Source organism: Methanimicrococcus hongohii (genome assembly GCF_032594095.1).
Lineage (GTDB): Archaea > Halobacteriota > Methanosarcinia > Methanosarcinales > Methanosarcinaceae > Methanimicrococcus > Methanimicrococcus hongohii.
Map to the genome: position 1 here is coordinate 1,210,521 of NZ_CP131059.1, position 57,671 is coordinate 1,268,191.

The window sequence follows — 57,671 nt, forward strand, 5'->3', positions numbered from 1 at the left end:
TTTTGCGTCGTACAAAATCATTGCCAAACGCTCGACACCGAGGCCGAGATTCATGACCGGCATTGAAATGTTGTATTCGGAAAGCGCGGGCGCCGCGTAAATGCCGAAAGTCGCAACTTCGATCCAGCCGTCGCTGTATTTTGTGTCCGAGCCGTCAAGTTTCGGATGATAAGCGTAAACTTCGATTTGCGTATCGGGCGCGTAATATTTGCTGCGCTTGTTATCGGGGCGGAACATGAATTTTTCAAATCCGAATTGAGAAAGCAAGCCTTCAGCAACCATTTTTCCGTGGTCGACGGTCACGTTTTCATCCATGATGACGCAAGACGCCGAATAATAAGTCATGAGGCGCGACGCGTCTTCCTGCTGTTCGCGGCGGAAGCAGCGGTCGATTGAAAAGAGTGAAAAAGGCGGAACGTTGCGTTCAATCAATTCAGAAAGCGTGATGAACCAGCCGCTTGTCATGTGACTGCGAAGTGTTTTAGTTGTGCCTTCGGGTTTGAGTTCTTTGAATTCCGGGAAAACTTTTTCAATCAGCTCGGTCACGAAAATGTCAGTGACATTCAACTGTTCGGCAAGTTCGGAAACCAAATCGTCGCCTTCGATCGTTCCTTTTTTGTAAGCGTGAAGCACTTTTCGAATGATTTCAATTCCGTCATCATCGATTCCGACAATGATTTCTTTGATTTTTCGAATTCTTTCATCAGAAATGCCGACATTCGGGCGCGGAAGTCCGGCGAGATAAAAACAGCGGTCCAAGACGGCGGGCGCTTCGTCGCCGAATTGTTTGTAAATATCGCGCTCTTCAACGATGAGCGGGTTCATGTATTCGGCAAAACCCATTCTCATGTAAGCGTCTCTTAATTTTTGAATCGTTTCATAAACGGGATGCGGTTTTCCGAATACAGGTTTCATTCGCGGATAACTTTCTTCAAGCGTACTTTTTTTGATATATTTTCCCGACTCAATCCACGCTTTTTCAAAGTTTTCGTTTTTTTCCAAACGAACCTGTTCCGGATCAAATTTCATAATAATGCGCCTCAATTGTAAATATTTGTCATATTCATAAAAATGTAAAAAATGTAAAATTAATTTAAGGAATCTTAATTCATTTCAGAATAATAAAGATTCCCTAACTTTCGAATTCAATTGAATCACAATTCACTTGAATCGGTTTGAATCAAATTGAATCAATTGATCGAATCATCAAAATCCGAGACTGAATGAAACGGTTGCGCCCGATATGATAACGCCCGCCGCGAATCCGAGAATTGCGCCGGTGTTCAAAAACGGCAAACCCGCCTGCGGTTTTCCTTTGGAAACGACATACATCAAAGCGGCAAAACCGACAAAGGTTCCGATTGCCGTAAAGAGAGAAGGCATCGAAATCAAACCGTCGTGTTCGATAAAATGATTCGCCGAAACAACAAGAAGCGTCGGAATAACGGCATCGCCAAGACCCATGAAGAGCGCGTCCGATTTTTTCTTTTTCTTTTGAATTTCCGCCGCGGCAGCGTTGCCGTCAGCTTTGACTTCTTCGACCATTTCGGCAGCAGCAAGAATTTCATTTGCTTTCAGTTCATGATTTTCACTGTTTTTTTCTTCGCTGCTTTTTTCATGATTGCCATTTTCATCGTTTTCGTCATCATCATCCGAAAAATCTTCCTCAACGTAAGAATAATTCCATTTCTTCGGAATCACGAACAATATCGGAAGCTTCAGATCCATCATGCCGTTTGCAAGCGTCAGCATATGTTTTGTTTTGTAAACTGAAATGAAATCGTAAATGAGCAAACCGATCATTAAAACGATGATCGGAACGTAAGAGAGAGAAACGCCGATGACGGCGCAGGCGCCGATTGAAATCATCAGGCCGGCAAAGTCGATGATGTACCATTCGGGATATTTGTAAAGAAGAACGGCAAACGCAATTGCCGCAACAATTGAGACAATTTCAAAAATGTCGTTCATGCCGACGGCTTTGTCAATAATTGCAGCAAAAACATAATACAGCGTTACTGCAATCGCGAAGTAAATGATACCGCGGATGATGAAAGTTTTATTTTTCTTAATCAAATAAATGATCAGTGCTGTAAACAGAACCAACATGACGATGTAATAAATCGAATAGCCGACACTTTCAGGATTTTCAAGCGGCGGCTGGCTTGCAATATATTCCGTTGCCGACAGCCAAAGCGATCCGATCTGAACGATCAAAATGAAAAGTCCCATAATAAAATAGGGAACTAAGTCTTCCAATTTTTTGGCAAAAGTCCGGGATTTTTCAGAGTTCAAGAAAAAAACCTCATCAGTCAAATGAAAATAATAATACGGAATAGAAATTTACGTGAATAATAAATTATGAAATCGTAAATAAATTAATAAATGAATTCAAATAAAGTTGAAATAAGCAAACTGCGCGTCTTAAAAAACGAAATCGACATACAGAATTTAAAATAATATTATCGGGTTAATGTTTATATACTTTCGTAAACTCTTTTATACTTAATCAAACGCGCTTTTTGCGGAAAATATTTAAACTCCTCTTTCAGCGCATTGCAAAACGGCTTTTCGATCACGATTCAAGGAATCTATTCATTTATTAATTAATTTATAATTCTATTAATTTTATTATTTTATTATTTTATCATTTTCACACAATTTTTCAGAACCGGGTGAACACAAATGGATACAAAAGACATTATTGCTTTTCTCCTCATTGAAATCGCCACACTTGTGATGGCATACGCATGGCTTCAAAGATTCGTTTACAATCCTTACAACTGGGTCATTATTTTCTGTCTCCTCATTGTTGTCGGTGTCGCATCATACATGATTTTATCACTCAACAGCCGCCTCAATGAAATTGAAGAAAAAATGGAAAGCCGCGACAAATCCATTCGCGTCAGTATTATGACGGTTGAAGCGGATTTGGAAAACCAGATGCAAAGACTCAACAATAATGTTGAAAGCGCAGTAACAGAAATCAACAGAAAGCGTTTCATTTAATTGAAAAACGCTTCTGATTCCTTTTTTCATCTCTTTTTATTATTTTATTATGTTATTATTTTATTAAAAACCGGATGTCGTTTTTGATAAATATTTCAAAAACGATGTTTGGTTCAATATTTTTTCAAAAATCGGGCAGCTCGCGCGCGGCGGCTGCAGCAACTGCGAAAAAATCGCGAAGCGATTTTTTCATAAACACCGTCCTCCCATCGAAAACAGAAACCTGACTCCACGCGGAAACAGAAACCTGACTCCCATCGGAAACAGAAACCTGACTCCACGCGGAAACAAACACCACACTCCAACTGCAAAACAAACACCACACTCCAATCGGAAACAGGCGAAGCCTGAAAAATCGCGAAGCGATTTTTTACAAACGCCGCCCTCCCCCGCAACCTGAAATTTTGTTAAAACACGTTCCTTGCAAATCCTTCAAAAACCAATTTCGTCATGAAAGGTAAAGCGTCTCTTGCAATCGCCACATCTTCTTCATACATCTTGAATTCAACTTTTTCTTTCGGCACGGCTTCACGTTCCATATATTCCGTAATCAGTTGTTTCCCGAGATTGCGGGCGTATTCAAGCGCGTCGTCTCTTACTGCAAAAGCGCGTCTTCCGCCGGGATAATAAACAATAAATCCGTTGGTTTTGACCATATAGCGCGATTCACTTTGAACGGTCCGAATCGAAATATCAATTCTCTTCGCGATTTTTCCGACCAGCGCGCCGACCGCGTTTCCGACATCAAAATAATCGGGTGTTAAAATTTCGGCGTCGACCAAATCCCGAAGCTCGTCGGCAAAAGCCTTCACGGGACCGCCGATCAAAACGACAGGAATATCTAATTTGTATTTCAGCAAAGGCTTTTTGAAAGACAAAACCGCTTTGACCGAATCTTTGAAAACGGGAGAAGACATCAATTCGGGATTGATCGGCGCCTCAAAATGCGATCTTGAATTAAACACATCTGAGCGCGCCGTCGCCACAATATTTTCCGAATTGTCGGCAAGACCCTTTTCGGCAAGGAAATAAACAAGTTCCTGAGCCATTTTCAAAGAAAAAGTCTGCTTCAGATAACGGCAAAGTTCCATGTAATCGGTGTCTAAAAAAGAAGCGGTAATGCGGGCGGCAAGAACAGCGGCATCCGTATTAAATTCATTGTAATCACCTAAAACATGAAGAACATCCGTCGGCGTGAAACCAATCATATTGACCAATTTCTTGTTCACCAGCGATTTCAAAACCTCATTCGGAACAAAAGTCATATCCCACATAATATCGTTGACGGAAACGGGAACATCTTCTTTGATTTTATTGTATATTTTCTGCTCATCCGCCGTCAAACCGGATGCAGGATTACCGCTTCGGACATAGAAACGGACCGGCTGAATGTATTCGCCGAAACGGAATTTATCTGCAAACCATCTTTCATCCAAACTTTCCAAAAGACCGGGATAAAGAACGGCAGCGCGGCTGATCGGAATAATTCGTCTCGGACCGAAATGAAGTCTGTCGGAAACGCCGGAATCCGTTATTGACGGCAATCGAATCCAAATCTGACTGTCGCCGCCGAGCGCTGATGTTTCCATTCGAATGGCACGCACTTTTGTCCGCCAGCCGCCGACAACCGCGCCGTTATCGGAAATATCCGGAAAACCGTTTTCAATCAAAGATACGTCGGTACTGGTGCCGCCGACATCAATCATCAAACAAGTTTCTCTGCCGGACAAAAAAGACGCGCCGAGCAAACTCGCAGCAGGTCCCGAAAAAATGGATTCGACCGGCTTTTCCATCGCTTCTTTGATTCCGGAAACAGCGCCGTTGCATTTTAAAATTTTAATATCCGCGTTCAAACCGCGGCGTTTGATCTCAGAAACGACTGCATTAACAAAACGATTCGTAACAGGGAGAAGCATTGCATTCAGGTAAGCAGTGACGCCGCGCTCGTAAGTGCCGAGTGACTGTGCCAATTCGTGACCGCAAACAACAGGATGAGAAGACTTGCTGTCAGCCGCCGTTAATTTTTGAATCAATTCTTTGGTTTTCAATTCATGATCCGGATTGCGAACGCTGAAATAAGAAGAAACGGCAAAAGCGGAAACTTTGTCTTTCACCGATAAAACATATGCTTCAACAGCGGCAGCGTCTAAAGGTTCGGCTTCATGACCGTCGCTGTCGTGTCCGCCCGAGACGATTATATAATTTTGAACCGCTTTTTGATCATCAAAATTCAAAAGTTTCGCGTCGCCGATTAAAATCAATGCAGCGGCTTCGCCCGTATTTTCAAGAACAGTATTGGTCGAAAGAGTTGTTGAAACAGAAACAACAACGGCTTTTTCAAGCATTTCCGGAGGCATTTCATCAAGCGCATTTCGGATACCGCCAATCGGGTCAGGGTATGTTGTCAGCGATTTGGCAGCCTTTAATACCTCTTTACTTTCATCGTCAATGATAACGACATCAGTATACGTCCCGCCGGTATCAATGCCTAAACATAATGCCATTTCAAAGTCCCTCTGTATTATGATTTAAGAATTATAGTGAGAATTAAGAATTGTGATTTAAGAATTATAGTGAGAAAAAATCATGATTAGAATTTTTATGAACAAAACTTAATTTAGATTTTTTTAAACTTAATTTAGATTTTTTTAAACTTAATTTAGATTTTTTTAAACTTGATTTAGATTTTTTTAAACTTAATTTAGATTTTTTTTAAACTTAATTTAGATTTTTTTAAACTTAATTTAGATTTTTTTTAATCTAATTTAGATTTTTTTTTAACTTAATTTAGATTTTTTTTAACTTAATTTAGATTTTTTTTAACTTAATTTAGATTTTTTTAAACTTAATTTAGATTTTTTTAAATTTAATTTAGATTTTTTAATCGGATTTTTTTAAATTATAAATGAAATTAATTTGAATTTAAATCCCGACTTTTTATTTTCTTTAGAATTTGAATGATAAGTTTCGGTCTTAAAATCTTAACAATGATTTGAAAAATGATGAGTTTGAGAAATAACCGCGCAACAATATGATAATTGAATTTGATAAATAATATGTAAAGTGAATAATATCGGCTGATTTGAATTCAGTTTCGGAATTGTATGATTAAAATCAAAAAATTATTTGAATGGAAACAGTGATAATATAAAATGTTTTTAAGGTCAAGCCCCAAAAATAAAAAGGGAAAAGGCCGACAAATAAATTTTGTCCTCCTTTTCCGACACGGGGGTTGTTGTATATTTATGCCGCTGTTTTGCGCTGTTGAGAGAACAAACACGGCAATAATTATACAGTATTAAAAACGAGCGGGACGGAGTGTGTGTGGAACTTTTTTCTGCCGCCCCTCCCGTCTCTAATCGTGAGATATTTAAGCACCGGTGGATGCTTTTACTTTTGCAACAGCGTCAGTTGCGCTTTCGCCGTAGATGTCTGCGCCGATCTTGTCAGCCCAGTCCTGTGTGCACGGTGCGCCGCCGACCATTGTTTTAACAGAGTCGCGAAGACCTGCTTCTTTGAGCTGTTCTTCAACCTGGATCTGAGTCACCATTGTTGTTGTCATCAAAGCGGAGGTGCCGACAACTGCGGGTTTGTGTTCTTTGACAGATTCAACAAATGTTTTGACCGGAACGTCACGGCCGAGGTCGATAACATCGTATCCTGCAATACCGAGCATGGAAACAACAATGTCTTTGCCGATGGAGTGGATGTCGCCCTCGATTGTACCGATAACGACTTTGCCCTTGCTTTCGACCTGTGATTTGTTCTTTTCCATTTCAGGTTTTAAGATTTTGATGCCTGCGTTCATTGCTTCGGATGCAGCCAAAACGTGGGGAAGGAAAAGTGTGCCTGCTTCAAACTGGACACCGACATCACCCATTGCTGAAGTGTATGCCTCAATGATTTCAACGGGATTGACGCCTGCTTTAAGGCCTTCCTGTGCTGCTTCTTCGGCCATTTCGCCGTCGAATTCCATAATTGCTTCTTTTGCCATTGCAATAACTTCGTCTTTACTTGCCATAATTTAAACCTCTGTCATTTTTATTTGTGGTTTTGTGTTTGTTAAATTCAATATGAATCAACTAAATTCAGTTGAAATCAGATCTTGAATTCTTTGTCTGCCTTGTCAACAATTGCTTTCATTGATGCGAGGATGTCTTTGTCGACTGCCGGAACTTCATAGTTCTTCATGACATCAACGACAACATCGTGCGCTTTGACATCAATGGATTTGGAGCCTGCTGCTGCCCAGTCACCGAACATCTTTCTGTCAAAGAGTTTCGGGGAGGACGGAAGGTCAACGAGTTCTCTTGTCTTCTTGAGTGCGAGGAAGTTGTTGCCGATACCGACTTTCTTGATCTGGTCAACACCGAGCGTTTCTTCAGAAACCGGGATGCCTTCCATCGCTTTCTTGACCATTGCGATGATGTCGTTGTCGATAACGAGCTGTTCCATAGAGAAAGTCATACCGAGTTCGAGCATACCTGCGCCGTAGATTGTGTTGGAACCTGCAAGTGCCGCAAGGGTTGTCGTGATCGTCTTTTCGTGGCCGGCCTGTGCGTCCGGAACTTTTGCGTCAGTCTATGCGCCTGCGACGAATGCCGGAAGGCCGTAGAACTTAGCGAGCTTGGAGACACCTGCACTGATAAGACCGAGTTCGGGTGCGCCGACAGGTGCTGTTCCCATCTTCAAGTCGAATGTTGTGGTAGAGCTGCCGTAGTAGACAGGTGCGCCCGGGTTGGTGATCTGTGCGAGCACGATACCTGCGAGAACTTCTGCGTTGTGGGTAACGAGTGTGCCTGCAAGGTAAACCGGTGCGGAACCGCCGGACATTGCCATAGAGAGAACGTTAACAGGCATGTTGCGCTCGGCGCCTTTCATGATAACCTGACAGGCGTTGCTGCTGAGTTCAAGCGGGCTGGTCGGGCAGACCAACATGGACATGATCGGCTTTTTGAGAGCTTCTTCTTCGTTGCCGCCGTAGTAAGCTTTGATGACTTCCCAGTATGTTTCGACGTTTTCGCCGACGGGGTCAATGTCGTGGTAGTGTTTCTCTGTGCTTGTCAAGGGTGTAAAGACTTCGTGGACATCCTGTGCGCCTTTACCTGCCCATTCTCTTGCGGAAACAGGGAGGGAGAAGTAGTCGATGTTTTCAGCCCAGTCACAAAGTTTTGCGATGTTTGCGATGTCCTGTTCGACAGAGTCGACAGTTTCGTATTTGCCGGGTGAGACAAAGTTTGTCATCTTAACGCCGGTACCGAAGCAAGTCCAGTGAACCTTGCCGCCGCATTCCATGACAGTGTTGTATTTCTTGTTTCTTGCCCAGAGAGTGAATCTGGAGGGTGCGGTCTGAAGTGCTCTTCTGACGACGAATTCAGGGATTTTGACAATCTGTGTCTTTTCGTCAACTTCACAGCCGTTTGCTTTGAAAACAGCTCTTGCGTTGGCGTCGGAAACCTGGATACCCGGGTCCATAAAGACGTCCATTGTTGCTTCGTGAATTGCTTTTAATTCGTCTTGAGTAAAGAGCTCAAATTCAATACCGTTGATTGATTTTGTTGCTGCGAATGCATTACATTTTGACATATTATAGCCTCTGTTTATGTTTTAGTAGATTTTTTGTAAAACACACACTGACGCGTGCTTTATAAATTGAAATTGTGTGCAGAACGATTTTTATCAGAGGCGAGCGGCGGAAAAACAAAATCCTTTTTTTATTTGTGTGTACTGTATGTATTTGGGGCGTGTGTTTATCAGAACCGTCAATGACAGCACTGAAAGGATTTTTGTTAGACAATTTTTAAAGGATTTTTTGGAGTATATCAGATATTTGAGCATACTTTTCGATATTTATTACAATAATTTCGTTAAACGAAAGTCATGTAATTTCGACAGCGTACGCTCATTTATGAATGAATTTTGCTTCCCGCGTTGCTTTTGCAAACTCGCTTGATCGCGATTTGTAATTTGAATGATTTTTTGTAATATTCAAAGCTTATTCTGCCGAGATTATTTTAGAAAAACAATCATAAAAGCAGAATCAGCCACAAACCTGCAGTCCGATAAAATATGATTTGCGGGATTGTTTTCAACACACAAAAACAATCCCTTTCTGCAAATCAAAAATCGTTTAGATTTACTGTTTCAGCTGGTTTCTGAAGAAGTCACAGCAGTTGATTTTAGTGTCAAGTGCTTTTTCGATGTTCATCTTAGCAGCGATGCCTTTGGGTGCGCCCGGAACGGATGTGATGACACCGATACCGAGTTCTTCTCTGACATCTCTCATTGCGTATTCGTCTGCCAAGTCAAAGACATCGACACCGACTTTCTTTGCAACGTATTCTTTGGCTTCCTTGATTCTCATGCTCTTGGAAAGTTCCATACGTGCGACAAGGTCGCCGCCTGCGCGGATACCGGTCATGCCGGATGCCATGATGTGTGAAATCGGCATACCGAGCGGGTCACCGACACCGATCTAGAGACCGTCGACATTGGTCATTTCGACCATTGCTTTGCTTGCGCGTGTGACTGCGTCGATCGGAGGTGTTTCAAGCATCGGGATACCGCCGACACCCATACCCATGTCAACATGGAGCGGAATCTTGGAAACTTTTGAACATTCCTTGATGAAGGTAATGGCGCGTGCAAGGTTCCACGGGAAGGAGCGGCTTGTGTTTGTGTTCACGACAGGACCGAAGATGCTTGCGCCTGCTTTTTCTGCAAGTGCAACCTGCTGGTGCGGCCAGAGGCCTGCGAGGATGCTGCCTTCGAATTCAAGCATGCCGTGCATACCGATGATGCTTTCACCGGCCATACCGACTTCAATGTACATGTCAGGGAATTCTTCACGGAGTGCTTTCACTGCGGTAAGGGTACCGTATGCGTCTGCGTCACCTGCTGCGCCTGTTGTGTCCAAGTTGACACCGTCTGCGCCGCTTGCATAGAGTTTCTGCATGATCCAAACGATGTCGCGGGTCAAGTGTTCTGCGGAGTGTTCCATGGAGGCGAATGCTTCGTCAAGCTTGAAAGCTTTAAGCAAGTCTCCCGGGTTCTCGAACGGTCCGTCAGGGGTGTAGTAAAGACCCATGTTCGGCATTGCGCCGTAGAACAACGGAACGATCATGTTCTGCTGTGCGACTTCCATGGCCTGGCATTCGTTGGAAACGATGGGTTTCACGGGTTTGTAACTGTAGTCGATGTGACCGAGTTCCATTGTGTCTGCGCCGAATGCGCGTTCGTGCATCATCATACCGACGAGACGGCTGGACGGGATACCTACACCGCTGTTACCCTGGTCACCGTCGAGGCGGATCGTACTGATGTCGTGCGTCACCGGAACTTCCATACCGAATTCGACAGCAACGGATTTACCGGGCATTGTACAAATTTCAATAATTTTGTCGATTTCGTCACCGGAAAGGTCGGGGACTAAACCGTAGTCGACTGCGTTTGCGGCACCGGCAATTGCTTCTTCTTTGATTTTGTCTTTGGTCATGAAGACGCGTTTACCGTCGCCCATTCTTAAAACATATTCTGTTGCCATTTATAATCACCATTGAATGAATTACAACAGGAACTCTTTTGCTCTGTCAACAGCTTCGGTTGCGTTTTCTGCGTAGCAGTCTGCGCCGATCTTTTCTGCCCATGCGGTTGTTGCGGGTGCGCCGCCGACCATGACTTTAACATTGTCTCTTAAGCCGTTGGCTTTGAGGAGCTCGATAACGTCTTTCTGGCCGTTGAGTGTTGTTGTCATCAAAGCGGACAAGCCGACCATGTCAGCGTTGTATTCTTTAACTGCTTCGATGAATTTTGCGACAGGAACATCTCTGCCGAGGTCGTGGACTTCAAAGCCTGCGGACTGGAGCATTGTCGAAACGATAGATTTGCCGATGTCGTGGACGTCGCCTTCAACAGTGCCGTTGATGATGACTTTTTTGACGGTTGCGCCTGCTTCACCCATGTCGAGTGTGTCAACAGCGGCCTGCATACCGTTTGCGGCCATCATGACGTGGGGAAGGAAGACTTTTCCTCTTTCGAACTGGTCGCCGACTTCGGTCATACCGGCTGCGAGACCGTCAATGATTTCGACGCTGGACATTCCTGCGTCAACTGCTTTCTTTGTAGCTGCCATGATAACATCTGCTTTACAGCTGACCATAGCATCGGATAATTCTTTTAAAATAGCTTGTTTATCCATTATTTATACCTCCGTAAATAACTCTTTTGTCAAAAATTTTGGCTTTTCAGGATGACAAATCAGAATAAGATTTATCAAATTAAGATTTATCAAATCTTTAAATTTAAGATTTTAAATTTAAGATTTTAAATTCAAGATTTATCAAACCAAAAATCAAATCGCAACTTATCAAACAATTTTTGAGATGATTTCTGATTTTTTGCATCAAAATTTTTTAACGCGTTTTTCGTTTGAATCAGGTTTTTCAAAAGATGCAAAATCGTTTGCATCCCCCCGTGTACAATTCGAAAAACCTCCAAAAAATGAATTGTACTGGATATGAAAAGGGCTGAAAAATATAAAGACTAATCCATTTTAAGTTTCTTTTTTGAGAAAAAAATAATACAGGAGTGAGAATTTTAACGATTAATCGCCCATTATAACGGCGTTGTAATTTTCAAACATTTTTACAAAATTGAAGAACAAAGAGAAAATATCGCCGAAAATTCAAACAAAAATAAATAGAAAACAGCATCTAACGAAGCACATAAATTTTTAAAACATTGCCTGCAAAATTTTTATTGCTTCGATAATTTAAAAAAATAAATGAATCTTTTTCCAAAATTATGAATTTAAAAAAATAATTTTTCCAAAAAAACCTCACGAAAAATCATAATAAATGGCAGTCGCATTGGCAGAGTTGAAATTAAAGGAAAGAGGAATGAAAATTTTTGACGGGAAGAATAAACACGCTGATTGAGTTTGTTTTATAAAAATAAATTCTTGGTTTATTAAAGGATGTTCGGGTTTTTTGGATTTAGAAAAAAGATGTTTAGGTTTGTTCAAAATCGAATGAAAAACAAATCATTTCTATCCCATAATATTTGATAATATTTAACAGAATAATATTTAACGAGTACGGCTACACTTTTGTATTTTAAGTTATCGTTTTTGAAAAAATCGCTTTCATTTTATCCTTTTGAAAAATCTCGAGAGTATGAAATATTTATCAAAAGAAGAAACAGCATTAGACAAAACGTCACTGTCCGGAAATATTGTTTCAGAAAAACCTCGAATTTTTGACGAATACAGCACATTTTTTATTCCTTATACTGATCGAAAAGATTTGACGCCGTCTGAAAAAACATGTGTCGGTAACTATCAGGATGTTCATTTTTGGAACACGCAAAAACGAAATTGGAGTTTTAAACTGCCGAAACATTGGGAAACAAAACCATGGTGTTATGCAATTAATTCATGCTTTAGAGATGGTGCATTTTATGATTTGCTGATAGACGAAGAAAAAGAATTGATTGACTTTAACATTCAAAATCTTAGAAGTGCAATTCTAAAAAGCAAATCTGATCGAGAATATTTTGTCTATCGCGGTGTCACCGACATCAATTGGCTCAAAAATCCGAAAGTCGGAACGACATACACAGACAAAGGATTCGGCAGTTTTACATTGGATTTCAATCGTGCATACCAATATACAGATATTGAAAACCCGATTATTTTCCAACTGAAAATTGAAAAGGGAATGAACGTTTTGTTTATTGATCGGGCTGAATGCGAGATGTTAAGGTTGAATAACTCTGAATATATAATCACAGATATTGAAAAAATATTCTTTAAGAAAAATCTAAATAAAGAAACAACCGTATACTCTATTGAAATATTTAAAAAGTGATTATTTATGTGGTATGAATCATTCGATGAAATTTTTACTTACACAGGAGAAGCACCTGAGCCGACTCCTGAAGAAATGAAAAAAAGAAAACAAACGTTAAAAGAAGGACATGAGGATATTGAACGCCAAATTCAACGTATTGAAATGGGTTTCAAATTAGACGGAACGCGATACAAAGAAGGTGAAATCTATTTATTCCGAAAATAATTTTTCTTCTTTTTTATTTTCCATCCATTTTATTTTCCGGCTGCCGCCGCGCGCGATCCGCTCCATTTTTTAAAAATAAAATAAAAATTAAACCTCGTTTTTCTTCCGCATCCCGATTGCCTTGCACCGCCTGTTAGCGCAAAACTCCGCCGCATCTTTTCCCTGTTCTTTTACACGGAACAAATTCCAGCCGCAAATCTCACATTTTTGGTCGAAAAAAAATTCCTCGTTTCACTCGGAATTTTTCAACTGCAGCGGGAGGGAGGTGTTTGTTTGCAGTGGGAGGGTGGTGTTTGTTTGCAGCGGGAGGGAGGTGTTTGTTTGCAGTGGGAGGGTGGTGTTTGTTTGCAGTGGGAGGGTGGTGTTTGTTTGCAGTGGGAGGGTGGTGTTTATGAAAAAATCGCTGCGCGATTTTTTTTGCCACTTTTAGGCGGCTGCGCCGCGGTAAAAACAAAAAAATACAAAAATGAAGGGCGGGTTTGATTAAAAGTTTTATAAAAATGATGCAGCTCGCGCGCGATGCCCGCCAAACCAAAACTTTTACTCCGCTTCCGCTTTCTTCCGCATCCCGATCGCCTTACACCGTCGATTCGCGCAAAACTCTGCTGCATCTTTCCCCTGTTCTTTCACGCGGAATAAATTCCAGCCGCAAATCTCACATTTTTGGTCCAAAATCGTCATCCTTCCTTTGTCGGGCAAAGACTGCGTGTGACCGCATTGAAGCGTGCATTTCAGGAAGCGACCGTCCTTATACTCGATCAGTTGCATTTCACCCTCTTTGCAGCGCGGGCAGGCGCCGACAACTTCGGGCGGGTTGCAGGTGATGTTTTGATCGCAGCTGAAGCAGGGGCCGATGCCGACTGCCCATTCGTACTTTTTCCCCACATCTAAAACAGCAGCGCCGCCTTTCGGGCAATTCTTGGTTCTCAAAACCGTGATTGCGCCGGCTTTCGGCAGCGGATATGTTTCAGAGCAGTCGGGGTAGCCGACGCAGCCGACAAATCTGCCGTTATCGGTCGTCACGATTCGAAGCGCATTTTGGCAAACGGGGCAGACACCGATATAATTTTTCTTGTCTTCTTCCGCCGCTTCCGTCTTGATGCTGCCGCTGAGTTTTGTAACCAATCGGTCTTTGTTTTCTGTCAAATCGGCATACATTTGCTTAATCAATTCTGTTCCCGTTGCGACAGCCTCTTCCATGCTGATTTTTCCGTCTTCGACCTGCTGGATCAATTCTTCAATTTGCGCGCGGATTTTCGGCTGAATCAAAATCGGAACGGACGCGTCCAAACTTTCCATCAGCATATAACCCGTGTTGAGAATAGACAGCGTTTTTCCTTTCGCTTCAAAATAGCCGCGCTTTTTATTTGTTTCAATATGTGCCGGCGCCGTTGCTTTTGTCCCGATTCCGTTTTTATCCATCAGCGTCAAAAGTTCGGCTTCGGTCAGCTTCTTCGGCGGTGCCGTTTTAGATGCCGTGTTTAAAATTTTCTTAACGCCGGTCGTGTCGCCTTCATCGATATTCGGCAGGAATTTGTCGTTTTTCGTTTCAAAATCATAAATCTCAAGCCAGCCGGCGAATTTCTTAATCGATCCGGCCGCGTCAAACAAATCTTCTTTGATCTTCATTTCAAGCTTCGTTTTCTCAAAAATTGCCGAAGGCATCAGGTTCGCCAAGAAGTGACGGCAAATCAAATCATAAACGACATACGCGCCGGGAAGTTTGACCATGCTTTCAACAGTTTGTTTGTTCGCGCCGCGAATCGGGTGAATCGGCGGGTGGTCTTTTGCGTCTTTTGGACCGTTTTTCGCTTTAATTCCGCCCTCTGCGGTCACGATTTGAGAAACGGTTTTCGTGTAATCGGGATTTTTCGCCAAATCCGCTAATATCGTTTTATAATCAAAATCATCGGCGTACTTGTTTGTTTCCGTTCTCGGGTAACTCGTTAAACCCGACAGGTAAAGCTGCTCGGCAATTTCAAGCGACTTTTCAGGACTGATATTCAAAAACGATGACGCGCGCTTTAAAAATTCGGTCGTGTTGAGCGGAACGGGCGGCGCCAAACTTTGTTCTCGAACATCTTTCTTATTGACTGTCGCCGTTTTTTCGCCTTTGATCCGCGCCATGATTTCGTCGGCTTTTGATTTCTCGGAAATATTTCCGGCGCGGTGCGTTCCCGTAAAAACATTGCCGCCGGCATCAAAATCTGCCGTGATTTTCCAAAAGTCTTTGGGCTGAAATTCCCGAATCAATTTTTCGCGCTCGTAAACAAAACCGCACGTCGGCGTCTGACACGGGCCGATGGACAAAATTTCTTTCGTAAACGCTTTTTCGCGCACGGAAAGTGTCACATATCTTGTGAACGCGGCGCCCATTTTCAGGTCTAAAATTTGTCGGGTTTCGGCAGCCATTGCCAAAGCCGCATCCGGCTCTCCCGGATTGTCAAAAGCATTTTCGATTTCATTTTGAGAAAACGTTGAATAGCGGGCGCGTTTGATCGGAACTTTTGCGACGCGTTCGGCAAGCTCTTTGGCTTCAAAACCGATGTTTTCGCCTTCGCGGTCATAGTCGCACGCCAAAATGATCATCTCAGCTTCCTTTGCTAACTTTTCAATCGCGAACGCAAAGTTTTCTTTCGTCACCATTTTGATCGGCGAAATATCTAAAAGCGCTCCCGGCGAGACGCCTGTCCAGCTGTTGTATTCGGCGGGGAAATCGTAACCCATGATGTGGCCGGCAAGTCCCGAAATTGCCCATTCCTTTCCGTTTCGAGTAAAACGGTAAACGGCAATGCCTTCTATGGAAGTGCGTTTGTAATTGCCTTTTCCGAGAATGTTGGCAATCTCTTCAGCCGCTTTATTTTTTTCCGCGAATGCAACAATTGTCATTTCCCTCTCTCCAATCCAATTTTTTAAAATTTAATCATCATTCATATTAAAATCCAGAATTCCCGGCTTCATTGTTCTTAAATCAACGAACGGCACTTTTGCAGGATTCGGAACGATATTGACTTTTTTCTGGAAATCCGTTTGCGCCTGCCAGGTTCCCGAATTAATTAAAAGAATATTTTTGTAATTCTGAATGCCGATTGTATGAACGTGTCCGCAGTGAATGATATCGGGAACCTTGTCAATGATCAGATAATCTTTTTTTTCGGGTGAAATCATGACGCGGCTGCCGTAAGTCGGCGCCAAGTGGCGGCGCTTGACCATTTCAACCATTCCCGTCGTCGGTTCCTGATAAGTTACGCCTTTGATGCTTGCAACCATGTCATCCATGGAACAGCCGTGATAAATGTGAACGCAGACACCGTCAATCGAAATGACGGCAGGATTGCCGACAAACGTCACATTTTCCGGAAACATTCTCTGAATTTCTTTTGAAAACGTCACCTGCGGCTCGGCGCGGCGGACCGCGTCGTGATTGCCGGGCGCAATTATGACGTGAATATTCTGCGGGATCCGATGGAAATATTCCGCCGTCGTTTCATATTGTTTCGTTATTTCTTTGATTTCCAAATCGTGTTCCTGTCCCGGGTAAATTCCGATTCCGTCAACGATGTCGCCGGCAACGATAATGTAGCGGATTTCCGATGCCATTTTCTGAAGCTGCGGGCTTTCCGATTTGCAGTTCAAAAAGTCTAAAAAAGCTTCCCATTCTTCTTTCATGAATTCCTTGCTGCCGACGTGGATATCTGAAATAAAAAGCGCGTATCCTTCTGATCTTCGGCGGTTGGAAGTGTAATTGTTCGGAACATCCGGCTGCGTAATTTTGCTCGCCATTAAAATCGTTCCTTCCGGCGTTAAATTTCCCGTGATTCCGACGATTTCATCCAAAATCAATTTCTCGGCCTGTTCTATTAAATCCGTGTCTCGCTGATTAATCAAAACGGGAAATGTGCCTGTCGGATCTTCAAGCGTCAGAATAAGATGCTGATTCCCGGTTGTCGTTTTTTCAGAAACCATTCCGATGATTGTAATTTCAGAATTTCCTTCTTTAGATGAAAGCGGTTTGACGCCTTTTCCTTTCGGCAGACTTTCAATCGGGCGCGAGCTGACGCGGGAGCGGATCATTTCGCTGATGCGTGTATATCTGTCTCGGAAATATTGAACGAATTGATTGTATTCGCCGACGCTCGTTGTTTTTTCAGTGACGTCTTCCAAAACATCGACCATGTTGTCATCAAACGAATATTTATACGGAAATTCCGTATCAATCGAATCTGTCAGAAAAGAGGGCGCTGCCGGAGCCGGCGGGGCAGTCGCGGCAACCGATGCTGACGCTGCCGATGATGCAGATGTTGCAAACGCTTCATTTTCTTCCGAGCCGTTTGCTTTTGCCTGTTCTTCCAAAGATTTTACAAAAGGCTCTAAATGTTCGGTTTCGATAACGAAAACCGACAGATCAATGCTTGAGAAGATTTCGGGAAGACAGTTTTCGGAGAGGCGGCAGTTTACTAAAAAGTCAACGGCTTCTTTGTTGATCATGAAACCTGCTTCTGATGCTCTTTCTAAAATGACTGTCTCATCCATTTTGATCTCTCGGCGTTTTTGCTTTCAGAATCATTCCCTGAAATAAATAGTCTCTGATTCTTTTAAAATAGTCTCAGATTCATTTAAATTACAGTTTCAGCCTCCGCCTTTAAGCTGTGATTTTAGGATTGAGTCTCAGAGTTTCGATTTTTGAGCTTTGAATCGGATATAATTTTTTTAACTGAGTCTCTTCTTAACTAAGGTTTTAGATATAGTATTTATACAAACACTCTTATTATTTCAGCAAGTAACTTATTTATTAGTTCGTTGGTAATAACTTTTATTTTATTTTTTATCCTATATGCAGGTGAAGTTATGTTAGATAATGAGCAGTTGAAGGGGTTGGCGAAAGACATCGGCATTGTGATAGGCATTGTTGTTGCTTTTTTACTGATCTGCTATCTTGTTTTCGGCTTGTGGACGCCGATGTATGTTGTTTCTTCGGGCAGCATGGAACCGAATATGAATGTCGGAGATATTGTTTTTGTCAGAAGCATTGACCGCGCTGACGTTGTCACGTGGGCTGACGCTGAAAATATGTCCAAAACACGAATCAAATTCGGAAATCCTGGTGATGTGATTCTGTATCGGCCGTACGGCAACGAAAGTTATACACCGGTGATTCATCGAGCGATGTATTATGTGGAAGCCGGCGAAGAAATGTGGCCGGGCGGACCGGTTGCGCCGTATGCCGGATATATTACGAAAGGCGATAACGAGCAAACCAATTCACTCTTGGATCAGCAGACAACGATCAGTTTCCAAACGCCGATCAAAGAAGAATGGATTATCGGAACATCACAATTTAAGGTGCCGTTTATCGGAAAGATCAGATTATTGTTCTCTCCCGACCGTTTGCCTTTCTGATCGATTCATTCGATTTTGATGTAAAGTGAATTTAATTCTCTTTACATTTCTTTTTCCTTTGAATTTTTTACATTTCTTTCATTTTTACATTTTTTTCGTTTTTACATTTTTTTCATTTCTGTATTTTTTCAATTTTACATTTCTTTTTATCCTTTTGCGTATTTCTTTAAGCAGCAAATATTTTTTATTTGAAGTGAGGGAGCGTATGGACACTGATTTTGTAAACTTGACAACAGAAAACCTTGCCGATGAGCATTTATGCTGTATTATCCGTACAAAAAAGCTTCATCCCGGTGTTGAAGCAAAACGGCAATGGCTTTCGGATCGACTCAATGAAGGTCATGTTTTTCGAAAGTTAAATGCGAAGGCGACTGTTTTTATTGAATACGCGCCTCTTGAAACGGCTTGGGTTCCCGTCGTCGGTGACAACTATTATTATATATATTGTTTATGGATTTTGGGCAGCGACAAAGGAAAAGGATACGGAAAAGCGCTGATGGAATATTGTTTGGCGGATGCCAAAGAAAAAGGCAAATCCGGCATTTGCATGCTCGGCGCGAAAAAACAAAAATCTTTTCTGTCTGACCAGTCTTTTGCGAAGAAATTCGGCTTTGAAGTTGTTGACACGACCGATAACGGATATGAATTGCTTGCGCTTTCTTTGGACGGAACAACACCAAAGTTCGCTCAAAATGTTAAAAACCAAGGAATTGAAAACAAAGAGCTGACGATTTATTACGATATGCAGTGCCCTTATGTTTGGCAAAGCGTTGAGTTGGTCAAACAATATTGTGAAACGAATGACGTTCCTGTTTCTTTAATTCAAGTGGACACGCTGCAAAAAGCAAAGGAGCTGCCGTGTGTTTTCAATAATTGGGCTGTTTTTTACAAAGGAAATTTTGAGACCGTGAATTTGCCGGATGCTGCCTACTTAAAGCGAATACTTAAAAAATGAAATGCGATTCATTCGGCGGCGCGGCCGCGCGCGAATTGCTCCATTTTTGTTTTATTTTTTTAAACTTGTTGCTTGTGTTTATTTTATTTTTTTCAAAACTTGCTGCTTGTTTTTATTTTGTTTTTCAAATCCGTCTGTCGCTTTTACTTTATTTCTCATCGGAAACCTAAACATCCAATATTAAAAAAATCGGTGAACCTGAACGCCTGATAAAACCCTAAATAAATGTTTTAGATTTTCGATAAAAGAAGGCGTTCCGTTTTTGAATTATTTTTATGAAAAATGATGTTTCAATTGAATTCAAATTAAATGAAATTTTTAAAACCGACCCCGCAAGTTGAGTTTCCGAAGCGAAGCGAGGAAACGAGACTTGGCGGATTCTTCCCATACGAAATGAAAAATTAGAAACGGTCCGATTTTTCAGCTGCGTTCGGCTCCGGCAAAGTGCTTTCTTGCAACTGTCTTTTACTGTTGCGCTGCCGAGCAGGTTTACGTTTCCGCTTGCATCTGCTCATTTTATAAAAATCCGTTCGAATTCGCGAACGTGCCGCTGCTACCTTACAGTCTCTGTTTACAGCCGCTACCGCCGCGCGCGAATCGCTCCATTTTAATTTTGATTTTCAAACACGATACACATTTTCATAAAACAATCAAAACCAGATTTTGTTTTTCAATTTTTATATTTCTGATTAGTTTCGTTCCGCTCGGGCAGTCTTTAAATTCTATGACTGCAGTTATTTTTCAAATTCATTTCCAATAATTCATTCAATTATCATTCTATAAATTCATCAAATTATCAAATTATCAAATTATCAAATTATCAAATCGAGGCAGATTGTGGCGGCAAAAAAAGAAAAAGGCGTTTCTGTCAAAAATAAGGAAAATAAACCGGCGGAAACGGAAGATATTTGGCTTCCTGTAGATAATCTGCCGATTTCAGAGCGCGTCAAAAACTTTTACATGGATTCCGGAATTCAAAAACTTTATCCGCCGCAATCCAAAGCCGTTTTGGCAGGGCTTTTGGAAGGCAAAAATGTTTTGATTTCCATTCCGACCGCTTCCGGAAAAACGCTTCTTGCAGAACTTGCCATGCTTCAGAGTTTGGAGCAGGGCGGCAAATGCCTTTACGTCGTTCCGCTCCGCGCGCTGGCTTCCGAAAAATTCCGCCGTTTTTCCGAATTCAGAGAACTCGGCTTCCGTTCCGGAATTTCAACAGGAGATTTAGACGAGCGTGACGAAAATCTCGGCACGAATGACATCATTGTCGCGACATCGGAAAAAGTGGATTCTCTCATCCGCAACGAAACGCATTGGCTTTCACAGATTTCCGTTGTCGTTTTGGACGAAGTCCATTTGCTGGATTCCAAAGACCGCGGACCGACGCTTGAGATCGTCATTACAAAATTAAGACGTTTGAATCCGAAAATTCAGATAATCGCGCTTTCAGCGACGATTCAAAACTCCAAAGAAGTTGCCGATTGGATGAAAGCCGAATGCGTTGTCAGCGACTGGCGTCCGACAAAGCTTTACGAAGGCGTTTATTATGACGGCGTTTTTGAAGGCGAAGTGATTCACACGCGCGAAAAAGTAACGCGGGAAATCGAACTTGTCGGCAAAGGAAAAGAAGCAGGCGTATCGCTTGCGGCTGACGCGATTCGAAACGGCGGGCAATGTCTTGTTTTTACAAACAGCCGGAAAAACGCGGCAGGATTTGCCAAAAAAGCGGGACCCGTCATTCAATCTTATTTGACGGTCGAAGAACAAGCGGAATTAATGGATCTCTCTTATGAAATAACGGACCGCAGCGACACGGATGCCGCCAAAGTGCTTGCCATTTGCATTCGAATGGGCGTTGCTTTCCACCACGCCGGACTCTCTTCCGATCAGCGTGAATTGGTTGAAAAATCATTTTTGGCAGGCAAAATCAAACTGATTTCATCAACGCCGACACTTGCCGCCGGATTGAATCTGCCGGCTCGGCGCGTTATTATCGCAGCCTGGCGGCGGTACGATTCCAACGAAGGCATGCAGATGATTCCCGTCATGGAATACAAACAAATGGCCGGAAGAGCAGGCAGACCGCACTTGGATCCGTACGGCGAATCCGTTTTGATTGCAACAAAGGAAGAAGATATTGACAAGCTCAAAGAAATGTATATCGAAGCCGAACCCGAAGCGGTTGAATCCAAACTCGGCGCAGAAAACGCGCTTCGAACGCACGTTCTTTCAACGATTTCAAACGGATTCGCATACACGCGCAATCAGCTTTTGGATTTTTTCAAAGGCACATTTTTCGCATATCAACGCGGCTTGCTCAGCACAATCGCGCTTAAAACGGTAATTGACACCTGTTTGGATTTTTTGATCGAATCGGAAATGTGCGTCGAAGATAAAGGCGACAATTCCAAAGGCACCGAATCGGATGATTCGGTTGAAACAAGTCCGTTTGTGACAGCCGATAAAATCAATTCAACAAAAGAAAAAGATGATTATCCGCTTTACACGACGAAAATCGGTTCGCTCGTTTCAAAACTTTATTTGGATCCGCTTTCAGCGTCCGTTATTCTTGACAATATCGAAAAAGCGGAAAATGAAAAGATGAAGCTGACGGATATCAGTCTTCTTCATTTAATCTGCATGACAACAGACATGAAGCTCTTGTATATGAAAAGCGGCGATTATCTTCCGGTGACGGAGTTTGCCGCCGAAAATTGCGATCATATCATTTCAATGCCGCCTGTCAAAAATTCCGCCGAATTTGAATGGTTTTTGGGTGAATTGAAAACAGCGATTCTTCTCTATCGCTGGATTTCCGAAGTTCCCGAAAACGAAATTTCAAAAGAGTTTGACGTCGGCGAAGGCGATATTCGCCAATTTTCCGAAACCGCTTCCTGGATTGCGAATGCCGGCGCGCGTTTGCTTAAAATGAGCGGCTCGCCCTATGCCGGGCTTTTTTCCGACATGGAAATCCGTCTTCAATACGGCGCTTCCATTCAGTTGCTGCCGCTGGTCAAAATCCGCGGCATCGGTCGCGTCAGAGCGCGCAAACTTTACAGTGCCGGATTCAAATCCAAAGAAGCATTCAAACCCGCCGACTTTACAACCGTTGCCGGATTGATCGGTCCGAAAATTGCCAAACAGCTTTATGATGAAATCGGAATCGATACAAGCGGTTATGTCGTGAAAGAGACGAGAAAGAGAACTCCAAGAGGTGACGATTTTGATGAGCCCGATTCGGATAATTCATCTTCGAGCGGTAAGATTCAAAAAAGATTTGATGATTTTTATTAAATAATTTTATGGTTGTAATCTGTTAGCGATTATTTTTCTGAATTTCAGGTTGCATTGGGAGGCAGGTGTGTGTTTAAATTTTGCTCGGCTTCGCTCACAAAATTTCATCGGGCAGTGGGAGGGTGGTGTTTGTTTGCAGTGGGAGGCAGGTGTTTGTTTGCAGCGGGAGGGAGGTGTTTGTTTCTGCTGCTGCCTTCAGATTTTCGTTACCGCTGCTGCTGCCCGCCCGTCATCGGAAACACACACAGCCGCGCGCGAGCTGCTCCGCTTTTAAAAAAACAGGAAAAATGAGAGACGAAATAAAATAAAATAAAAAATAAATAAAAAATAAATAAAAAACAGTTTTATTTTTTGATCCAAGCCGAAGGATCAACTTTGTAGCCGCCGCCCGATCTTAAAATAGAAGGGTATTCAGAGATTTCTTCAACCGTAAATTTTAATGAATCCGAAGAAAAACGCTCCCAAATATCTTTCCAAGGAATCGCATACGCTTCGCGCGAGTGGCCTGCGCCGTAACGAAGTTCGACCGCCAAAAAACCGCATCTGCCGGAATGATTTAAAAAATCGGTGATACGTTCGATTTGATGAACGCCTTTTTTATCCGTTGTAAAATGCTGCGTAAAATAAAGCGCCTTCGTCCCTTTTTCAACGGAGATGCTTTTGCATTCGATCCCTAAATAATAATCGGGATGGAGCGAATCAACTAAAACATCCAAAAACTGCGCCGTAAATCTGTGCTGTTTAAGCCGGTAAGAAATGCCGCGCATATTTTTTTCTTTAAAATAATTGTTAAAAGAAGTCACTAAGCCTCTTTCAAATTCTGTCATGATTCAAAAACGGGAACATGATATAAGAGAATTTGCCGCGCGGAGAGAAAGTATTCAATTATGAAATATTATACAAAAGAATAAGATATAATTCACTCATATAAAAAAAATGAGAGATGTGCCGTGGTCGACAACATCAATATCGTAGAAAAGCCGATAAATCGGCAACATGCATAGATCCGTCACGGAACGTTTTTCAGGAATTTAAGATAAAACGAACTAAATCGGGGCTTAACTTGGTATCTCTCATATGTGAGATGATATCCTCGGCCGAAACGTTATTTTCCTTTAATTCATTAATTGTGTCAAGTGTTTCCTTGGGGATTTCAAAATATTCATTGATATCTTTTCTGTGTCCCCAAACGTCCCCTTCTAAAAGAGCAACATTTTGCATTGCTAAAAACATCTGAATAGATTCAGACAATGTTTTCTTGTAAGAACTCGGTATATGAACTGCTTTAACACTCGGGCAGAGTGAAACCAATGTCATAACATCCTTATTTGAAGGGCGGAATGCCAAATGAACAATTTTGTCACCTGATTTCAATGTTCCGATCTCTTCCTTAGAACTGACAATTCTGATTTTCATTGCTCCCTCTCTCTCTGTTTTTTGATAATAGATTTACATATTATAGATGCATCACGATTAATCATTAGGAAAAAGTCCCGCATGAGACTAATCTGTGATGAGAGTTAGTAAAAGGTATAATTGAAACAGATATAATTAAAGGTTTTGTTTCAAAACTTCATTAGATAACCCTATACCTTAGTACTTACTTAATATTTGCCAGTTGTTTTTACCAAAAAATATAATTGGATAATACTGTTTAAAAATAAAACCGACGAAATATCGGATTGAACTGAATGACAAATTAAGTACGTGTTAAGGAAGAATTTGAATATGAAATTTAAATTCGGCATTAACTGAAATTATATATCGAAAAAAACATTTCCTTTATATAAATTTTATTGAACTTATTAAATTAGATTTAGTTTGAAATAGAAATATAATATTAGAGACTTGAAATAAAGAGAAGAAGAGACATTATTAAGAAAAGTTGAATGATTACATATAAGAAATGATTATCATTAAGAATACGTCTGAAAATGTACATAATAAATTCAATATCATTCGACACTTCTCCGGAAATTGCCTTTTGTAAATTCGGATCCGTCATTTGAAATGGAACTGTTTTTAGAACCATTTTTAAAATCATTCTTAGAATCATTTTTAGAATCGTTTTTTTGATCAGAAGCAGCAGAAACCGCAAGTCTTGCCAACTCCGTTTTATAATGTCGAATCAATGAAGAAATTTCTTCTGCGGTATGACCGATCCCGTCAATTCTGAAAAACATAAGATCCGCATCAAGAAGCTGATTCAGCAAATCAAAAGCATTCAGCTCGCGGGAATTAAAAACATGATTTCTGCCAACGGTATCGACCAAAACCGGAAACATATAATTTTTAGAATCTTTCAAAACATAATCGAACAAGGAAATCGATTCTGATTTTGAATCTAAGTTTGAGTTTAAGTTTGAATTGAGATTTGAATTGGAATTAAAATTTGATTTTGAATCGAAATTTGATTTTGAAATATTTTGATTTTTGTCTTTTTCACACTCTTCATTTATTTTCAAAAGTGATTGGAGAAGCGGGTGTTCGGTCACCATCAGTCTTTGTCTGCCGTGAACGGTGCATTCGAAAGCCGGGGAATCGCCTTTCAAAACCGCCGCCTGAATAAGTTTTTTAATTTCAGAAATTGACAATTCCGGAGACAATAAAACAGAAGAAACGCCGTCTTTTAAGAAAAGATGAGCGGCGTCGGAATTAAAAATATTGAACGAGGAATCCGCGGCAATTTTGAAAAAACTCGAAAATTCCGGATTTGAGCGAATAAATTCGTAAACACCGACGTTGGATGCCAAAATTCCGGAAATTCCGATTTCTTTCAAACACATAGAAATCCGGTGCAATGACTCGAAATCTTCTTCTTTTGTGATAAAAGGCGTTCTGAAAAAGATTTTTTCCTTATCGGCTGTCGACAATTTTTTGGAAATATCTGAAATCATGCCAGCTGAAATGCCGTATTCAATTAGAGTAAGCGGGTCTTTGAAAACGTCGCCGCCGATATAGATTCTGTCGGCACCCGCTTCCAATGCCGCAAACAATCCGCTTTCGGAATAAACGCAAACGGAAATCTGAGCATAAAAATCAGGAGCAGAGATCTCATTTGCGTTTTCATTGGTTTTAGAATCAAGACGGGAACAGGAATGAGAGTCGGCACAAGAATCGGAATTAAGAGTCGGATCCGCGGCAGATTGTCTTCTCTTTTCAATAATTCTTTCATTAATCAATGCCTGCAAAGCTTTATTTCTGATATTTTTGAATTCCCCGACGGGAACAAAACATTCGCCGATTACGGAAACATCGGCGGACTCTGCCGAATAAATTGTGCCGCCGAGTTTTAAAAGAATGTCTTTTGCCTGTGTTTCTGAAAAAGGATTCTTTTGAGACGGCTCAACAATATAATCGGATGATACAGTCACTTGTCGGCCGTCGGCATCGGACACTGTCATAAAAATCGGAAAACCAATCTCAATTTTGCATTTGAATGAAACAGGAATTTGAAGAGATTCGGCAGGTGATAACTTTTCAACCATTTCGGAAATCCGGAAATTCTTTGAAAAGCGAGTGGAAGAATCAGAATCAAAATCATTGGAAGAATGCGAATCGGAATCATCAGAAGAAATCGAATCAAAATCATCGGAAGAATCAGAATCATCAGGAGAAATCGAATCGGAATCAAGGCCGGAATCGACATACGCGTTCAAAACGGTTTGTTCGATAAAAGCATCTCTTTCCTCATCATTGCTGCCTGCTGCCGGAAACGTTTTTAAAATATCCCTTTGGAGTTCAAAATCAAACGTTTTGTAAACGGAATCCCCGACTGCGGGAAGATTGTTTCGCGCGCCCGATGCTGTTTGCGGAAGCGGGATTTCAACGGTTTCGCCGGATTTTGCCTTGCTGCAAATTTTATTTCCGGCAAACATTTTCTTAACCGTAAAACCGATGCGCGGGTCTTCCGTTGAATTCATATTTTTGCCGATGTCGCCGATAGAAATGCCATCGTGGGCGGATAATTCCGTCGCCAGAAGAACCGAAATATTTGATTTTTTGCGGTCAACATTTGTGATTTTTCCGATTAAAATCCCTTTATTGTACGGCAATTTTCGGCTCATCAATTCGTTGCCGGGATTTTTCAGGAAATAACCTTGTGTAAAATCGCGATTGAAAAGCTTTTTGAGTTTTTCTTTTTCAAGAGATGTCGGCTTAAATTTTCCGGAAGATTCGGCCGAATCGGAAGAAAACTTTTTTAAAATTCTGTCAATCAAATCGCGGTAAACGGAAACGACGCCCGCAACATATTCGGGCTTTTTCATGCGCCCTTCGATTTTAAAAGAATCAACGCCTGCACGAATCAGTTTTTCAATATTTTCCGAAGCGTTCAGATCTTTCGGACTGATCAGATATTGACCGTCCGTTGAAACCGATTCGCCGCCGACGAGCAAATCGTACTTTTTACGGCACGGCTGAGCACATTTGCCGCGGTTGCCGCTGCGGGAGCCGACAAGGCTGCTGAACAAACACTGCCCCGAATAGCAAATACAAAGCGCGCCGTGAACGAAAGTTTCAACTTCAACGCCTGTTTTTTTGATTTCAATCAGTTCCGGAATTGAATTTTCGCGCGCGGGAACGACGCGGGAAACGCCGTGCCGTCGAAGAAAAGCCGCGTGATAAGAATTGTGAATCGTCATCTGCGTGCTGGCGTGAACGGCAAAATCAGGGTACAATGCGGCAACTCTTGCCAAAAAACCCAAATCCTGAACAATGACGCTGTCAACGCCGTGACGATAAAGTTCGTCAAACAAAAGCATGACATCATCCAATTCGTCGTCACGGTAAAGCGTATTCAGCGTGACGTAGACTTTTTTGCCGAACGCGTGGGCGTAGTCCGTTCCGGCCGCAAGCTCGAAGTCGGAAAAATTGCCGGCGTATGCGCGCGCGCTGAAGCGGGAAGCGCCCATGTAAATCGCGTCCGCTCCGTTTTGAACGGCTGCCAACAGCGAAATCAGAGTGCCGGCAGGCGCCAATAATTCGGGAGAAAAATCAGCAGAAGAATTTGAAGAAGAATTTGAAGAAGAATTTGAAGAAAAATCAGCAGAAAAATTTGAAGAAGAGTCTGAAGAAGAGTCTGAAGAAGAATCTGAAGAAAAATCCGAAGAAGGATCTGTTTCAACTTCATTTGAACAGTCATCGGGCAAGTTAGAAACGGACACAAAAACACCTTGAAGCAGATAATGATTGATAACAATCTGAAAACAGGATACACTTTAAAATAACTTTGCGTTCAAAAATCAAATGTTCAAAAATCAAATTATTGAAAAAAAGGAATCGAATGAACGCACAAATTATAAAAATGAGGAACAGGACCGCCGGAAAAAATTCGGCGATCCGTCCGTTTTTATGAGGGTGTCAACTTGGTTAAATCAGTTGACGTAAGCGTCATAAAATGACATATCAAAGAGTTCTTCGGATGTCAATGCTCTTGGGACCAATCCCTGTTCGTACTGAGATTTGGCGTAAGAGACGACATACGCTTCAATGACGTGCGGATCGGAAATCCATGCGCCGTCCCAGTCACTGATGGATTGAAGAACGATACTTTCGGACACCTGAGTCACGTTTGCATAATATTTTGCCGCCGTTTGGGGGTTTTCGTTTGCATATTTGGTTGCGTCGACGTGGATTTTAACAACATTTGCGACAACCTCGGGATATTCGTCAATGAATTGCTGGCTGACGGCCAAAACGCAACAGGCGTGAGCGGGTGACATTTCGCCCGAGTCCAGGATGACTTTTCCGTCGCCGGCCGCGACAATAATGGAAGGCGCGGGGTGCGGGAGGAAAACAGCGTCAACGGATCCGGATTTCAAAGCGGTTTGCGCTTCGCCCGAGTCCATTCCTTTGATATCGACTTTTGAAAGATTCACGCCGTTATCGGTAAGCCAGCGTTTGAGGAGGGTGTCCTGAATGGAGCCCGGCGGGAAAGTGGCAATGCTCTTGCCTTCAAAGTATGACGGGTCAGTATATTCGGCATCTGTCGGGATGACCAGGCCTGAGCCGTTAATTTGAACGGCCGCGACAATCTTTAAGTCGGAATTGTTTTGGGCAACTGCCGGAATTAAGGGCGCTGCGCCGATGTAGGCGACTTGAATGGCGCCGGATGCAAGCGCTGTTGCTTCGGACGGGCCGCTTGGGAAAGACTTGTCGCTGACATTGTTGACTTCGTCCATCTTCGTTAAATTGTCGGACCACCAGCCGAGTTCTTTGGCGGTGGTGTAAGCCATTTGGTGCGTGCTCGGCTGAAAACCGATGACGACATCTGTTGTTTCGCTGTCGCCGCCCAAGCAGCCTGAAAATGCGACGGCCGCAACCAAAATGGCAGCGAGAGTGATAAACATTATTTTTTTCATAATAAACCTCCGTAACTCAAAAACGATCTCAATACATGAATTCTAAAGAGTTTTCAATCAATCAAACGAATTTAAAAATTCATAATAAAATAAATTTAATAATAAAATTTAATCATTGGGAAGTATTTCGAGAAAAAATTGAAACGGCTAATACAGGGGAATGAATAGGGGGACATACTTACGAGCTGTAGAAATATGTCTGCGTTATTTTTTTATTTTTCCTCGAAACACTTGGTTCCGAATTATTTAACCGAAAATTCGGAAGAACGGCAAATTAATGGAGTACGGTTTGAAATTAAACCGTAAATAATAATCTGCCTGAAATTCATATAAAAAACTATCCGAAATTGATCGAAAATTGACACTTTTGTGATAATTTTTTATACCATGTTTCCCAATACGGACAATTATCAGCCTGAAAATTATCGAAAAAATGACAAAAACCAAAAAAATAAACTAAAAATAAAACAAAATTAAAAAAATAAAGCATAAAAATAAAAAAATTAAAAATAAAACAAAAAACGAACGAATTTGAATGAAAATAATAAATTCAAAAATAAAAGATAAAATATAAAAATGAAAATAAGGATTAGAAAACGACAGGGGGAATGAATAAATGAATGCATCCGAACGTTTAATTTATGCTGCTTTTGAATCGGACGAAACTTTTCGAATTGTATTATATCGCGTCATCAAAGAAGATTTGAATATGAGTGCTGCGGATTTCGCAAAAGAAGCCGGCATTCCGTACAGTACGCTTTACAAGATTTTATCGGGGAATCGGGCGCCGAATATCAAAACGCTGAGACAGCTTGTCTACACGGCTAAAAAATATGAAATGCCCGACGCGAATGAATTTATCGCCGTCATTGCCGCCCGTATGGTTTTGGATACGATCACGGAAACGAAAAGAAAAATCGGCGGCCGTTTGATCACGGTGAAAGAATATTCGGCAAATTCAATTGAAGAAGCAATTATTGTTGCAACGCGCGCCGAGCGCGACGGCGCAAAAGCGCTTGTGTGCGCGCCGATTGTCAGCCATACGGTTGAAAAGATCGTTTCGATTCCGGTCACCACGATCATGCCCAAAGAAAGTATCACGGCAGCAATTGAAATCGCGATGAAAAAGATCGGATAAAAAATATATTTTGTTTCCTTTTTGTCCTAATAAATTGATTTTGAGGAATTTGAAAAACAATTCCTTTCTTCAACTCTTTTTTAATCCATTTTTGAAAAATTTAAAACCGAACCCCGTTTTTTTGAAATATTTTTAAGATTTATGCGACTTGCGCGCGGCAGCCGGACAAGCGCATTGCCGAGACAGCAACGCATCATTTTTTCAAACATTAATAATCAAATCAAAACAGATGTAAAAACAATTTAAAAACAATCTAAATCAAGTGAAGAAATATTTCAAAAAAGGAAAGAGAAGGTTTGGAAAGATCCAAACCTGTCATTTAAATTTTATTTTATCAAATCTTATTTCTTTTTGAATTTTGATTTGACATCGTCGAAGATTTCCTGAGCAACGTACTGATAGTTATCCTTGGTTGCGCCTTTCACACCGAAAAGGTATGCCACAAATCCGATAACTGCAATGACAATGATTGCAAGAAAGGCAAGAATAATGTACAGAATCGTTGAACCGAATTTTGCTTCGCCGACAGTAACGGTCGACATGCTTGACGGCAGGTCAATTGTTCTGTTTCCGCTGCTGGTTTCAACCAACGTCAAAGTGTAAGTTCCTTCTTCGGTCGGTTTGACGGACAAACTCACGTTCTTGGATTTGCCCATGTCAACAGAAACGGTGGAATTGTCCTGAGCAACAATGTTTCCGCTGCTGTCTCTGAGAATCAAAGACATATCGTGTGAACCGTCTTTAATGCCGTTGTTAGTCACAGTGAAAGTGAGTTTAATCGCTTTCTTTGCGGACGGCTCATCCGGGCTCATGGAGAAGCTGCTGTAAACAAAAGCCACTTCCTGAGAAACATTGATGGTGGTCGTTCCGTTGTTGTACTTATCTTTCATGACATTAATCGTCACGTTTCCTGTGGTGTTGAATGTGTGACTCAGCATACCCGAAGAATTGGTCGTTCCGACTTTTTCGCCGCTGATGAAGACTTCGGCATCACCGAGTGCCGTGCCGTTCAAAGAATCGGTTGCCGTGATTGTTGCAGCCGTCCCGAAGTAAACGGTTTCAGGGGAAACGCGGACTGTCATGTTGATGAGTTTTTCTGCGACAGTCAAACTGGCATTTCCTGCCGTGTAACCGGATTTTTCGGCGTTCACTCTGAAAGTTCCGACAGCGCTTGTCGTGTAGTTGATTTCACCGGAAGAGTTGGTTGTGCCGACGGTGGATCCGTTGATTGTAACGGTAACGCCTTCAATCGTGACTCCGCGGTCAAGGACTGTGATTGTAACGGTGTCGCCTGAAACAACGGATGAGTCGGACAATTGGACATCTAACGGATCGGATGAACCGATTTCTTTTTCGACGACCGGCGCGAATCTTAATGTATTATCATCACTGTCACCGACTTTGAAGTACATGGAATTGTTGCCGACTTTCATAAATTCGACATCATCGCCATTAGACAAAGTGATTGAACCGTCGTTTTCCATAACAATTCCCGTGGAACTGACGCTTGTCACTTCCATTTTGCCGTAGGTTGTTCCTTCTTCAATCTTTGTCAATTCATCAGATGCTTGGAAGATACCGGATATTGTTACAAGACTGCTTTCAGTACCCATGAAAACTGCATCAACGTGAACCCTAACAAAAGTTGTGTTCTCGCTGCCTGAACCGATTTTCTTGGAATAGTTCAAATCGCTGCCGGATTGAACGATTTCGGAATAAAGTTCTTTACCGTCTTTTTCAACAACAAGCAAAGCACGGTTGCCGTTGACGTCAATCTGACTGGCTCTGACGGACACGCCTTCTTCAAGAGAGAGAGATTGGTTGACGTACATATTTCTCTTTTCATCGGTGTCGACCAAAACTTTGGACAAGTTACCGTTGCTTAAGAGACCGCCGCCTGTTCCGGCGTAGTACTTTTCGCCCATGAAACCGATAACGACATAATTTGTCCAACCGTCGTATTCATAGTCAACAACGGTTGTATTTGCAGTGTAAATCAATTCACCGTCTGCGATTCTGCGTGTTGAGCTCAAATCGGTTTCGATTGTGATACTTTCGGAGTCCGCGATATCATCATTGATGTCATAATAGAAACCTTCAAAGTTTTGAGGTGTCCATTCATAAACGATGTATTCGGAATTACCGAAATCGGAAACTGTACCGCGGATCTCGTAAATTCCCGGGTCGGTGTATTCGATTGTCGGAGCAAATCTTAAAGTGCTGCTGTCAGCGACGATGAATTTCATTTTGCCCATCAAAGTAACTTCAGAGTCTTGGCTCAAGCTGACTCTTTCGCTGTTGGTCATTGTAATTGTACCATTACCCGTAGAACTATCAATGTTGACGCTGTCGATTTCCATTTTGTCGATTTCGGTTCCGCTTTCAAGTTTCACCAAGTCATCAGAAATCTGGAAAATACCGTCAATTGTCACGAGACTGCTTTCAGTACCCATAAAAACACTTCTGACATGAATCATGATAAACGGAACTTTTGTACCGCTGATGTTTTTCTCATAAGTAAATGTTGCATTGTTGTTGATATTGACAACACTGCTGTTTAATTCCTTGCCGTCTTTTTCAACAACAAGTAAAGCGGCATTACCGTTGACATCGATTTGATCAATTCTGACGGAATATCCTTCTTCAAGTGCAATGTATTGACCGACACGGTAGTTTTCACTGTCATCATTGTCGATTAAAACTTTAGACAAATTGCCGTTCTTCATCAAACTGTCAGAACCTGAGCCTGCATAATATTTGTCACCCATGAAACCGACAATCTGGTAAGAGTCCCAGCCGTCATATTCAAAATCAACATCAGAAGTTGTTGTTTCGTAATAGATATCTCCTTTAGCAATTGTACGACCAATATTTTCAATTTTCATGAATTCGCTGCCTTGACCGGTGTCCAAATCATAATAGAAGCCGGAGAAACTGCGAGCAGTCCAGTTATATGTATCACCAAGAGATTTATCGGGATCAGATTCATCCCAAATACGGTCACCCGTTGTGCTGGGAATAACTTTGAGAGTCCATGTTAACGTTTGAGTAGGGTTTGTGCCGTCGTCAATAGTCAATTCTAATGTGTAATTTCCTGTTGTGTCAGGCTTCCATTCAAAAGTATCCTCGGTTGCACTTGTAACATTATTCTTTGTTTCAATCGGATTGTTGGTCGTATCATCTGTGTAATTCAACACCCATGAAAAAGAAACAGCGCTTGTTGTGACAGCTTTTAATTTAAAAGTCGTGCCTTTTTCAATATCATCAAGCGTTTTTACTGTACCGTCAGAATTTAAAAAGTCTTCCATTTCAGTTACATCAAAAAGATTTGCTGCGGCTAAAGTAACTGTATTCGTGTTGAACAAACTGTAATTAGTACCATCTGTTCCGCGAACTTCAAGAGTATATGTTTCACCTGCTGTTAAACTGTTAACAGTAATTGTATTGCCTGTAACAGTATCGCCGGAAGAAACAGTCGTTGTGGAATTATTAACAGTATAATTGATGTAATTGGTCCAATTGGATAAGGTCCAAGTAATTGAATTTGTGGTGTTTACTTCAGTAATGTTAACGTATTCAAAAGTAGCTACAGGAACAAAGTCGCTGTAAAGAATATTGGGAGATGTACCATTCGTTGCTCTGATTAAGATAACAGTATCTTCAGAAACATTGCCGCCAACCATTGCAGTATTTCCTGTGACATCAGTCCAAGTTCCTTTAGAGTTAATCTGAAGTGTTTCATCATTGACTTGAGTCCAGTCCCATGTTACATTAAATTGAGTGCCGGTTGAATCAGATGTTGATTTAAAGTTTGTAATCGAAGGTTGAGCCAGCACAGCAGCTGGAGCTGCAACACTAAATGATGTTGTCCCAAAATCTGTAGAATCACTATCATTTGAAACAGTAGCCAAATAATTACCTGCGGTAAGAGTTGTGCTACTGAAAGTGTACGGAGAACTGGCCGAGTTATTATAAACTTCAGTAGTTGCACCATCAGGACCTGTAATAACTAAGAGATATCCGGACGGAGTTGGGTTATCATCATTCCAACTAATTTCAATTGAGTATGATGAAGTATCACCAGTACCACCATCATCCGATACAGAAATTGTTGCGCTCGCCATACCTGCCATAGAAAGCAGAATCAGTAGAACGACCGCGTATTTTAATAAGCCTTTCATAATTTGTACCTTTATTTTTATCAATTTTTCAAAATTTTCTATATTCCTTAATTTATTAAATTTCGAAATGTAAACCCTTTAAATTTTTACTATGAAGTAAAAACAGATGAACGAATCCATATTCTCATCTCATATATATTTTTTGAATGAATCATAACCTATTTTCAGCAAAGGTTGCCTTTGTGAATTTAAACCCGCTTGTCTGACAATGACGTTTTCTTTTTCGGCGATTGCCTTTCCGATAACCGTGAACTTGCAGGGATATCTGCCGGATTTGCCGGTCGAAGAAAGACCTTCAAAACGCGATGCTGTATCTGATATTGCATCTGATATTGCGTTTTCATTGAATTTTTTGAACAATTCCTCAACAAGAGAAAGCTTGCCTGCAGGAATCGTAAACAGCAATTCATAATCGCCGCCCGTATAAAGCGCCTCATGAATCAACAAATCACGCGCTTGTGCTGCAATTTGTTCGTCAGTAAAATTTGTTTCGTTTTGATCGTTTTGTTTGTATTGATTGTTTTTCAAATGATTTGAAAGGATTTCCAAAGCCTCGCCGTCTTGCGGAAGACTTTGTTCATCAATTTCAAAGAAGACACCCGAAAGTGCCGATAATTCGTAAACGGATGATGCCAAGCCGTCGCTTGTGTCAATCATTGAATTGACGGCGCCGCTTTTTGCAAGCATCATGCCTTCGAAAATGCGCGGAAACGGCTCGGTCAAATTTTTCAAAAAGGAATCCGAAACCGAAATCGAATCCAAACCGGAATCCGAAATTGAATTCGAAACCGCAGTCGAATCCGAAGTTGAATCCGCAGTCGAATCCGCAGTCGAATCCGAAACCGATTCGCCGGCTTCAACGCGAATATTTATTTCATTCAGCAAAACGGAAAGAGCAACGCCGGCAGAACCGGGAAAACCGGTTGCGCAAAGAAGATCGCCGGGGCGCGCATTTTTCCGCAAAATCAGATTTTTGTTTTCGGTAATGCCGATGACGGTTCCCGTAATTGTTAATTCGTCATTGAATTCGGTGTCGCCGCCGATCACTTCCGCGCCGAAAAATGAAACACATTCCTGAATCCCGCGCGCGAGTTCTTCCGCATTTTCAAGCGTAAATCCGCGCGGCAGACCTGCCGAAAAAAGAAAAGCAATCGGCTTTGACCCCATCGCCGCCAAATCACTTAAATTAACCGCTGCCGCCATCCATCCTTTTTGCCAAAGCGTCATTCCGCTCGGAAAATCAGTTGATTCGCGAACCGAATCCGTACTGAACGTGAGCGATTCAGCCGACAGATTTTGAGCAAAAGAATCTAAGCGCAAAGCGGCGCAGTCATCAAATTCCGAGCCGGAAAGAATCGGTTTGTTTTTCAGCCGAAAAACATCAGAAAAAACGCGAATAAAATCTTTTTCCGTCGGAAGATCGCTCACGATGACACCCAAATCCATTTTTGATAAAAATTAAAAATTATGACAAATTTTCTGAAAATACGAATACAGAAATTCATTCGTCCGCTGTTATTTACGGAAAAAAATCTTAATCAAATTACGTTAAATGATATCTGATACTTGATATTTAAAGTTGTTTGAGTTTTCGATCAAAATTGGTTTGAACACTCACGATTAATGGAATAAACGAATAAAGAAGACTCAAATTTATGGATTTGACTACCAGCTGAATTGAAATGAAATTGAATTGAAACTCGAACGAAAAACAATCGCCTCAATGCGGGATGTTTCGGGTTTTGGTTTGTGTGGAACGAGGGGTTCGTGCCGTTTTGATAAAATGTTTTTGTGACGCGAATCAATTTTTCGTTCGAGAACAAAAAGTAAAGCCGCCGATATATTAAATCAATTACTTAAACTTCAATTCAGACTGAAGTTAACGGTTTTTAACAAAAATAGCCGCCGCGCGCGAGCTGCTCCGTTTTTCGTGTAAGATTTTCAAACATGACCAACATTTTAATTTTTTCACAATGAAACCCAAACATCCGATTTCCAAAATCGGTGAACCTGAACGCCCGATAAAACCCGAATCTTAAATGTTTTAGATTTGGAGAAAAGAAGGCGTTTCGTTTTTGAAAATTTAGATAAAACCGATGTTTCAGTTGAATTTAAAAATGAATGAAAAATCAAAAACCTTCTGCTTTTCAGGTGCGAGCTGACCCGGATGAGCCTGCCAATCTGCGACTGTCTTTTACGGTGCCACTGCGAGTCAAGCTTGTGTTGCCGCTTGCGTCTGCTCATTTTTATCGTAATCCGTTGGCATTAAATTTTGCTCGGCTTCGCCTCACAAAATTTCAGGTTGCAGCGGGAGGGTGGTGTTTGTCTGCAGCGGGAGGGTGTTTCCGGTTCCGCCGTCAGTCAGATTCGCATTGCTGCTGCTGCCGGCAGCAGAGACCGCCGCCGCGCGCGAACCGCACAAATTTAAAAAATGATCAAAAAAGAAAATGCATCTTTCAAAAAAATGAAAACGAATCATACATTTTTGATTAAAAATGGCGGAAAGACGAAAAAAACAATAAAAGAAGAGAATAAAAAAGAGTAGTCCCGAACGGATTCGAACCGTTGTCACCGGCTCCAAAGGCCGGAATGATTGACCACTACACTACGGGACTCTTGCGAATGAATGAGAAAGGCAACGCTGACATAAAAAGATTTTGATATGAAAAAGCGTTAAAAAAAGAAAGGCGGAGCAAAGTTTCCTTTGCCCCTGATTTGATATTCGACTTAGCAGAGTCTTAACGAATATCAATTGGATTCGTTTGGACAGGTTTTGAGTGTTTTTGGATTTTTGGAGTTTTAAATTTTTAGAGTTTTAATGAGTCGGTTCTGACAAATAAAACATTAAAACAAACTAAAACGAATATTAAAACTCGGTAACGAATCTGCGCGCCATGTAAAGTGCAGCGATACCGATGATGATGATAAAAATCATCCAAGTGATATCGGCCGCCGGAACAATACCGGCCCACATTTCGTTATAAGCTTCCATTGCTGCTTCTGTTTGTACCATTTATGACACCTCCGATTAACAGGCTTGTACCGCCTTTTCTTTTCCGAAGTCTGTGATGACATACTTGTGCAGTAAGAAATCCTTCTTATAGATGCCTTCTGTATCCACTTTCTGTTCAATATCAGTCAACATTCCGCCGGACGCCAATTCAATAATATCGAAATTGATCAAATCACGTTCGTAATTGCCGCCCATATTGTATTCTTTGAAAATCATTTCAACAATTTCATAATTCCAATGAGGTTGACCGTCATTGAAGATTTCCAAAAGTCTGATTTTAAGAGGTCTTTCGCTCATTTTATTCACCTCTCAAGCTGGACATACCGTCCGTGCTTTCAGTAAACATCAGCATACTGCCGATAACACAAAGGACGCCACCGATGATGATTGCCCAGCCGGGGGATGTTCCGAAGAACAGGAAAACGAAGACAACGGCACAAAGACCGTACAAGTTTCCGATACCCTGGCCGCGACCGACACCGATAAGCGGGAATGATTTGTACCAAGTCACATAACAGAAACCGAAAGTGATACCTGCAAACATCAAAACGACAAGGACCAACGGGTCAAAGATCTGAAGCGCGTAAGTAATCAACGGGAAACCGAGGAGTGAAAGAACCGGAATCACAATGATCCACCAGTAACCGGCTTCAGCAATGAAACGAATCGTAAGCGCAGAGTCGGGTTCAGCCAAGTCAAGACCTTTTCCGGCAACAGCACCTTCAAGACCCCAACAGAGGGCAGCCATCAAACCGCCGAGGTAACCGAACCACTGAACACTTCCGGTCGCCAATTCAGAAACAAGACCGCCGGCATAGATGGAAATACCTCCGGCAACAATAACAATAATACCGGCAGCGGCACGCTTAGAGATTTTCTCGCCGTACCAGAGACGGGCAACAGTTGCGCCGACGACCGGATACAGCAAACCGGCAACAGCCGAGAAAGCGGCACCGATGAATCCCATAGCCAAGTAAGAACCAAAAACCGCCATCATACCGCAGGCACCTGCGAGGAAGAACCATTTGGAACATTTCCTGAAGTCAAGAATCGTACGCTTCAATTCTTTCAATTTATGCTTGCCGAGAACTGCATTCCATACAAGTAATGCAATAACGCAAGTCAAAGCATTTAACGCCGTAATTAAAACAGCTACAATCACCAATGACATGGAGTCGCCGTGTGTTGCTGCAATCGCAGCAGACATATCATCAAAAGGATTTAAAACCCAAATTGCAGTACCTGGGAGGTACCAAATACCCCAAAATACGGCGCAGAAAAGCGCCCACATATAACCGTATTTAAATTTACGGCTTCTTTCTTTTGATCTAAGTTCGTCTAAAGAGACCACATTTTCAACCATAGATATTTCTCCTGAAATATATTCGCCCACACACACTTTTAGCGACACCCCAAACAGGGTCTAATGGTCACCTTTTTGTTTTTCCGTTATTCGTGTCGGAAATTCCGAGAAGGAAAGAACACTGCAAATGAATTGATAAATTAAGTTTGTTCTTTCGAAAATAATAAATAAGGAAAATGAAAATCGGCAAAAGCGAACTTTTGCGAGTTTTTCAAATTCCATTAAAGTTAATCGTTGCAATCAATTCAACTGTCTGACTTTGTATCACACAGACGGTTTTGTTCTTTCTGTGCCCACCACCAAAGAGGTATGAATAATGCCAGCACGACGAAGCCGAGAAGTGTCGGAGCAATACCGATCGCAGGATCCGTTGCGTTGAGATAAACAATACCTACCAAGTACAAGACGAGGTTAACGAAAGCGAAAATCAATGCGACATATTTCCAGCCTTTGGGCGCCTTAAACGGTCTTTCCAAGTCCTTGAACTTCGGATCTGTTGCTGCTTTGTAGTATGCAAGTAAACTGATACCGTTTGCAAACACATAACCGAGTGCAGATGCAGACAAAATAGCTGCGGGTCCGCCGGATTCGTTTAAGAATGAGAAAGCCAAAATCAAGAAAACGTTGAAAAGCGCAATGATAACCATTGCTCTCATTGGTGTTCCTTTGGAGTTCACTTTTGCCAGATAGGAGGGAAGGTTTCCTTCCACAGCCATGGAGTGCATTGATCTTGCAGAGCCGTTAAAGGCAGTCTGAATAATCAAAACCATTGCAGCCACAAGCATGACGATTGCAATTAATGCGCCCCATTCTCCAAATACCTGAGTTGCCATCGGGAGAAGCGGAGAGACACGTGCTTCTTCGATTCCGGAAATGCCGAGCGTTCCTGTAACGGATGCCTGAACAAAAACGAAAGAGAACAAACAGATCAAACCGCAGGCGAAAAGCGCTTTCGGAACATCTGATTTCGGGTTCTTATATTCGGGGCCGTAAATAGCTGCCGTTTCCCAAGCACAAGCACTCCATTGAGCAGTCGCCATGATACCGAGGAAGACTAAGATATGTGAAAGACCCCAGTCCCAATCGGTCGGGAACCATGCTCCCGTGATATTTTCCACATGGAAGTCGCCCGTAAAGAACGGAGCAATTGTAATCACGAAAAGCGGAATTAATGAGAAGACGGCTAAAATGTAACCGACTGTCGCGCCGCTTGAAACGCCTCTGGCATTAATTAAAATAAGTGCGGCGAATATGAGAATTCCGGCACCGATCGAAAGAACGACGGGTGAAATACTTGCAAACGCAGGGATAAAAGTCGGCACAATACCGCTGAGATAATCGCCGATTAAGATAGAGTAAATTGCAAGCACGGGGTTCCATGCAAACCAATAACTCCAGGCACTGAATCCGCCGATAAATTTACCCATTTTAGTTCCTGCGCCGAACACTGTCTGTGCAAAACCCGGCAAACCTGATGCATTGGCAAATGTTGTTGCCATTTCACCGTAAGCCAAGTTCTGAATAAAGCCCTGCAATACTGAAAGACCCCATGCTACAATAGCAAAAGCCCAAAGAGTAACCGCAAAGGTACCTATTGACGGTAAAATCAATAAAGGCACACCGAGCGCAATTGCAAGACCTTGTTTCCAATCAATTGATCTTTGTAATGTACAATCACTGTCCACAAAACCACCTTTCTGGTTCCTAATAATTACAACAATGTCTGACAAACACCTCATAAAACAGAATCATTCAAACCGAATAATCGTTTCAAATGTTTATTTGAAACATATTTCATGAAATATGTGTTCAAAAATTTTGAAACGGAATTCAATTTATGATTGATTCCATAAAATCGGATAAGTATTGAAACGATGTCGGAAGAAGTAAATCTGTTACCTGATAAATCAGCTGTCGCTTACAGCCTCCGCTCATCCAATCATTTCTGTTTGTCTTTAAACCTCCGTATATTTTGCACGCATGTTTTTTACATCGCATACAAAATCGGGTGCGAAATTAAAAAATAAAGTTCAAGAGAATCGTTCTCTCGAAAATACCCCCATATTCTTGTGTGTAATAATTCAACGTGGTTGAAAAATCACAAGCTTTATTTTTTATAATTCCGACCGGTTAATTGATTATCCGTTCGGAAATTATCCGCGGCGTATAAATGGATAAAATCGTATATAGCATAACCGTTTGACACTTTCTCGAAAGTGACGAAAAATATGACAATCCTTGAAAAAAACGATTTGAAAGTAAATTACAAAAGGGTTAGAAAAATAGTTCATGATGACAAAATCCGAAAGAAACGGAAATTGTAAACAAATTTTAGAGATTAAATGAATTCAGTCGGATCTGTCAAAATATTCGGACATGAATTATTTTGAAAGGGAATTATTCTGATTCATCGCAAATAAATTTTTGATGCAATTTTTCATCAGAGTTTTTCATGATTTTTTGGTATGTTTTTGAAGAAAAATCAGAACTTTTACTCCTTTTTATCTCGATTTTCTGCAAATTTGTTTAATTTTTGCAAATTTTCCTCAAAATGAATAAATTTTGCCGAGATATCATTTTATTGCCGAAAACAACAATTCCGTTATTTAATTTTATGAATTTCTTTAGGCAAGCAATGCATAATATCTTCCTGTTAATAAAGCTTTAGATTTATATAGTTAAAACAGCATCTAAAATTAGAATCAAAATTTTACGTTGCTTGAATAATCTGGGGCAAAAACCACAGACCGCAAACATGGGGGTGTTTGCAGATTTGAGGTTTGCGACCATTTTGACAAATCAAGATTGTTCATTTAAAATTTGATTGTATATTGATATTTCAAAGAGTGACAAATATCAACAAAATCCATAACAATTGATGATGAACAATTAATAGATCAATTGAATGTCGAATTGATTTGAAAATAAGAAATATTGTAAATGTAAAAACGAAATTGACCGATTGATGCAATAAATCATGGAGGATTGCATCAATATCAGATTTAATTCAATATTATAATTCAATATTATGATTGATTTAATGATATATTTAGTAACAATTATTTTAAGTCATATTTGGGGGTCCGACTTTGAACAAACCACCTGTTACATTAACTTTAAGTGATATTGTCTGTCTTTCGGAAAAAAGACGGATGATTCTTTTGCTTCTCGGCAAAAAAGGGCATACGATCGATGAGTTCACTCAAAAAATGAATATGACTGCGCATTCGTTGGCACCTCAGTTAAAAACGCTGAGAGATGAAGAACTTATCGTATTGAAGGACGGTGTTTATGAGTTAACAAATATCGGTCATATTCTTGTTAAAAATATGTATCCGCTTTTTGAAACGATTGAAACTCTTGAAAAAGACCATCGTTACTGGTTCAGCCGAAACCTTTCAGTTATTCCGGGTGATTTGATGGAGCGTGTTCGTGAAATCGGCAACTACAAGCTTTTGGAATACGATATCAGTGAATACATGTTTGATGTTCCGGCGGAGTTCAGCGACAACTTCAAAAAATCAAAGTATGCGATGTGTCTTCTTTCCGTTTATCATCCGATTTACACTGAAATGTAGTTTGAGATGGCCGAATCCGGCAAGGAAATGACAATTATCGCGACGCCCAAGGTTTATGAAAGATTTGTAGAAGATCATGAAATACGCCTGAAAGAAATTATTCAAAAAGAAAATGTCACGTTTATGATATTGAACGATAAAGGTAATGCAATCGGCCCGTCCATGACGCTGACGGATGTTTTCACATACATTTATTTCTTCAACACAGACGGCGTTTACGACAACAAAATCATCGTCAGCACCGAAGACAGCACACGTTCGTGGGCAAAAGAGCTGTACAAATATTATAAAAAACAGTCAACAGCTCTTGACAGAGAAATTTGAAAAAGGAATTTGCCGCAAAACGGCGGTTCTTTTTTAATTTTAAAAACGATGATTCCAGTTATATTTACATTTTTAAAAACGACAGTTCGAATTTTTTGAGAGATCGGAGGAAGGTCGGCCGCGAGCAAAATTTAATGCCAACAGATTACGATAAAATGAGCAGGTGCAAGCAGCAGCGCAAACCTGATTGGCAGCGGCAACAGTAAAGACAGTTGCAGACGAGCAGGCTCAGCAGGCTCAGGCGGCAGTAAAAGACAGTTGCAATAAGGAACAAGCTGAAACAGAAAAGCAAACTCGTAAATTCAGCGGTTTTTTATTTTTCGTTTTGTATGGGAAGAATCCGCCAAGTCTCAATTCCCAACGCTATGCTACGGGAATTTCAACTTGCGGGGGCGGTAATTTGCCTTTTCAATCAGATTTGAAAAAGAATTGAAACATCGTTTTTCATCAAAATATTCAAAAACGGAACGCCTTTCTTTTAATAAAGTCTAAAAATTTAAGATAAGGGTTTTATCGGGCGTTCGGGTTCACCGACTTTGAACATTGGATGTTTAGGTTTCAATGTTGAAAAAACAAAAATAAAACAAAAACAAAAACAAAACCAAAATCAAAATCAGTTGAAATTCTAAAAACGATAACAAATATTTTTATAAAATTCTTTCATATTCTATTCAATAATAAATGAAAATATTTTATAAAACAAATGAGAGAATTTAAATGATTTTTTACAAAAAACCGACAACGTTTTTCACAGTTCTTTTAATCGCTGCTTGCCTGTTTTCCGGCTGTTTAAGCGATCCGATCATCGGTTCCTGGTCCGGCACTGAAACGGAAACAATCATTATTTTTGACTCGGCTAAGACTTACCAAGTCGAAATCGGTTTATTCAAAACGTCGGGCGAATGGGAAAAATCAGGCGATGTCTATGCTTTATATTATGACGGAATTCGTGTCGGCACAGCCGAGTTTGAAGGAAACAAGCTTCACGTTGAATTCGGTTCCGGTTTGCTCAGTGTTTCCGAAAATTTTGTAAAACAGTGATCTGCAAGCGTATATATTAATGAATATGTTTTTATACTGTTGAGTATTTTTAATATCCACCGAATATTTCGTTCATTCGGCTTCTATATTCAAAAAATATTTGAGGGGATACTATTATCAAGAAAACCTTAATTGCATCAGCTTTAGTTCTTATTTTAGCAGCCTGCATGTTCTCCGGATGTCTCGGAAACAGCATTACAGGCACATGGAAAAGTGACGATTCAAGCGCAACAATCACCATCAACAAAGACGGCACTTACGTCGCATCGATGGGCGTCGTTGAATTGAAAGGCGACTGGGTCGAAGACGGCGACAATTATGCATTCTATTTCCAAGGTGCCAAAATCGGCTCTGCCGCATTCGAAGACAAGAAACTCCGCGTTACACTCGGATCCGGTCTTTTGAACATTTCAGGAACATTTACAAAACAGTAAACGGTTTTTAAATAAATTTTAAATATTATTTTTATTCGTCCGAATTTTTCGGATGAATATTATTTTCCTTTTTTGAATTTTTCTGAGCTTTTAATTTGATGTTCATATTTTGTTTATTTTTCCTTTCTCTAATCTTTCTTAGCAACATGATTTTAAATATTATTATACATTATTTATCCTGATTGTGAGATTCTCTCAATATCTTATACAGATATTTACAATTCTAGGTCCAATAGTATGAACGAGAAACCCAAGTGCCAAGTATTTACACCTAATCATATTGCAGAAAAAATGCTTGATTTAGCTGGCTATTCTCATGACTTGTTTAATAAGAGAGTATTGGAGAATTCATGCGGGGACGGTAATATTCTTGTTCCTGTTATTAAAAGATATATTGAAGACTCTATGTTTTGCAATAAAACAATTGAAGAAATCAAAGAAGGATTAGAATCTAACATTTGTGGAGTTGAAATTGATAAGGTGCAATACAAAAAATGTTTAATTAATTTAAACAAAGTTGCCCGTTCGTATGATTTAAAACATATAAATTGGAATCTCGTTAATGATGATTCTTTATTATCCGAAGAATTATCTTCAAATCTCATAAATTTTGATTTTGTTATTGGTAATCCTCCCTATATTATGTATCGGGAGTTAGATGAAAATATCCGTTCTTCTTTAAAAGAACATTTTGTCACTTGTAAAAAGGGGAAATTTGATTATTGTTATGCCTTTATCGAGGCTGGTATTAAGTCGTTGTCTAACAACGGTAAACTTGTCTATATAATTCCAAATAGCATCTTTAAAAATGTTTTTGGTGATAATTTAAGAGAATATATGTTGCCAAATTTGAAATCGATTCACGATTATACTTCTTCAAAACAGTTTAATAAAACAATTACATCCTCGGCAATCATTGTTGTTGATAAGGGATATTCTTCCGAATATATACAATATTTTGATATCCTGTCAAATAATAAATTTAAGATATATAAAGGAAATTTAAATGGGAAATGGATTTTTTCGAAGTCTATTGAATCTGACACTGATGGCAAAAACAGATTCGGTGAATATTTTAAAGTTGCAAATACAGTTGCAACCCTTTTAAATAAAGTATTCGTGATAGATGAGTATAAAGAAGAGACGGATTATCTTATTTTGAAAGATGAATCTTTGATTGAAAAATCAATTACAAGAGCTACTGCAAGTCCTAAGTCTTTACGTTTTTCTAAAGCAGAACGTATTATTTTTCCATATTAGTATAAAAACAATAAACTAATCAAAATCGACGAAACAACTTTGAAAGATTTTTATCCAATGGCATATCAATACTTGTTAAACAACAAAGATAAATTGGATCAACGAAAATCTGACTCCAGTGTTTCATGGTTTGAATATGGACGCACACAAGCTTTAGAATATATGAATTCAGAAAAATTATTATTGTCGACATTAGTAACAAATGAAGTTCAAGTTTATCATCTTAGCCAAGAGTGCATTCCTTATTCCGGTATCTATATTGAATCCATTAGTGATTATTCATTGAATGATGCAGAAAAGATTTTAAAAACCTCTGACTTCGAAGATTATGTCTCTAAAATTGGTATTAATGCAAGTGGTAATTCTAAAAGAATTACAAGTAAAGACATTGCGAATTATTACTTTGAGGAAATTGTATGAGTAAAATTAGCTTCCAAGTAAGTGCGAAAGCAGCTCGATTAATTGGTCGTGAAAGCATTGCTGATGTCGATGGTGCAATTATCGAGTTAGTAAAAAATTCTTATGATGCAGATGCAAGTTGCGTTTTTATTAAGTTTTTAATGCCTTTTCCTTCTGTTCCTTCAAAAATTAATGTTTCCCAGCTTTACTCTCATTTCTCAGAAGATGAACGCAATTCTCTCTTTAAATTTTATGATAAAAATGGAGACATCTTTTCTAAAAAAGCTGATTTATCAAGAGAAGATAGCTCTTTAATCGAATCAATTTTTTTCTCTAAAAATGTGATCATTCTTGCAGATAACGGTCATGGTATGACCTATTCTACACTTTCAGATACTTGGATGAGTATCGGGACAAGTGATAAGGAATTTAATATCTATAGTCCAAATGGTCGAATAAAAACAGGTGCCAAGGGAATTGGAAGGTTTGCTTTAGATAAACTTTCTGTTATTACCAAACTTTATACTAAAAATGAACTTGATGACTTTTATTACTGGGATATAGATTGGAATCAGTTTGCAAATGTGCAATTATTAAGTCAGGTAGAAGCAAATTTGGAAAAAATGGACATTGCTTTAATTGATAAATTAAAAGAATTAATTGGCGATGATTTTTCATATGTTGAAAATGAATGTTGGGATACTGGTTCGATTTTTATTCTTTCTCCGACCCGAGAATCTTGGAGTAATCGTTTGTTTAATAAGGTCAATACTAATTTGAAAAGTTTGAATCCTTTGGGTTCAATTGACTCATTTAATGTGTATGTTGTTAATAATTATTTTAAAGAGTTTAATTATACTAGCAAAGATTTGAGTATTGTCGAGTCTTTATTTGATTATCGCATTCAGGCGAAATATGATGGGGATAAATCAATTTTCTTTTCAATGTATCGAAATGAAATTAATACAAAATTAAACAATATTGAATTAAAAATTAATAATTCCATTCATTCATTTCCTTTAGAAGATTTTTGGGCAAGGAAAGCATTTCAATCTCCTTCTTTTTATAAAGATGATTATCATGGGATAATTAATAATTCTTTAATAGTTACAGATTTCTTAGGGGACGAGCTTGAAAAAATTCAACAAATTGGAAGTTTTGAACTTGATTTCTATTTTTTGAAAAATGCTAAAAGTACTGTTGAGATTGTTAATGATATTAACGTAAGAGGGCGCAAAAACCTTTTAGAAAATTTTTCTGGAATTAAATTATATCGAGATAATTTTAAAGTCCGTCCTTATGGTGATGATGGGGCTTTATATGATTGGTTGAGTTTGGGAGAACGTGTAATTAAAAGTCCTGCGGCTGCTTCGCATGATAGTGGTATGTGGAGAGTCAGTCCTAATCAATTGATCGGCAGTGTTAAAATTAGTCGAATCGAAAACAGTGTTTTAGAGGACATGGCTAATCGAGAAGGATTGACTTTAAATGAATATTATTATATTTTTATCGATATTCTTCAAAAATTAGTGGAAATATTTGAATCCGACAGGCAATATATTTTCAGAGAGTTTGCTGAATGGAAAAATGAAATTAAGAAATCTTTCGACACCACGGGTACTGTCGTTGATTCTGTTGTTAAGAAAAAAGAGAAAAAAAAGTCTAAGAAAACTACTTCAAATTCGGGTGGAAATAATTCTGAGGATGATACTGGTAATCAAGAATATAGTAATGCAGAATATGAGGATGCAGTTTATCAATTATATACAAAATCTCAAGAGTTTGAAAAGACCCTCCAAATTTTAATGGCGTTCAGCTCTTCGGGAATTATAACTAACACTTTTGCACATGAAATTCGTAGAATACAAACAGAATTTACAACGATGGACAGTCAATTAAAGGCTTCGATTGATTATATTCTTGATTATAATGAGTTTACAGGTGATGAAGATTTCAATCCTTATGTTGATTTAGAAACAACTGAAAAAATGAATCAATTATTGGGTAGTTGGATTGGAATTATTATGGATGCAGTAGAGAAAGAAAATTTTGAGAAGAAGGATGTACATTTGGATGACTTTGTTAACAAAATCCTTGATTCTTGGAAGCCTTTAATGGCAAAAAAAGCAATAACATTTGAATATACTCCTTTACAAGATGTTGATTCTATTATTCCAATCTCCGAAGTTGATTTATATCTTCTTTTTAATAATTTCTTCTTGAATTCAGCATGGTTCTTAGAAAGTGCAAGTTCTGGCATCAAAAAAATTTCGATTAGTTTTAATATTCAGTCTTCTTTCATCGTAATACAATTAAAGAATAATGGTTCTCCTTTAAATGCAGTCTTCAAAAACAATCCTAATATCATTTTTGAAGCAGGTGTTACATCGAAACCCAATGAAAGTAGTACCGGGTTGGGGCTTTGGATTTGTAAAGAAGTTGTTAAAAGAAATAATGGTGAAATTCATTGTTTAAACATAGATGATGGTTTTTCAATAGAAATTAAACTTCCACTTTGAGGGGGTCATGTTTTGTACACCATTGGGTTAATCGACGAAGAAGAAGATCAATTAAGAAAAATAAGAAAGACAATCAAATCAAATCTTCAGCATCTGCCATCCCTGAATGAGCAAAAAATTGACTTTAAATCTTATGACTTGAATGATGACGGCAATTTGATTGTTCATCAAGCTATTGGGGAAGTTATTAATGATGTTAAAGAAAACCTCATTCATGGTTTAATTATTGACTACAAGCTTATTGCTAAATCAGGCAGTGCAAAAGGTACAGATATTTATGATGGTCTTAAAACTATCATCTCTGAATTTCCTACTGTTATTCTCACTGAAATTATTGAAGACTGTTTAAAAGTGGATTTTGTTGATCCTGATAAAGTATATCGTAAAATTGATTTTTTTAATGCTAATAGTGAATACTCAGTTGAGAAAACAGCTAATATTTTTCGTAATATGGAGCGATATGTTAACCAGCGTGAAAGTTTGGAGTCGAATTTGGAGCATATTAAAGAAATAATGGCTTCTGATAATTCTCAAGAAATAGTTGACGAATTAATAAAAGTTGAAACAAGTTTAGATAATTTTGTTCCGTTGCATCAAAGTCATATTGATAAAGCGGTTGACTCTGGTAAATTAAAAGAGATTTTAGAGTTAATTCATGAAATTAATAAATCGTTGGAGTAATGAAATGACTCAATATGTATTTCGGAAATTTAAAATAAGTCGAACATGTTCTAAAAATTTTGTAGATTATACAAGTTATCGCTCTTACCTTAAAGAAGATTTTCATCATCGTTGTGCATATTGCAATTTACTTGATACAGCAATTACCACACCATTTGAAATCGACCACTATATCCCTGAAAAAATTTTTAAAGATGTTAGGCCCGAATTGAAATATGAGTATGCTAATTTAATGTACTCGTGTAAAAAATGTAATGGTGCAAAGCTTCATCAATATGATGGAGATGGTACATGTTCTTCAATTGTTAATGAGTTATTTTATGATCCATCCACGGTTGATCTCAATAATTATTTCTATCGAAATGAATATGGGACTATTTCTTCGGACGATCCTAAAGGATTGAAGATGATTAATCTATTGCATTTACACCGCTCTATCCATAATATGGCATGGATTTGTGAAGAAATTGACCAAACATTAGACCGAATTAATTCCAAATTGAAAAATCCTTCGAATGTCACCCCCGAATTAATTAAATCTAAACAAATTTTATCTGATTATTCTCTTCTTTGCAAACAAGTTTTTATTTCAAATTATAATAATTCAAATTTTTCATTATAATTACTTCACTTTTTCAAATCCGTTTTTCAAAAAATCATCTTTTAACGCTTCAATTTCCTTACAATTTTCCAAATGCAGCGCAAATATCCCGAAACACGGTTTAACGTATTGGAAATACAAATTTTCACCCGTAATTCCGACAGGAAACGGTCTTGACCCTTTCAATAAAATTCCGAGCAATTCATAACCGCCCGGAACAAACCAAACCTCATCCGATTTTTCCAAAATCAATTCTTCACATTCCGAAAGCGTCATTTCGCTGCCGATAATGATGATTTCCAGATTTTTAATACAAACCATAAAAACTCCAAAATTGATTTTGACTGAAAATATATAAAAAAAGAAAGAAGAGGATTGAGATTACTCAATCACCAAATCTTTGACTTTGATGCCGGACTCGACAATCGTTCCGACACGCTTTCCGCCGGTCATGCCCATGACGTAAGGCGCGACTTCTTCGGGAACGATGATGATAAAGCCCATTCCCATGTTGAACGTCTTGTACATTTCAAGATCGGTGACATTGCCCTGTTCCTGAAGGAATTTGAAGATTTCCTGCGGTTCAATCGGGTCATCGAAGTCAAAACCGAGATTTGTAATGCGCCTCAATTTCAAAAGACCGCTGCCGGTAATGTGCGCGAGGCCGTGAACTTCATGCTGTTTGAGAACGTCTAAAACTTCCATGTAAATTCTCGTCGGGATCAAAAGTTCGTCGCCGATCGTTTTCTTCGGGTCGTACGGGCAGTAATCCTGATAATCGTAAGCGGACTCTTTGATGATTTTGCGGACCAAAGAATAACCGTTGCTGTGAATGCCGCTGCTTTTCAAACCGATAATCACGTCGCCGACTTTGATTTTTTCGCCCGTCAATACATCTTCTTTTTTGACGGCGCCGATACAGGTTCCGGCAAGGTCAAATCCTTTGATGATGTCGGGAAGCGTTGCGGTTTCGCCGCCGACAATCGACATTTTTGAAATTTCAGCGCCTTTTGCAAGACCGATTCCGACTTCCGCGGCAAATCCGGGTCTGTGTTTTTCAAGCGCGAGATAATCCACAAAACCAATCGGTTCTGCGCCGATTGCAAGCAAATCATTGACATTCATCGCAACACAGTCAATGCCGATCGTATCCCATTTCCCCATTTCGTTTGCAATCAAAACTTTTGAGCCGACGCCGTCGGTTGTCATCGCGATTGCGAATTCGCCGAAATCCATTAAACCGGCATAATGACCGATTTCTGTAAGCGGCGCGCCGAAACCTTCTCTTTTGAAAGTCATTGTTTTTGTCAAAGATTTGATCGTATCTTCTTCCTGATGAATATCAACACCGGAAGTCGCGTAAGTGGATTGTTCTTTTCCCGTCATAAATAAGCCTCATAATAATTTGATAATTGATATGGTTTGATGAATATGATAATGATGGATGTTAATCAATGGATTATTTTTTACTTTCTTTTCCGTTTTCGATTTTGTCCAGTTCAAATTCGCCGTGCAGAGCGGCAACGGCTTTATTGACTTCGGCGCTGCTGACGACACAAGAAATATTGTATTCGGAAGAGCCTTGGCTGATCATGATAATGCTGATGTTTTCTTTGCCGAGCGCCGTAAACACACGCTTTGCGACACCGGGCGTGCCTGCCATTCCGGCGCCGACGACGGCGACAACGGACACATCCGAGCGGTAGTCCACCGTATACGCGTCGCCGAGTTCGGCTTTCAGCGCTTTGACTGTTTTGACGCGGTCAGCGTCGTTGACAATAAATGAAATGCTGGATTCGGAGCCTTGACTGATTAAGCGGACGCCGACTTTTTTTTCTGCAAGAATCGAAAAGATGACCGCGAGTTTTCCGACGGAATCCACCATTTCGGGACTTGAAACGTTGATCAAAGACACTTTTTTGATCATGCTGACGGCTTTGACAACATTTTTGGATTTCGTGTTTTCGGTCACGACAAGCGTTCCGTCAAAGTCGGGCTTGAATGTGCTTTTCACGCGAACGGGAATATTGTGCATCATGGACGGCTCAATCGCTCTCGGGTGCAGGACTTCTGCGCCGAGAGAGGAGAGTTCCATTGCTTCCTGATATGAAATAAAGTGAATGGTACGCGCGTTCGGGACGATTTTCGGGTTTGCGGTCATGATGCCGTCGACTTCTTTCCAAAGCCAGATTTCATCCGCCTTGATGCCGACGCCGACAATGGATGCCGTATAATCTGACCCGCTGCGGCCGAGTGTTGTAATCGTTCCTTCTTCATTTTCGCCGATAAAGCCGGTTACGACTTGAATTGAATTTTTGAGTCCCGGCGTCAATTTTTTGCTGATCAAATCATAAGATTTCGGAAGCGGTTTTGCGCCGCCGAACACGTCGGTTGTGATGATTCCGGCTTCACCGCCGGTGTAATCTTTGGAAGCGATTCCCATGGAACGAAGTGCGCCCGAGACGATCGGCGCGGCTAAACGTTCGCCGTAAGATGAAATGTTGTCGCGGGAGCGAAGTGTTAATTCGCCCAAATAACAGATGCCGATGAGCGCTTTTTCAAGTTCGTCAATGCGGCTTGTTAAAAATTCGATGACTTCGGCTTTGACGTTTTCGTCATCAATCGCTTCGTTGACGGCGGTAAAATGCTGCTGTTTCAGCGCGGTGCTGAATTCCGTGACAACCGTCACTTTTCCGTTTTCGCAACCGGCTGTCGCAACATCCAGAAGTTGGTCGGTAACGCCTGCAAGAGCGGATGTCACTAAAACAACCTGATCTCCTTTGTCATAATAGCTTTTCGCCAATTCGGCAACATGGCGTATTTTTTTCCCGTCACCGACGGAGGTTCCGCCGAATTTCATCACGATCTTCATAATTTTCTATTCCGTTAAATTTCTGTTCCGTTGCTTATGGTTTTTTTAGACTTTTGATTCTTTTTTCAATGTTTAAAGTTGTTTAAATAAATTTTGTTCACGGCAGCCTTTCGGCTGCCGCGAACAAAATTTCAGGGCGGGGGGAGTCTGTCTCTGCAGAAAAATCGCTTCGCTATTTTTTATGGCTTCGCCGGTTTGCAGCGGGAGGGAGGTGTTTGTTTGCAGTTGGAGGGAGGTGTTTGTTTGCAGTTGGAGGGAGGTGTGTGTTTGCAGTTGGAGGGTGGTGTGTGTTTGCAGCGGGAGGGAGGTGTTTATTGAAAAATCGCTTACGCGATTTTTGCGGCTGCCGCCGCGCGCGAACCGCACAAATTTTAATTTTTTTCAAAACGCAGATTTGTTTTTAATCATTTTTTCAAAATTGAGGATCCGGTTTAATAATCAATCATTCTCAAAAAACCAAATCAATCTTAAAAACAACAGAAATCGGAATGAGAGATTTAAAATAAGAATAAAGGCATCACTCTTTTCATGAAATATATTGTTATTATCGGAGACGGTATGGCTGATCTTCCGATTCCTGAACTGGACGGAAAAACAATTTTGCAGGCGGTCTCAAAACCAAGCATCGATTATCTCGCAAAACACGGCAGAACAGGTCTTGCGGTCACGGTTCCCGAAGGCTATCCTCCCGGCAGCGATGTTGCCAACATGTCCATTTTCGGCTACGATCCTGCCGTTTATTACACCGGCCGCTCGCCGCTTGAAGCGCTCAGCATGGGCGTTTCGCTTCAGGGCAACGACTTGGCTTTTCGAACGAATCTGATTACGATCGGAAACGCTGACGGAACGGTCGGCGCTGACGGTCCTGCGCTTGCCGACGCATATATCGTCGATTACAGCGGCGGACACATTTCATCCGAAGAAGCCGAAGAACTCATCAAAGCCGTCGACAAAGAACTCGGAACCGACCGATTCAAGTTTTATCCCGGAATCAGTTACCGTCACTTGCTTGTCGCGCAGGAAAATTACGGCAAAGGACTGACATTCACGCCGCCGCATGACATCACCGGAAAAAAAGCGTCTGATTATTTCCCGAAAGCCGATGCAAGATGCGCAGACGATTCCGAAAATGAAAAAGACGTCGAAAACACCAAAGCGGCTCAAACTTATTTGGATATGATGGCGGCTTCATATAATGTTTTAAAAGACCATCCCGTCAACAAAAAGCGCGCATCCGTTGGAAAACTTCCGGCCAATTGCATTTGGTTTTGGGGGCAAGGAAACGCGCCGAAATTCGAATCATTTGAAAAACTCCATCATAAAACGGGCGCCGTCATTTCAGCCGTTGACCTTCTCAAAGGAATCGGCATCTGCGCCGGTTTGGATGTTATTGAAGTTGAAGGCGCGACCGGATTTCTGGACACGAATTACAAGGGAAAAGCAGATGCGGCAATCGAAGCGCTCAAAACAAAAGATTTTGTTTTTGTCCATATTGAAGCGCCGGACGAATGCGGTCACATCGGTGATTACAAAAAGAAAATGCAGGCCGTTCTCGATCTTGATTCAAAAATCGTCGCGCCGCTTTTGGAATACGCCAAATCTTTGGATGAGCCGTGCCAAATCCTTTTGATGCCTGACCATCCGACGCCTGTTGCTTTAAAGACGCACACGAGCGACCCGATTCCTTTTGCTTTATACGATACGCGGGAAAACAATGCGGACAACGTTTCCGTTTTCGATGAAGATGCAGTTATTGAAGGCAGTCTCGGGAAAGTTTACGCGCCGGATTTGGTATCTTTAATGATCGAAAGTGAAAATAAATGAAATCAATAATTGAGATCAATAATTGAGATGAATAATTTAAATGAATAATTGAACTGAATAATTGAGATAAATCATTGAGATAATAATGGGAGCGACAATTTGAAGCATGTTTTGAAATAGATTAATATATTTCAAACTCTTCTTTAATCAAAACTAAGCAAATATGATTATATCAAATATGATTGTTTGTTTTCACTTTGGTTTATAACACAAAAATAACACAAAAACGCTTTTACAATCAGGAGGGATGAGGGGAAATGAATCCGTTCTATAAAAAACAAACAAAAGAAAATGAATGCGAGCAAGAGGCTGAGCCTGAAAGTAAATCTTCAATGAATAATATTTTCAGCAAAATCACATCACTCGGAAAGAATGCGAAAGAAAACACTTTCGGCGAGTTCAGACAGACGCCGCTGATGGATTTAATTGAGCGCAAGAACGATATCGTTTTAAAAGCCGATCTTCCGGGCGTTACGAAAGATGATGTCACGCTTGAAATCCAGGACAGACTCTTAACGGTACGCGCCGAATGTCTGACAGACATCGAAGAAGGCATTTACATCCGCCGCGAAAGATTTTACCGTAAATACGAAGGCTCCGTCAATATTCCCGTTCAAATCGACGAAGAAAAAGCAACGGCGAAGCTGGCAAACGGCGTTTTGACCGTTTTCCTTCCCAAAAAAATCGACACGATTGAAGTCGAAGATTAATTTTAATTTTATTATTTAATTTTATTATTATCTTTTCTTCTTTCCCCTCTTTTTGTTTTTATTTTTCTTTTGTTTTTCTTTTTTATTTTCCTTTTTTCTTTTCTTTTTTCTTTTCTTTTTTATTTTCTTTTTTGTTTTCTTTTTGTTTTCTTTTTGTTTTCTTTTTAGGATTGTTGTTTGCATTTTGCATCGCCGCAGCTTCCCCGCCGCGCGCGTCTGCTCCGTTTTTTTAAAATTTTGATAAACAATCCGCGAATTTTATTTTTGCATTAATTCTATTATTTGACTTTATACAATTCAGTAGTTTCACTTCGCAGGCTGATTATTTATAAGAAAAAGCATCATAGGAACAGTACATTAAAATTAACTCACTTACCCCAATAACAGTCCAATTCGGGAATAAAATGTCGGAAGAATCGTTTAACAAGCAATACATCAAGCATCCATTGATTCTGGAAAATTCCGTTGAGCAGCGCTTATATCAGCTCAATATTGTTTCAGGATGCACGACGAAAAATTCTCTTGTTGTTCTGCCGACGTCTCTCGGAAAAACCGTTGTCGCTCTTCTCGTTATGGTGATGCGCCTTGAAAAAATCGGCGGCAAAGTTTTGCTTCTGTCTCCGACAAAACCGCTCGTTGAACAGCATTTTGATTTCTTTTCCCGCGTTATGAAATTGCCCGAAGGAAAAGTCAAAGCATTCACGGGAAGCGTCGCGCCCGAAAAACGCAGCGAAATGTGGCAAGATGCGGATATGATTATTGCAACGCCGCAAGTCATTGAAAATGATTTGATCAACTCCCGAATCTCGCTCAAAGATGTCTCTTGCATTGTTTTTGATGAAGCGCATCGATCTGTCGGAAATTACGCTTACACTTACATTGCCGAAAAATACGTTGCAACGGCTGACTCTCCATTGATTTTGGGAATTACGGCAAGTCCGGGCAGCGAAAAAGAAAAGATCGATGAAGTCTGCGCCGCCCTTTCAATTGAAAATGTTGTCGTCAAAACGGAAGGTGACGCCGACATTAAGCCTTATGTTCACAAAAAAGAAATTGAATGGATGAGTTTGGAGCTTCCGAAAGAGCTGGCTGAAATTCGGGAAGCGCTTAAAAAGATTTTAAACGAAAGATTGGACAAGCTTGCCGAATTCGGGTATCCGCTCGATAAAAATTATTTGCCCAAACGCGATTTGCTGGCGCTTCAAGCGCAATTGACGGCAGCAATGAGAAACGAAACAGCGGATTCAAGCATTTATCAGGCCGTTTCGGTCATGGCTGAAATTATGAAAATTGAGCATGCGGTCGAATTGATTGAAACGCAGGGCACAAAAGCGCTTTTGGCGTACTTAAAGAAAATGGATGAAGAAGCAGGCACATCCGGCGCAAGCAAAGCCGTCAAAAGACTTGCAGCCGATCTTTATTTCAGACAGGCGCTTCATTTGACGGAAAAATGCGGCATTGAGCATCCGAAATTCTATGCCGTTCAAAAAATCGTGAGTGAACAGTTGTCAAGTTCTCCCGATTCTAAAATCATTGTTTTTACGAATTTCAGAGAAACTGCAAATATTGTTAAAGAGGCGTTGTCCAACGTTCCTGATGTTCGACCGGTTCGTTTTGTCGGGCAAGGGTCACGCAACAAAGACAAGGGGCTGACTCAAAAGCAGCAAACTGAAATTATCGAACAGTTCCGCGCGGGCGTTTATAATGTTTTGATTGCAACATCCGTTGCCGAAGAAGGTTTGGACATTCCGTCAACGGACATGGTTTTGTTTTACGAGCCCGTCCCGTCCGAAATCCGCAGTATTCAAAGGAAAGGACGTACCGGTCGTTTCCAAACGGGCCGCGTGATTATGCTGATTACGAAAGGAACGCGCGATGAAGCTTATCGCTGGAGCAGTCAAAACAAAGAGAAGCGAATGCTTTCCGAAATGAAAAGTCTTCAAAAAGCATATTCGGGCAGCAGCCGCAGTGATTTTTCAAAAGAGCCGGAAAATCAAAAGACGTTTTCCGATTTTGAAAAAGAATTTAAAAGCAAATACGAAAGTAAAAAGTCCGATGAAAATCAGGGCGACAGCGCGCCAAAAGCTCCGGCAGTTTCAGAGCTTGAAAACGATTCTTCATTTGAAGATGATATTTCTCTCTCTGAAATGATTTCCCAATCCAAAGAGCATCCCGTTCGTTCTCATATATTTTCCGAAAATTTTGTTTCAGATTCTGTTTCAGATTTTGTTTCAAAATCTTCTTTGGAATCTGTTTTAGAACATGCTTCGGGTCCTGTTTCCGGCCTTTCTTCCGATTCTGTTTCAGATTCCGTTTCAGATCCTGTTTCGGAACCTGCTTTGGAATCTGTTTCTGAAAAATCGTCCGAGCCGAAGCTGAAAATCTTAGCCGATACGCGTGAAATCAAAAGCGGTGTTTTGAAATGCTTGGACAAATACGGCATCGAACTCAAAACGATGAAGCTTGACGTTGCCGATTATGTTGTCAGCGATGACATGGCGATTGAGCGAAAAACGATTGCCGACTTTTCGGCATCTCTTATCGACGGCAAACGCAATCTTTTTTCTCAATTGATCGATCTTTCCCGCTCTTATAAAAAACCGGTTTTAATTATCGAAGGCGATGAAGATTTAGCCGTCGGGC

48 protein-coding genes, 1 tRNA gene and 2 pseudogenes (2 of these 51 cut by a window edge) are annotated in these 57,671 nt (G+C 40.5%); 26 read left to right on the plus strand and 25 right to left on the minus strand.

Translation table 11 applies throughout. The annotated features are described in order from the left end of the window. Together sepS and MmiHf6_RS05625 are read right to left on the minus strand one after the other, a co-directional pair. Positions 1-1,029, minus strand: partial view of an O-phosphoserine--tRNA ligase gene (gene sepS / locus MmiHf6_RS05620; protein WP_316556824.1) — the 5' portion only. It extends 591 nt beyond the left edge of the window; only the first 1,029 of its 1,620 coding nucleotides appear in the window; the start codon lies at positions 1,027-1,029; its stop codon lies off the left edge, out of view. Positions 1,030-1,206: 177 nt separating this feature from the next. Next, positions 1,207-2,295, minus strand: a complete 1,089-nt coding sequence (locus tag MmiHf6_RS05625; RefSeq protein ID WP_316556825.1) for a presenilin family intramembrane aspartyl protease PSH — start codon at positions 2,293-2,295, stop codon at positions 1,207-1,209. 390 nt (positions 2,296-2,685) lie between these two features. Here MmiHf6_RS05625 and MmiHf6_RS05630 point away from each other — a divergent pair, with 390 nt between their 5' ends. Then, entirely contained in the window at positions 2,686-3,009 is a 324-nt protein-coding gene (locus tag MmiHf6_RS05630; protein WP_316556826.1) for a hypothetical protein, read from the plus strand. Between the two features lie 124 nt (positions 3,010-3,133). Here the strand turns inward: MmiHf6_RS05630 and MmiHf6_RS05635 are convergent, their stop codons facing one another. The 6 genes and pseudogenes from MmiHf6_RS05635 to mtbC all read right to left on the minus strand — a co-directional run bounded on the left by MmiHf6_RS05635 (position 3,134) and on the right by mtbC (position 11,206). Next, the gene (locus MmiHf6_RS05635) at positions 3,134-3,334 is read right to left on the minus strand and encodes a hypothetical protein (RefSeq protein ID WP_316556827.1); all 201 of its coding nucleotides are present in this window, start codon (positions 3,332-3,334) and stop codon (positions 3,134-3,136) included. Positions 3,335-3,416: 82 nt separating this feature from the next. After that, complete coding sequence (locus MmiHf6_RS05640) at positions 3,417-5,513, minus strand: hydantoinase/oxoprolinase N-terminal domain-containing protein (RefSeq protein ID WP_316556828.1); 2,097 nt, start codon at positions 5,511-5,513, stop codon at positions 3,417-3,419. An 866-nt stretch (positions 5,514-6,379) separates the two neighbouring features. Continuing rightward, a complete protein-coding gene (locus tag MmiHf6_RS05645; protein WP_316556829.1) occupies positions 6,380-7,030 on the minus strand; it encodes a methyltransferase cognate corrinoid protein in 651 nt (216 codons plus the stop codon). 77 nt (positions 7,031-7,107) lie between these two features. Continuing rightward, positions 7,108-8,595, minus strand: a pseudogene (gene mttB / locus MmiHf6_RS05650) ([trimethylamine--corrinoid protein] Co-methyltransferase). A gap of 550 nt (positions 8,596-9,145) precedes the next feature. Beyond that, a pseudogene (gene mtbB, locus MmiHf6_RS05655) lies at positions 9,146-10,552 on the minus strand ([dimethylamine--corrinoid protein] Co-methyltransferase). A gap of 21 nt (positions 10,553-10,573) precedes the next feature. Next, positions 10,574-11,206, minus strand: a complete 633-nt coding sequence (gene mtbC / locus MmiHf6_RS05660; RefSeq protein ID WP_316556830.1) for a dimethylamine corrinoid protein MtbC — start codon at positions 11,204-11,206, stop codon at positions 10,574-10,576. A 976-nt stretch (positions 11,207-12,182) separates the two neighbouring features. Here mtbC and MmiHf6_RS05665 point away from each other — a divergent pair. The 3 genes from MmiHf6_RS05665 (at position 12,183) to MmiHf6_RS05675 (ending at position 13,512) form a co-directional block, all read left to right on the plus strand. Further along, entirely contained in the window at positions 12,183-12,875 is a 693-nt protein-coding gene (locus MmiHf6_RS05665) for an ADP-ribosyltransferase family protein (RefSeq protein WP_316556831.1), read from the plus strand. A gap of 6 nt (positions 12,876-12,881) precedes the next feature. Continuing rightward, on the plus strand, positions 12,882-13,082 hold the full coding sequence (locus tag MmiHf6_RS05670; protein ID WP_316556832.1) for a hypothetical protein: 201 nt from the start codon (positions 12,882-12,884) through the stop codon (positions 13,080-13,082). 265 nt (positions 13,083-13,347) lie between these two features. Beyond that, positions 13,348-13,512 carry a hypothetical protein gene (locus MmiHf6_RS05675; protein ID WP_316556833.1) on the plus strand — a complete coding sequence of 55 codons (165 nt, stop codon included), beginning with the start codon at positions 13,348-13,350 and terminating at the stop codon, positions 13,510-13,512. Positions 13,513-13,622: 110 nt separating this feature from the next. Here MmiHf6_RS05675 and MmiHf6_RS05680 read toward each other — a convergent pair whose 3' ends face one another. Further along, entirely contained in the window at positions 13,623-15,971 is a 2,349-nt protein-coding gene (locus MmiHf6_RS05680; RefSeq protein ID WP_316556834.1) for a DNA topoisomerase, read from the minus strand. A 30-nt stretch (positions 15,972-16,001) separates the two neighbouring features. Next, positions 16,002-17,615, minus strand: a complete 1,614-nt coding sequence (locus tag MmiHf6_RS05685; protein ID WP_316556835.1) for a DNA-directed DNA polymerase II small subunit — start codon at positions 17,613-17,615, stop codon at positions 16,002-16,004. Between the two features lie 315 nt (positions 17,616-17,930). On the opposite strand from MmiHf6_RS05685, the gene MmiHf6_RS05690 reads away from it, so the two are divergent. From MmiHf6_RS05690 to MmiHf6_RS05710, 5 genes are all read left to right on the plus strand, one after another. Continuing rightward, entirely contained in the window at positions 17,931-18,482 is a 552-nt protein-coding gene (locus tag MmiHf6_RS05690) for a S26 family signal peptidase (RefSeq protein ID WP_316556836.1), read from the plus strand. 205 nt (positions 18,483-18,687) lie between these two features. Then, positions 18,688-19,437 (plus strand): GNAT family N-acetyltransferase, encoded by a 750-nt coding sequence (locus tag MmiHf6_RS05695; protein WP_316556837.1) that lies wholly within the window; start codon positions 18,688-18,690, stop codon positions 19,435-19,437. 452 nt (positions 19,438-19,889) lie between these two features. Beyond that, entirely contained in the window at positions 19,890-20,048 is a 159-nt protein-coding gene (locus MmiHf6_RS05700) for a hypothetical protein (protein ID WP_316556838.1), read from the plus strand. 226 nt (positions 20,049-20,274) lie between these two features. After that, complete coding sequence (locus tag MmiHf6_RS05705; protein WP_316556839.1) at positions 20,275-22,728, plus strand: ATP-dependent DNA helicase; 2,454 nt, start codon at positions 20,275-20,277, stop codon at positions 22,726-22,728. Positions 22,729-22,808: 80 nt separating this feature from the next. Beyond that, entirely contained in the window at positions 22,809-23,036 is a 228-nt protein-coding gene (locus MmiHf6_RS05710; protein ID WP_316556840.1) for a hypothetical protein, read from the plus strand. A gap of 36 nt (positions 23,037-23,072) precedes the next feature. On the opposite strand, the gene MmiHf6_RS05715 is transcribed toward MmiHf6_RS05710, so the two are convergent. The 3 genes from MmiHf6_RS05715 to MmiHf6_RS05725 form a co-directional block, all read right to left on the minus strand. Beyond that, the gene (locus MmiHf6_RS05715) at positions 23,073-23,555 is read right to left on the minus strand and encodes a hypothetical protein (RefSeq protein ID WP_316556841.1); all 483 of its coding nucleotides are present in this window, start codon (positions 23,553-23,555) and stop codon (positions 23,073-23,075) included. A gap of 196 nt (positions 23,556-23,751) precedes the next feature. Next, the gene (locus MmiHf6_RS05720) at positions 23,752-24,144 is read right to left on the minus strand and encodes a DUF1699 family protein (RefSeq protein ID WP_316556842.1); all 393 of its coding nucleotides are present in this window, start codon (positions 24,142-24,144) and stop codon (positions 23,752-23,754) included. 539 nt (positions 24,145-24,683) lie between these two features. Continuing rightward, complete coding sequence (locus tag MmiHf6_RS05725; RefSeq protein ID WP_316556843.1) at positions 24,684-27,677, minus strand: U32 family peptidase; 2,994 nt, start codon at positions 27,675-27,677, stop codon at positions 24,684-24,686. A 13-nt stretch (positions 27,678-27,690) separates the two neighbouring features. On the opposite strand from MmiHf6_RS05725, the gene MmiHf6_RS05730 reads away from it, so the two are divergent. After that, the gene (locus MmiHf6_RS05730) at positions 27,691-27,906 is read left to right on the plus strand and encodes a hypothetical protein (RefSeq protein WP_316556844.1); all 216 of its coding nucleotides are present in this window, start codon (positions 27,691-27,693) and stop codon (positions 27,904-27,906) included. 197 nt (positions 27,907-28,103) lie between these two features. On the opposite strand, the gene MmiHf6_RS05735 is transcribed toward MmiHf6_RS05730, so the two are convergent. Then, on the minus strand, positions 28,104-29,090 hold the full coding sequence (locus MmiHf6_RS05735; protein WP_316556845.1) for an ABC transporter substrate-binding protein: 987 nt from the start codon (positions 29,088-29,090) through the stop codon (positions 28,104-28,106). A 616-nt stretch (positions 29,091-29,706) separates the two neighbouring features. Between MmiHf6_RS05735 and MmiHf6_RS05740 the strand changes: the two genes are divergently transcribed. After that, positions 29,707-30,228 (plus strand): helix-turn-helix domain-containing protein, encoded by a 522-nt coding sequence (locus MmiHf6_RS05740; protein ID WP_316556846.1) that lies wholly within the window; start codon positions 29,707-29,709, stop codon positions 30,226-30,228. Positions 30,229-30,569: 341 nt separating this feature from the next. Here the strand turns inward: MmiHf6_RS05740 and MmiHf6_RS05745 are convergent, their stop codons facing one another. Together MmiHf6_RS05745 and MmiHf6_RS05750 are read right to left on the minus strand one after the other, a co-directional pair. After that, on the minus strand, positions 30,570-34,409 hold the full coding sequence (locus tag MmiHf6_RS05745) for an S-layer protein domain-containing protein (protein WP_316556847.1): 3,840 nt from the start codon (positions 34,407-34,409) through the stop codon (positions 30,570-30,572). Between the two features lie 129 nt (positions 34,410-34,538). After that, positions 34,539-35,837 carry a thiamine-phosphate kinase gene (locus MmiHf6_RS05750; RefSeq protein WP_316556848.1) on the minus strand — a complete coding sequence of 433 codons (1,299 nt, stop codon included), beginning with the start codon at positions 35,835-35,837 and terminating at the stop codon, positions 34,539-34,541. A 723-nt stretch (positions 35,838-36,560) separates the two neighbouring features. On the opposite strand from MmiHf6_RS05750, the gene MmiHf6_RS05755 reads away from it, so the two are divergent. Next, entirely contained in the window at positions 36,561-36,902 is a 342-nt protein-coding gene (locus MmiHf6_RS05755; protein ID WP_316556849.1) for a hypothetical protein, read from the plus strand. 49 nt (positions 36,903-36,951) lie between these two features. On the opposite strand, the gene MmiHf6_RS05760 is transcribed toward MmiHf6_RS05755, so the two are convergent. The 5 genes from MmiHf6_RS05760 to MmiHf6_RS05780 form a co-directional block, all read right to left on the minus strand. Then, positions 36,952-37,024, minus strand: a tRNA-Gln gene (locus tag MmiHf6_RS05760). A gap of 251 nt (positions 37,025-37,275) precedes the next feature. Then, the gene (locus MmiHf6_RS05765; protein WP_316556850.1) at positions 37,276-37,422 is read right to left on the minus strand and encodes a hypothetical protein; all 147 of its coding nucleotides are present in this window, start codon (positions 37,420-37,422) and stop codon (positions 37,276-37,278) included. A gap of 15 nt (positions 37,423-37,437) precedes the next feature. Next, positions 37,438-37,719: a hypothetical protein gene (locus MmiHf6_RS05770; protein WP_316556851.1), complete on the minus strand. Its 282-nt coding sequence runs from the start codon at positions 37,717-37,719 to the stop codon at positions 37,438-37,440. 1 nt (position 37,720) lies between these two features. After that, positions 37,721-38,785: a DMT family transporter gene (locus tag MmiHf6_RS05775; RefSeq protein ID WP_420891299.1), complete on the minus strand. Its 1,065-nt coding sequence runs from the start codon at positions 38,783-38,785 to the stop codon at positions 37,721-37,723. 245 nt (positions 38,786-39,030) lie between these two features. Continuing rightward, positions 39,031-40,470: an APC family permease gene (locus tag MmiHf6_RS05780; protein WP_316556852.1), complete on the minus strand. Its 1,440-nt coding sequence runs from the start codon at positions 40,468-40,470 to the stop codon at positions 39,031-39,033. 1,404 nt (positions 40,471-41,874) lie between these two features. On the opposite strand from MmiHf6_RS05780, the gene MmiHf6_RS05785 reads away from it, so the two are divergent. The 10 genes from MmiHf6_RS05785 (at position 41,875) to MmiHf6_RS05830 (ending at position 49,643) form a co-directional block, all read left to right on the plus strand. Continuing rightward, on the plus strand, positions 41,875-42,363 hold the full coding sequence (locus MmiHf6_RS05785; protein ID WP_316556853.1) for a helix-turn-helix transcriptional regulator: 489 nt from the start codon (positions 41,875-41,877) through the stop codon (positions 42,361-42,363). 6 nt (positions 42,364-42,369) lie between these two features. Beyond that, positions 42,370-42,687 (plus strand): transcriptional regulator FilR1 domain-containing protein, encoded by a 318-nt coding sequence (locus MmiHf6_RS05790; protein ID WP_478219598.1) that lies wholly within the window; start codon positions 42,370-42,372, stop codon positions 42,685-42,687. A gap of 187 nt (positions 42,688-42,874) precedes the next feature. After that, positions 42,875-43,120 (plus strand): hypothetical protein, encoded by a 246-nt coding sequence (locus MmiHf6_RS05795; protein ID WP_316556855.1) that lies wholly within the window; start codon positions 42,875-42,877, stop codon positions 43,118-43,120. A gap of 284 nt (positions 43,121-43,404) precedes the next feature. Further along, a complete protein-coding gene (locus MmiHf6_RS05800; RefSeq protein WP_316556856.1) occupies positions 43,405-43,728 on the plus strand; it encodes a hypothetical protein in 324 nt (107 codons plus the stop codon). A gap of 167 nt (positions 43,729-43,895) precedes the next feature. Further along, positions 43,896-44,162, plus strand: a complete 267-nt coding sequence (locus tag MmiHf6_RS05805; RefSeq protein WP_316556857.1) for a hypothetical protein — start codon at positions 43,896-43,898, stop codon at positions 44,160-44,162. A gap of 237 nt (positions 44,163-44,399) precedes the next feature. Next, on the plus strand, positions 44,400-45,422 hold the full coding sequence (locus MmiHf6_RS05810; protein ID WP_316556858.1) for an Eco57I restriction-modification methylase domain-containing protein: 1,023 nt from the start codon (positions 44,400-44,402) through the stop codon (positions 45,420-45,422). 57 nt (positions 45,423-45,479) lie between these two features. Then, a complete protein-coding gene (locus tag MmiHf6_RS05815) occupies positions 45,480-45,842 on the plus strand; it encodes a hypothetical protein (RefSeq protein ID WP_316556859.1) in 363 nt (120 codons plus the stop codon). Then, positions 45,839-48,340: an ATP-binding protein gene (locus MmiHf6_RS05820; RefSeq protein ID WP_316556860.1), complete on the plus strand. Its 2,502-nt coding sequence runs from the start codon at positions 45,839-45,841 to the stop codon at positions 48,338-48,340. The genes MmiHf6_RS05815 and MmiHf6_RS05820 overlap by 4 nt, the downstream gene beginning before the upstream one ends. A gap of 12 nt (positions 48,341-48,352) precedes the next feature. After that, positions 48,353-49,021 carry a hypothetical protein gene (locus MmiHf6_RS05825; protein WP_316556861.1) on the plus strand — a complete coding sequence of 223 codons (669 nt, stop codon included), beginning with the start codon at positions 48,353-48,355 and terminating at the stop codon, positions 49,019-49,021. A 4-nt stretch (positions 49,022-49,025) separates the two neighbouring features. Then, positions 49,026-49,643: an HNH endonuclease gene (locus MmiHf6_RS05830; RefSeq protein WP_316556862.1), complete on the plus strand. Its 618-nt coding sequence runs from the start codon at positions 49,026-49,028 to the stop codon at positions 49,641-49,643. Here the strand turns inward: MmiHf6_RS05830 and MmiHf6_RS05835 are convergent, their stop codons facing one another. From MmiHf6_RS05835 to MmiHf6_RS05845, 3 genes are all read right to left on the minus strand, one after another. Next, the gene (locus tag MmiHf6_RS05835; RefSeq protein WP_316556863.1) at positions 49,644-49,943 is read right to left on the minus strand and encodes a DUF1894 domain-containing protein; all 300 of its coding nucleotides are present in this window, start codon (positions 49,941-49,943) and stop codon (positions 49,644-49,646) included. 60 nt (positions 49,944-50,003) lie between these two features. Next, positions 50,004-51,008 (minus strand): phosphoribosylformylglycinamidine cyclo-ligase, encoded by a 1,005-nt coding sequence (purM, locus tag MmiHf6_RS05840; protein ID WP_316556864.1) that lies wholly within the window; start codon positions 51,006-51,008, stop codon positions 50,004-50,006. Positions 51,009-51,081: 73 nt separating this feature from the next. Further along, on the minus strand, positions 51,082-52,494 hold the full coding sequence (locus MmiHf6_RS05845; RefSeq protein ID WP_316556865.1) for an aspartate kinase: 1,413 nt from the start codon (positions 52,492-52,494) through the stop codon (positions 51,082-51,084). A 181-nt stretch (positions 52,495-52,675) separates the two neighbouring features. On the opposite strand from MmiHf6_RS05845, the gene MmiHf6_RS05850 reads away from it, so the two are divergent. The 3 genes from MmiHf6_RS05850 to MmiHf6_RS05860 all read left to right on the plus strand — a co-directional run bounded on the left by MmiHf6_RS05850 (position 52,676) and on the right by MmiHf6_RS05860 (position 55,028). Then, the gene (locus tag MmiHf6_RS05850; protein WP_316556866.1) at positions 52,676-53,026 is read left to right on the plus strand and encodes a hypothetical protein; all 351 of its coding nucleotides are present in this window, start codon (positions 52,676-52,678) and stop codon (positions 53,024-53,026) included. Next, entirely contained in the window at positions 53,023-54,318 is a 1,296-nt protein-coding gene (locus MmiHf6_RS05855; RefSeq protein WP_316556867.1) for a cofactor-independent phosphoglycerate mutase, read from the plus strand. Before MmiHf6_RS05850 ends, MmiHf6_RS05855 begins: the two co-directional genes overlap by 4 nt. 257 nt (positions 54,319-54,575) lie before the next feature. Continuing rightward, complete coding sequence (locus MmiHf6_RS05860; protein ID WP_316556868.1) at positions 54,576-55,028, plus strand: Hsp20/alpha crystallin family protein; 453 nt, start codon at positions 54,576-54,578, stop codon at positions 55,026-55,028. Between the two features lie 27 nt (positions 55,029-55,055). On the opposite strand, the gene MmiHf6_RS05865 is transcribed toward MmiHf6_RS05860, so the two are convergent. Then, positions 55,056-55,211, minus strand: coding sequence for a hypothetical protein (locus tag MmiHf6_RS05865; protein WP_316556869.1), 156 nt, complete (start codon positions 55,209-55,211; stop codon positions 55,056-55,058). Positions 55,212-55,432: 221 nt separating this feature from the next. On the opposite strand from MmiHf6_RS05865, the gene MmiHf6_RS05870 reads away from it, so the two are divergent. Beyond that, positions 55,433-57,671: the 5' portion of a DEAD/DEAH box helicase gene (locus MmiHf6_RS05870; protein ID WP_316556870.1), read on the plus strand. It continues 377 nt past the right edge of the window; only the first 2,239 of its 2,616 coding nucleotides appear in the window; the start codon lies at positions 55,433-55,435; its stop codon lies off the right edge, out of view.

Coding starts and splice junctions, on each gene's coding strand:
- MmiHf6_RS05630 (WP_316556826.1), top strand. CDS start 2,686: ATGGATACAAAAGACATTATTGCTTTTCTCCTCATTGAAATCGCCACA.
- MmiHf6_RS05640 (WP_316556828.1), bottom strand. CDS start 5,513: ATGGCATTATGTTTAGGCATTGATACCGGCGGGACGTATACTGATGTC.
- MmiHf6_RS05645 (WP_316556829.1), bottom strand. CDS start 7,030: ATGGCAAGTAAAGACGAAGTTATTGCAATGGCAAAAGAAGCAATTATG.
- mtbC (WP_316556830.1), bottom strand. CDS start 11,206: ATGGATAAACAAGCTATTTTAAAAGAATTATCCGATGCTATGGTCAGC.
- MmiHf6_RS05665 (WP_316556831.1), top strand. CDS start 12,183: ATGAAATATTTATCAAAAGAAGAAACAGCATTAGACAAAACGTCACTG.
- MmiHf6_RS05670 (WP_316556832.1), top strand. CDS start 12,882: ATGTGGTATGAATCATTCGATGAAATTTTTACTTACACAGGAGAAGCA.
- MmiHf6_RS05680 (WP_316556834.1), bottom strand. CDS start 15,971: ATGACAATTGTTGCATTCGCGGAAAAAAATAAAGCGGCTGAAGAGATT.
- MmiHf6_RS05685 (WP_316556835.1), bottom strand. CDS start 17,615: ATGGATGAGACAGTCATTTTAGAAAGAGCATCAGAAGCAGGTTTCATG.
- MmiHf6_RS05690 (WP_316556836.1), top strand. CDS start 17,931: ATGTTAGATAATGAGCAGTTGAAGGGGTTGGCGAAAGACATCGGCATT.
- MmiHf6_RS05695 (WP_316556837.1), top strand. CDS start 18,688: ATGGACACTGATTTTGTAAACTTGACAACAGAAAACCTTGCCGATGAG.
- MmiHf6_RS05715 (WP_316556841.1), bottom strand. CDS start 23,555: ATGACAGAATTTGAAAGAGGCTTAGTGACTTCTTTTAACAATTATTTT.
- MmiHf6_RS05720 (WP_316556842.1), bottom strand. CDS start 24,144: ATGAAAATCAGAATTGTCAGTTCTAAGGAAGAGATCGGAACATTGAAA.
- MmiHf6_RS05735 (WP_316556845.1), bottom strand. CDS start 29,090: ATGAAAAAAATAATGTTTATCACTCTCGCTGCCATTTTGGTTGCGGCC.
- MmiHf6_RS05740 (WP_316556846.1), top strand. CDS start 29,707: ATGAATGCATCCGAACGTTTAATTTATGCTGCTTTTGAATCGGACGAA.
- MmiHf6_RS05745 (WP_316556847.1), bottom strand. CDS start 34,409: ATGAAAGGCTTATTAAAATACGCGGTCGTTCTACTGATTCTGCTTTCT.
- MmiHf6_RS05765 (WP_316556850.1), bottom strand. CDS start 37,422: ATGGTACAAACAGAAGCAGCAATGGAAGCTTATAACGAAATGTGGGCC.
- MmiHf6_RS05770 (WP_316556851.1), bottom strand. CDS start 37,719: ATGAGCGAAAGACCTCTTAAAATCAGACTTTTGGAAATCTTCAATGAC.
- MmiHf6_RS05775 (WP_420891299.1), bottom strand. CDS start 38,785: ATGGTTGAAAATGTGGTCTCTTTAGACGAACTTAGATCAAAAGAAAGA.
- MmiHf6_RS05790 (WP_478219598.1), top strand. CDS start 42,370: ATGGCCGAATCCGGCAAGGAAATGACAATTATCGCGACGCCCAAGGTT.
- MmiHf6_RS05800 (WP_316556856.1), top strand. CDS start 43,405: ATGATTTTTTACAAAAAACCGACAACGTTTTTCACAGTTCTTTTAATC.
- MmiHf6_RS05805 (WP_316556857.1), top strand. CDS start 43,896: ATGTTCTCCGGATGTCTCGGAAACAGCATTACAGGCACATGGAAAAGT.
- MmiHf6_RS05810 (WP_316556858.1), top strand. CDS start 44,400: ATGAACGAGAAACCCAAGTGCCAAGTATTTACACCTAATCATATTGCA.
- MmiHf6_RS05815 (WP_316556859.1), top strand. CDS start 45,480: ATGGCATATCAATACTTGTTAAACAACAAAGATAAATTGGATCAACGA.
- MmiHf6_RS05820 (WP_316556860.1), top strand. CDS start 45,839: ATGAGTAAAATTAGCTTCCAAGTAAGTGCGAAAGCAGCTCGATTAATT.
- MmiHf6_RS05830 (WP_316556862.1), top strand. CDS start 49,026: ATGACTCAATATGTATTTCGGAAATTTAAAATAAGTCGAACATGTTCT.
- MmiHf6_RS05835 (WP_316556863.1), bottom strand. CDS start 49,943: ATGGTTTGTATTAAAAATCTGGAAATCATCATTATCGGCAGCGAAATG.
- purM (WP_316556864.1), bottom strand. CDS start 51,008: ATGACGGGAAAAGAACAATCCACTTACGCGACTTCCGGTGTTGATATT.
- MmiHf6_RS05845 (WP_316556865.1), bottom strand. CDS start 52,494: ATGAAGATCGTGATGAAATTCGGCGGAACCTCCGTCGGTGACGGGAAA.
- MmiHf6_RS05850 (WP_316556866.1), top strand. CDS start 52,676: ATGGCTTCGCCGGTTTGCAGCGGGAGGGAGGTGTTTGTTTGCAGTTGG.
- MmiHf6_RS05855 (WP_316556867.1), top strand. CDS start 53,023: ATGAAATATATTGTTATTATCGGAGACGGTATGGCTGATCTTCCGATT.
- MmiHf6_RS05860 (WP_316556868.1), top strand. CDS start 54,576: ATGAATCCGTTCTATAAAAAACAAACAAAAGAAAATGAATGCGAGCAA.
- MmiHf6_RS05865 (WP_316556869.1), bottom strand. CDS start 55,211: ATGCAAACAACAATCCTAAAAAGAAAACAAAAAGAAAACAAAAAGAAA.